At 69.9% G+C, this 56,637-nt stretch carries 50 protein-coding genes and 1 pseudogene (1 of these 51 cut by a window edge); 38 read left to right on the top strand and 13 right to left on the bottom strand.

What is annotated here, in order from left to right:
• On the top strand, positions 1–325 hold the 3' portion of the coding sequence (locus tag JM664_RS10850; RefSeq protein WP_227419915.1) for a hypothetical protein. The gene continues 191 nt to the left of window position 1, outside the view; only the last 325 of its 516 coding nucleotides appear in the window; the start codon falls outside the window, past its left edge; its stop codon occupies positions 323–325.
• Here the strand turns inward: JM664_RS10850 and uvrA are convergent, their stop codons facing one another.
• Positions 326–3,187, bottom strand: a complete 2,862-nt coding sequence (gene uvrA, locus JM664_RS10845) for an excinuclease ABC subunit UvrA (RefSeq protein ID WP_227419914.1) — start codon at positions 3,185–3,187, stop codon at positions 326–328.
• 219 nt (positions 3,188–3,406) lie between these two features.
• Between uvrA and JM664_RS10840 the strand changes: the two genes are divergently transcribed.
• The 22 genes from JM664_RS10840 to JM664_RS10735 all read left to right on the top strand — a co-directional run bounded on the left by JM664_RS10840 (position 3,407) and on the right by JM664_RS10735 (position 34,544).
• Positions 3,407–3,772: a DUF6152 family protein gene (locus JM664_RS10840; protein WP_227419913.1), complete on the top strand. Its 366-nt coding sequence runs from the start codon at positions 3,407–3,409 to the stop codon at positions 3,770–3,772.
• Positions 3,769–4,200, top strand: coding sequence for a hypothetical protein (locus tag JM664_RS10835; RefSeq protein ID WP_227419912.1), 432 nt, complete (start codon positions 3,769–3,771; stop codon positions 4,198–4,200). Before JM664_RS10840 ends, JM664_RS10835 begins: the two co-directional genes overlap by 4 nt.
• Positions 4,201–4,262: 62 nt before the next feature.
• Positions 4,263–4,607 (top strand): DUF3140 domain-containing protein, encoded by a 345-nt coding sequence (locus JM664_RS10830; RefSeq protein ID WP_227419911.1) that lies wholly within the window; start codon positions 4,263–4,265, stop codon positions 4,605–4,607.
• A 271-nt stretch (positions 4,608–4,878) separates the two neighbouring features.
• Positions 4,879–7,302 (top strand): phage tail sheath C-terminal domain-containing protein, encoded by a 2,424-nt coding sequence (locus JM664_RS10825; protein ID WP_227419910.1) that lies wholly within the window; start codon positions 4,879–4,881, stop codon positions 7,300–7,302.
• 19 nt (positions 7,303–7,321) lie between these two features.
• Positions 7,322–7,846: a phage tail protein gene (locus JM664_RS10820; protein WP_227419909.1), complete on the top strand. Its 525-nt coding sequence runs from the start codon at positions 7,322–7,324 to the stop codon at positions 7,844–7,846.
• A 44-nt stretch (positions 7,847–7,890) separates the two neighbouring features.
• Positions 7,891–8,688, top strand: a complete 798-nt coding sequence (locus JM664_RS10815) for a hypothetical protein (protein WP_227419908.1) — start codon at positions 7,891–7,893, stop codon at positions 8,686–8,688.
• The gene (locus tag JM664_RS10810; protein WP_227419907.1) at positions 8,685–9,521 is read left to right on the top strand and encodes a hypothetical protein; all 837 of its coding nucleotides are present in this window, start codon (positions 8,685–8,687) and stop codon (positions 9,519–9,521) included. Before JM664_RS10815 ends, JM664_RS10810 begins: the two co-directional genes overlap by 4 nt.
• Before the next feature lie 10 nt (positions 9,522–9,531).
• A complete protein-coding gene (locus tag JM664_RS10805; RefSeq protein WP_227419906.1) occupies positions 9,532–10,707 on the top strand; it encodes a DUF4255 domain-containing protein in 1,176 nt (391 codons plus the stop codon).
• A complete protein-coding gene (locus JM664_RS10800; RefSeq protein WP_227419905.1) occupies positions 10,704–12,782 on the top strand; it encodes an ATP-binding protein in 2,079 nt (692 codons plus the stop codon). Before JM664_RS10805 ends, JM664_RS10800 begins: the two co-directional genes overlap by 4 nt.
• 4 nt (positions 12,783–12,786) lie before the next feature.
• Positions 12,787–12,981 carry a hypothetical protein gene (locus tag JM664_RS10795; protein ID WP_227419904.1) on the top strand — a complete coding sequence of 65 codons (195 nt, stop codon included), beginning with the start codon at positions 12,787–12,789 and terminating at the stop codon, positions 12,979–12,981.
• On the top strand, positions 12,981–13,655 hold the full coding sequence (locus tag JM664_RS10790; protein WP_227419903.1) for a hypothetical protein: 675 nt from the start codon (positions 12,981–12,983) through the stop codon (positions 13,653–13,655). The genes JM664_RS10795 and JM664_RS10790 overlap by 1 nt, the downstream gene beginning before the upstream one ends.
• 9 nt (positions 13,656–13,664) lie before the next feature.
• Positions 13,665–13,934, top strand: coding sequence for a hypothetical protein (locus JM664_RS10785; RefSeq protein WP_227419902.1), 270 nt, complete (start codon positions 13,665–13,667; stop codon positions 13,932–13,934).
• Entirely contained in the window at positions 13,934–15,037 is a 1,104-nt protein-coding gene (locus JM664_RS10780; RefSeq protein WP_227419901.1) for a hypothetical protein, read from the top strand. The genes JM664_RS10785 and JM664_RS10780 overlap by 1 nt, the downstream gene beginning before the upstream one ends.
• Position 15,038: 1 nt before the next feature.
• The gene (locus JM664_RS10775; RefSeq protein WP_227419900.1) at positions 15,039–15,608 is read left to right on the top strand and encodes a phage baseplate assembly protein V; all 570 of its coding nucleotides are present in this window, start codon (positions 15,039–15,041) and stop codon (positions 15,606–15,608) included.
• Positions 15,605–15,949, top strand: a complete 345-nt coding sequence (locus tag JM664_RS10770) for a hypothetical protein (protein ID WP_227419899.1) — start codon at positions 15,605–15,607, stop codon at positions 15,947–15,949. Before JM664_RS10775 ends, JM664_RS10770 begins: the two co-directional genes overlap by 4 nt.
• Positions 15,946–16,323: a GPW/gp25 family protein gene (locus JM664_RS10765; protein ID WP_227419898.1), complete on the top strand. Its 378-nt coding sequence runs from the start codon at positions 15,946–15,948 to the stop codon at positions 16,321–16,323. Before JM664_RS10770 ends, JM664_RS10765 begins: the two co-directional genes overlap by 4 nt.
• A gap of 2 nt (positions 16,324–16,325) precedes the next feature.
• A complete protein-coding gene (locus JM664_RS10760; RefSeq protein ID WP_227419897.1) occupies positions 16,326–18,830 on the top strand; it encodes a putative baseplate assembly protein in 2,505 nt (834 codons plus the stop codon).
• Entirely contained in the window at positions 18,830–21,487 is a 2,658-nt protein-coding gene (locus JM664_RS10755; protein WP_227419896.1) for a hypothetical protein, read from the top strand. Before JM664_RS10760 ends, JM664_RS10755 begins: the two co-directional genes overlap by 1 nt.
• A complete protein-coding gene (locus tag JM664_RS10750; protein ID WP_227419895.1) occupies positions 21,484–23,802 on the top strand; it encodes a phage tail protein in 2,319 nt (772 codons plus the stop codon). Before JM664_RS10755 ends, JM664_RS10750 begins: the two co-directional genes overlap by 4 nt.
• A 12-nt stretch (positions 23,803–23,814) precedes the next feature.
• Positions 23,815–28,566: a hypothetical protein gene (locus JM664_RS10745; RefSeq protein WP_227419894.1), complete on the top strand. Its 4,752-nt coding sequence runs from the start codon at positions 23,815–23,817 to the stop codon at positions 28,564–28,566.
• Positions 28,567–28,569: 3 nt separating this feature from the next.
• Positions 28,570–30,069, top strand: a complete 1,500-nt coding sequence (locus JM664_RS10740; RefSeq protein WP_227419893.1) for an eCIS core domain-containing protein — start codon at positions 28,570–28,572, stop codon at positions 30,067–30,069.
• Between the two features lie 374 nt (positions 30,070–30,443).
• Positions 30,444–34,544 carry an eCIS core domain-containing protein gene (locus JM664_RS10735; protein WP_227419892.1) on the top strand — a complete coding sequence of 1,367 codons (4,101 nt, stop codon included), beginning with the start codon at positions 30,444–30,446 and terminating at the stop codon, positions 34,542–34,544.
• Between the two features lie 37 nt (positions 34,545–34,581).
• Here the strand turns inward: JM664_RS10735 and JM664_RS10730 are convergent, their stop codons facing one another.
• Positions 34,582–35,499 carry an endonuclease/exonuclease/phosphatase family protein gene (locus JM664_RS10730; RefSeq protein WP_227419891.1) on the bottom strand — a complete coding sequence of 306 codons (918 nt, stop codon included), beginning with the start codon at positions 35,497–35,499 and terminating at the stop codon, positions 34,582–34,584.
• Positions 35,500–35,616: 117 nt separating this feature from the next.
• Here JM664_RS10730 and JM664_RS10725 point away from each other — a divergent pair, with 117 nt between their 5' ends.
• The gene (locus JM664_RS10725) at positions 35,617–37,407 is read left to right on the top strand and encodes a PAS domain-containing sensor histidine kinase (RefSeq protein WP_227419890.1); all 1,791 of its coding nucleotides are present in this window, start codon (positions 35,617–35,619) and stop codon (positions 37,405–37,407) included.
• Between the two features lie 6 nt (positions 37,408–37,413).
• Here JM664_RS10725 and JM664_RS10720 read toward each other — a convergent pair whose 3' ends face one another.
• Together JM664_RS10720 and JM664_RS10715 are read right to left on the bottom strand one after the other, a co-directional pair.
• Positions 37,414–38,415: an LLM class flavin-dependent oxidoreductase gene (locus JM664_RS10720; protein WP_227419889.1), complete on the bottom strand. Its 1,002-nt coding sequence runs from the start codon at positions 38,413–38,415 to the stop codon at positions 37,414–37,416.
• Positions 38,416–38,439: 24 nt separating this feature from the next.
• Complete coding sequence (locus tag JM664_RS10715; RefSeq protein ID WP_227419888.1) at positions 38,440–39,123, bottom strand: hypothetical protein; 684 nt, start codon at positions 39,121–39,123, stop codon at positions 38,440–38,442.
• 256 nt (positions 39,124–39,379) lie between these two features.
• Here JM664_RS10715 and rimO point away from each other — a divergent pair, with 256 nt between their 5' ends.
• Positions 39,380–40,762, top strand: a complete 1,383-nt coding sequence (gene rimO / locus JM664_RS10710; protein ID WP_227419887.1) for a 30S ribosomal protein S12 methylthiotransferase RimO — start codon at positions 39,380–39,382, stop codon at positions 40,760–40,762.
• 203 nt (positions 40,763–40,965) lie between these two features.
• Here rimO and JM664_RS10705 read toward each other — a convergent pair whose 3' ends face one another.
• The gene (locus JM664_RS10705) at positions 40,966–41,670 is read right to left on the bottom strand and encodes a M48 family metallopeptidase (RefSeq protein WP_227419886.1); all 705 of its coding nucleotides are present in this window, start codon (positions 41,668–41,670) and stop codon (positions 40,966–40,968) included.
• 119 nt (positions 41,671–41,789) lie between these two features.
• On the opposite strand from JM664_RS10705, the gene JM664_RS10700 reads away from it, so the two are divergent.
• The gene (locus JM664_RS10700) at positions 41,790–42,032 is read left to right on the top strand and encodes a hypothetical protein (protein WP_227419885.1); all 243 of its coding nucleotides are present in this window, start codon (positions 41,790–41,792) and stop codon (positions 42,030–42,032) included.
• Here JM664_RS10700 and JM664_RS10695 read toward each other — a convergent pair whose 3' ends face one another.
• A complete protein-coding gene (locus tag JM664_RS10695; RefSeq protein WP_227419884.1) occupies positions 42,033–42,413 on the bottom strand; it encodes a hypothetical protein in 381 nt (126 codons plus the stop codon).
• Complete coding sequence (locus JM664_RS10690; RefSeq protein WP_227419972.1) at positions 42,413–42,661, bottom strand: DUF167 domain-containing protein; 249 nt, start codon at positions 42,659–42,661, stop codon at positions 42,413–42,415. The genes JM664_RS10695 and JM664_RS10690 overlap by 1 nt, the downstream gene beginning before the upstream one ends.
• 49 nt (positions 42,662–42,710) lie before the next feature.
• Here JM664_RS10690 and JM664_RS10685 point away from each other — a divergent pair, with 49 nt between their 5' ends.
• Genes JM664_RS10685 through JM664_RS10675 form a run of 3 tightly spaced genes read left to right on the top strand, consistent with a single transcriptional unit; the run spans position 42,711 to position 45,140 of the window.
• Positions 42,711–43,823, top strand: coding sequence for a class II histone deacetylase (locus tag JM664_RS10685; protein ID WP_227419883.1), 1,113 nt, complete (start codon positions 42,711–42,713; stop codon positions 43,821–43,823).
• Positions 43,824–43,872: 49 nt separating this feature from the next.
• Positions 43,873–44,451 (top strand): nitroreductase family protein, encoded by a 579-nt coding sequence (locus tag JM664_RS10680; protein ID WP_227419971.1) that lies wholly within the window; start codon positions 43,873–43,875, stop codon positions 44,449–44,451.
• A complete protein-coding gene (locus tag JM664_RS10675; RefSeq protein ID WP_227419882.1) occupies positions 44,448–45,140 on the top strand; it encodes an EI24 domain-containing protein in 693 nt (230 codons plus the stop codon). The genes JM664_RS10680 and JM664_RS10675 overlap by 4 nt, the downstream gene beginning before the upstream one ends.
• Here the strand turns inward: JM664_RS10675 and JM664_RS10670 are convergent.
• Positions 45,100–45,390: a DUF1467 family protein gene (locus tag JM664_RS10670; RefSeq protein ID WP_227419881.1), complete on the bottom strand. Its 291-nt coding sequence runs from the start codon at positions 45,388–45,390 to the stop codon at positions 45,100–45,102. The two genes, JM664_RS10675 and JM664_RS10670, sit on opposite strands and share 41 nt — an antisense overlap.
• Positions 45,390–45,794, bottom strand: coding sequence for a methylmalonyl-CoA epimerase (gene mce / locus JM664_RS10665; RefSeq protein ID WP_227419880.1), 405 nt, complete (start codon positions 45,792–45,794; stop codon positions 45,390–45,392). Before mce ends, JM664_RS10670 begins: the two co-directional genes overlap by 1 nt.
• Positions 45,795–45,925: 131 nt before the next feature.
• On the opposite strand from mce, the gene JM664_RS10660 reads away from it, so the two are divergent.
• Positions 45,926–46,636 carry a response regulator gene (locus JM664_RS10660; protein WP_227419879.1) on the top strand — a complete coding sequence of 237 codons (711 nt, stop codon included), beginning with the start codon at positions 45,926–45,928 and terminating at the stop codon, positions 46,634–46,636.
• A 130-nt stretch (positions 46,637–46,766) separates the two neighbouring features.
• Here JM664_RS10660 and groL read toward each other — a convergent pair whose 3' ends face one another.
• Entirely contained in the window at positions 46,767–48,407 is a 1,641-nt protein-coding gene (gene groL, locus JM664_RS10655) for a chaperonin GroEL (protein WP_227419878.1), read from the bottom strand.
• 36 nt (positions 48,408–48,443) lie between these two features.
• Positions 48,444–48,758, bottom strand: a complete 315-nt coding sequence (locus tag JM664_RS10650; protein ID WP_227419877.1) for a co-chaperone GroES — start codon at positions 48,756–48,758, stop codon at positions 48,444–48,446.
• A gap of 217 nt (positions 48,759–48,975) precedes the next feature.
• Here JM664_RS10650 and JM664_RS10645 point away from each other — a divergent pair, with 217 nt between their 5' ends.
• The 5 genes from JM664_RS10645 to JM664_RS10625 are packed head-to-tail and all read left to right on the top strand — an operon-like array spanning position 48,976 to position 53,250.
• Complete coding sequence (locus JM664_RS10645; protein ID WP_227419876.1) at positions 48,976–49,896, top strand: manganese-dependent inorganic pyrophosphatase; 921 nt, start codon at positions 48,976–48,978, stop codon at positions 49,894–49,896.
• A 5-nt stretch (positions 49,897–49,901) separates the two neighbouring features.
• On the top strand, positions 49,902–50,771 hold the full coding sequence (locus JM664_RS10640) for a TIGR01459 family HAD-type hydrolase (RefSeq protein ID WP_227419875.1): 870 nt from the start codon (positions 49,902–49,904) through the stop codon (positions 50,769–50,771).
• A 42-nt stretch (positions 50,772–50,813) separates the two neighbouring features.
• Positions 50,814–51,722 (top strand): riboflavin biosynthesis protein RibF, encoded by a 909-nt coding sequence (gene ribF, locus JM664_RS10635; protein ID WP_227419874.1) that lies wholly within the window; start codon positions 50,814–50,816, stop codon positions 51,720–51,722.
• On the top strand, positions 51,719–52,207 hold the full coding sequence (locus tag JM664_RS10630) for a YcgN family cysteine cluster protein (protein WP_227419873.1): 489 nt from the start codon (positions 51,719–51,721) through the stop codon (positions 52,205–52,207). The genes ribF and JM664_RS10630 overlap by 4 nt, the downstream gene beginning before the upstream one ends.
• A complete protein-coding gene (locus JM664_RS10625) occupies positions 52,204–53,250 on the top strand; it encodes a threonine aldolase family protein (RefSeq protein ID WP_227419872.1) in 1,047 nt (348 codons plus the stop codon). Before JM664_RS10630 ends, JM664_RS10625 begins: the two co-directional genes overlap by 4 nt.
• Here JM664_RS10625 and JM664_RS10620 read toward each other — a convergent pair.
• On the bottom strand, positions 53,247–53,843 hold the full coding sequence (locus tag JM664_RS10620; RefSeq protein WP_227419871.1) for a 2-hydroxychromene-2-carboxylate isomerase: 597 nt from the start codon (positions 53,841–53,843) through the stop codon (positions 53,247–53,249). The two genes, JM664_RS10625 and JM664_RS10620, sit on opposite strands and share 4 nt — an antisense overlap.
• A gap of 81 nt (positions 53,844–53,924) precedes the next feature.
• On the opposite strand from JM664_RS10620, the gene JM664_RS10615 reads away from it, so the two are divergent.
• A complete protein-coding gene (locus tag JM664_RS10615; protein WP_227419870.1) occupies positions 53,925–54,944 on the top strand; it encodes a ribose-phosphate pyrophosphokinase in 1,020 nt (339 codons plus the stop codon).
• Positions 54,945–54,947: 3 nt separating this feature from the next.
• Here the strand turns inward: JM664_RS10615 and JM664_RS10610 are convergent, their stop codons facing one another.
• A complete protein-coding gene (locus JM664_RS10610) occupies positions 54,948–55,109 on the bottom strand; it encodes a hypothetical protein (RefSeq protein WP_227419869.1) in 162 nt (53 codons plus the stop codon).
• 183 nt (positions 55,110–55,292) lie between these two features.
• Between JM664_RS10610 and JM664_RS10605 the strand changes: the two are divergent.
• Positions 55,293–55,789 (top strand): annotated as a pseudogene (locus JM664_RS10605) (thiamine pyrophosphate-dependent enzyme).
• A 44-nt stretch (positions 55,790–55,833) separates the two neighbouring features.
• Positions 55,834–56,073 carry a hypothetical protein gene (locus tag JM664_RS10600; RefSeq protein ID WP_227419868.1) on the top strand — a complete coding sequence of 80 codons (240 nt, stop codon included), beginning with the start codon at positions 55,834–55,836 and terminating at the stop codon, positions 56,071–56,073.
• Positions 56,074–56,637 lie beyond the last annotated feature (564 nt).

Genomic DNA, 56,637 nt, shown 5'->3' with positions numbered 1-56,637 from the left:
TGGTCCCGCCGGCCTCGGCGACATCGAAGTCGGCGGCGTGATCGGCGACGGTTACGACGAGATCGGCGATCCGGACACCTACGGGCTCGATCCCGACGAGAACTCGATCTACTACGACATCGGCGGCAATGCGGTCCGGGTCGACAGGGCGAGCCGCCGCGTCATCGAGATCCGCCCGTTCGGCGACATCGGGATCGGCGGAGCCGATGCTGGCATCGGCGACTACGACGCGGACATCGGTCCAGAGGAAGTCGAAGACCTCTCGCCCGGCATTTCGCCTCCGTCCGGATCGCCGGCGCTTACCGACAGCGGGATCGGCAACTGATCACTCCGCCGCTACCTTCCGCGCCGCCAGCATCGGCTTCAGGTAATGGCCGGTGTGGCTGCCCATCACCGCCGCGACTTCCTCTGGGGTGCCGGTGGCGACGACCTGTCCCCCGCCGTCACCACCCTCGGGGCCGATGTCGATGATCCAGTCGGCGGTCTTGATGACGTCGAGGTTGTGCTCGATCACGACGACCGTGTTGCCCTGCTCGACCAGCTCGTGCAGCACCTCGAGCAGCTTGCGCACATCCTCGAAATGCAGACCGGTCGTCGGCTCGTCGAGGATGTAGAGCGTACGGCCGGTGGAGCGCTTGGCCAGCTCCTTCGACAGCTTGACCCGCTGCGCCTCGCCGCCCGAGAGCGTCGTCGCCTGCTGGCCGACCTTGATGTAGCCGAGGCCCACGCGGCAGAGCGCGTCCATCTTCTCGCGGATCGACGGCACCGCCTTGAAGAACTCCTGCGCGCCTTCAACCGTCATGTCGAGAACGTCCGCTATGCTTTTGCCCTTGAAGTGGATTTCCAGTGTCTCGCGGTTGTAGCGCTTGCCGCCGCAGGTCTCGCAGGTGACGTAAACGTCGGGCAGGAAGTGCATCTCGATCTTGATCAGCCCGTCGCCCTGGCACGCCTCGCAGCGTCCGCCCTTGACGTTGAAACTGAACCGCCCCGGCTTGTAGCCGCGCGCCTTGGCCTCGGGCAGGCCGGCGAACCAGTCGCGGATCGGCGTGAAGGCGCCGGTGTAGGTCGCCGGGTTCGACCGCGGCGTGCGGCCGATCGGGCGCTGGTCGATGTCGATGACCTTGTCGAGGTGGTGCAGGCCCTTGATCGTCTCGCAGGGCGCTGGGGTCTGGCGCGCGCCGTTCAGCTGCATCGACGCCGTCTTGAACAGCGTCTCGATGGTCAGGGTCGACTTGCCGCCGCCGGAGACGCCGCTGACGCAGACGAACTTGCCCAGCGGAAAATTGGCCGTCACCTCGCGCAGGTTGTTGCCCGTCGCCTTCACCACCGTCAGCGCCTTGCCATTGCCCTTGCGCCGCTCCGACGGCACAGCAATTTCGCGCTGACCCGAGAGATAGGCGCCGGTCAGCGACGCCCCGTTGGCCGCGATCTCGGGCGGCGTGCCGTGGGCAACGATTTCGCCACCATGAACGCCGGCGCCCGGACCCATGTCGAAGACGTAGTCCGCCTCGCGGATCGCCTCCTCGTCGTGCTCGACCACGATCACCGTGTTGCCCTGGTCGCGCAGGTTCTTGAGCGTCGTCAGCAGGCGATCGTTGTCGCGCTGGTGCAGGCCGATCGACGGCTCGTCGAGCACGTAGAGCACACCCGTCAGGCCGCTGCCGATCTGACTCGCCAGCCGGATACGCTGACTCTCGCCACCCGAAAGCGTGCCTGCCGCGCGGCTGAGCGTCAGGTACTCCAGCCCGACGTTGTTGAGGAAGCCGAGCCGCTCGCGGATCTCCTTGAGGATGGCGCGGGCGATCTCGTTCTTCTGCTTGCTGAGCCGCTCCGGCACCGTCTCGGTCCAGGCGGCGGCCTCGCGGATCGACATCTGCACCACCTGCCCGACGTGCAAGTCGGCGATCCGCACCGCCAGCGCCTCGGGCCGCAGCCGGTAGCCCTCGCAGACGCCGCACGGGCGGGAGTTCTGATAGCGCTCCAGATCCTCGCGGATCCACGAGCTGTCGGTCTCGCGGTAGCGGCGCTCGATGTTCGGGATCACGCCCTCGAACGGGCGGCTGACCTGGTAGACACGGCCGCCCTCGTCATAGCGGAAGCGGATCTCCTCCGTGCCCGAGCCGCGCAGGAAGACCTCTTGCACCCTCTCCGGCAGGTCGATCCACCGCGCCGCCTTGTCGAACTCGTAGTGCGCCGCCAGCGCGTCGATGGTCTGCCGCACGTAGGGACTCTTGCCCTTGCGCCATGGGCCGATGGCGTCCGTCACCTTGACCGTGAGGTCCGGCACCACCAGCCGTTCGTCGAAGAAGAGCTCGACCCCCAGCCCGTCACAGGCCGGGCATGCGCCGAAGGGCGCGTTGAAGCTGAAGAGGCGGGGCTCGATCTCAGGGATTGTGAAGCCCGACACCGGACAGGCAAAATTCTCGCTGAAGGTGATCCGCTCCGGCTCGCCCTCCCCATCGCGCGGCGCGGTCTCGAGCACCGCGATGCCGCTCGCGAGGTCGAGTGCGGTGCGGAATGAGTCCGCCAGCCGGGTCTCCAGCCCGTCGCGCACGACGATCCGGTCCACGACCACGTCGATGTCGTGCCGGTACTTCTTGTCGAGCGTCGGCGCCTCGTCCAGCTCGTGAAACTCGCCGTTGACCTTGACGCGCTGGAAGCCCTGCTTCCGCAGCTCCAGAAACTCCTTGCGGTATTCGCCCTTGCGGTCGCGCACGATGGGGGCGAGCAGGTAGCCGCGCGTCCCCTCCTCCATCGCCATCACCCGGTCGACCATGTCCTGTACCTGCTGCGCCTCGATCGGCAGGCCGGTCGCGGGGCTGTAGGGCGTGCCGACACGGGCGAAGAGCAGGCGGAGATAGTCATAGATCTCGGTGACGGTGCCGACGGTCGAGCGCGGGTTCTTCGACGTCGTCTTCTGCTCGATCGATATCGCGGGGCTGAGGCCCGAGATGTGGTCGACGTCCGGCTTCTCCATCATGTCGAGGAACTGCCGGGCATAAGCCGAAAGCGACTCGACGTAGCGGCGCTGTCCTTCGGCGTAGATCGTGTCGAACGCCAGGCTGGACTTCCCCGAGCCGCTGAGGCCGGTGATGACCACGAGCTGGTCGCGCGGTATGTCCACGTCGACATTCTTGAGGTTGTGCTCGCGGGCACCGCGAACTTCGATGTGCTTCAGCTCGGCCATTCTGACCTCGTTCGGGACGATCTTCGTAGATAGGCGCCGGGGGGACGGACGCCAGCGCGGGAGAGTCGAACGTAAAGAGAACAACTAGCACGTCGCCCACCCTGCGCCAAGCGCCCGTCTGTCGCCCGCTGCGCGATGAGCCGCAACGCCGCTCACGCAGGTGTTATGTCCGCCTCCGAGCCGGGGGCTAAGCTTCAGGCAGGCAAAGGAGGGACTCACATGACGCTACTTCGCAGGACCTTCATCGCGGCGGCCGTGGCGCTCATCGCGACGCACGCGGCAGCGCACCACGGCTGGCGCTGGACCGACGGCGGGCAGTTCGAGCTGACCGGCGTTGTTACCCACGCGCAGCTCGGCAACCCGCACGGCGTCCTGACCATCGAGGCCAACGGCGAAATCTGGGCCGTGGAAGTCGGGCAGCCGTGGCGGAACGAACGCGCCGGCCTCACTGACAACATGCTGTCGGTCGGCACCGAGATGACCGTGATCGGCGAGCGCCACGCCGACCCCAACGAGTTGCGGATGAAGGCCGAGGCCGTGGTGATCGACGGCGAGACATACCCGCTCTACCCCGAGCGGCTTTGAACGAGATCGCCGCCGCGCTCGAAGCGACGGCGCTTGCACAGCACCTCAAGGCCTCGCGTTGGACCTATCCGCTGGTCAACGCGGGTCACATCCTGGGCCTCGCGGTGCTGATTGGCGCGGTGGTGCCCATGGACCTCCGCCTCCTGCGGGGTGACGCTACGGTGTTATGGCTCCGGCGCTACGCTGCCGGCGGGCTGGTCATCGCCGTGACGTTCGGAGCGATGCTCTTCATCACGCAGGCGACAGATTACCTCTCGAACCGCTGGTTCCTGGCCAAGATGTCCGTGCTCGCGCTCGCGCTCGCCAACATCGCCGCCCATCCGCGGTTGTCGGAACTTCCACCGGACGGTCGACAGCTTGTTGCGCTCCTGTCCCTGTCCCTCTGGCCAATCGTGCTCGTCCTCGGACGCATGATCGCCTTCGCCTGACGGAACAGGGAACCACCTCGACCGCCGGATCGCTTCGCCACGACCAGACCGGGAGACGCCGAATGACCGAGAGGACCGAGGACGAGCGCAAGCAGGTCCGTGCCGAATTCTCCGAGGCAACTAACATGACGCCAAAAGAGCTGGAGGACTGGCTGGAAACCGAGGAGTCGCAGTCGGTCGGCGACACCAGCGGCGACGGCGAGAGCACCGGCCACAAGTCCGGCCGCCGCATTGTCGCGCTCAAGCGCAAGAAGGTGGCAGACCTGACTGAGGACGACCACGACTGGATGAACAAGGTGGTGGGCTACGTCCACCGCCACACGGCGCAGGGCGGACCCACCGAGGACAAGGAACATTCCCGCTGGCGCCATTCGCTCATGAATTGGGGGCACGACCCGCTCAAATAGCACGGCCCGCTCCACAACCGGCACGACAGGAAAGCTTGTCCGAATCTCAAATTCGGATTAGCCTCCCATTCAAAGCAGTTCGATTGCGCCAATTTTATGGCCGATATTTCAGTATGTTGAGGCGCGGACCGACGGGCCTTCGATTTTCCGGGCCTGCTGACGCCCCGTAAGCCCCGACACGCCGCTCCGGGCGCAGGACGCGCCACCGCGACACCCGCTCGCGCGCCATTCGCGCGTGGGCACGACATAGCCCACGTCGAGGGAGATCCCCATGGTGCAGGTCAGCTATCCCGGCGTCTACATCGTTGAAAAATCGAGCGGCGTAAAGACGATCACCGGCGTCGCCACGTCGATCGGCGCGTTCTTCGGGCGAACGCAGAAGGGTCCGATCAACAAGCCCGTGCGGTGCCTCAGCTACGCGGACTTCCTCCGCACCTTCGGCGGCGCCCACCCCGAAAGCGAGCTGGCGGCGAGCCTCAGCCTCTTCTTCGCCAACGGCGGCAGCGACACCTACGTCGTCCGCCTAGCCGGCGCGGGAGCGCAGGCCGCGGGCATTGACCTCGAGAACCTGGCGGGCAACGTCGTTCTCCGCGCGACAGCCAAGGTGGCGGGCGTCTGGGGCAACGGCGTCCGGCTGGAGGTCGGTTACAACACGCCGAACCCTGGCGAAAGCTTCAGCCTGACGGTCATTCAGGAGGAGGGCGGCCGCGAGGTGGCGCGCGAGGTCCACCAGAACCTGGTGATGGACCCGACCTCCCCCCGCTTCGCGCCCAGCTTCGTGACCCAGAGCTCGGCCCTCGTCCGGCTCGCGGTCGACGCGGGCCTCGACCTGAACGCGGGCAGCTTTCCCGGCTTCTCCGAGGCGCGGCGGCCGCTTGGAACAGACCTCGCCGGCGTGCAGGCGACGCTCGACGGGCTGATCGCCTTCGGCAACCCGTCCGGCGCGCGACGGTTCGAGATCTCGGTCAACGGCTCGGCCTACGTCGCCGTGGACCTCTCGACGCTCGACGTCAACGACGCCGGCATCGGCGACATCGGCGCCCTTGAGGACGTGCTGCGGGACCGCATCAACAACGCCCTCGCCGCGCTCGTTCCGGCACAGACGGTGGAGGTCAGCCTCGACGCCTCGGCAGAGGCCGGCGGGCAGCGCTTCCTGAGGATCACCGCGACGAGCGGTGACACCGCGAAGGTCCGCGTGCGCCGGGCCGCCGCTTCGGACCTCGCCGGCGGGCTGATGCTCGGCGTCGACAACGGCGGCGTCGAGATGGCGCGGCGCAGCGACTTCCGGCCCGCACCGACCGGCTCGCTGGTGCGCCTAACGGACGACGCGGGCAACTTGACGGCGCTGAACACGCTCGCGGGCATGGACCAGAGCGACCTCACCGGCGTGACCATCGGCAGCGAGACGCCGATTCCGCTCGACGCCGCGCCGAACGACATCCAGACCACCGGCGGCGGCGATCCATTTACGACTGACGCCCTCTCGTCCAGCGCCAACGGCAACAACGACGGCGTTCGCGAGAAGCTGAAGATCATCTCGCAGGCGATCTCGAACGCGCCCGGCTCGCGATACCGCGCCGAGCTACACGGCCACGACCTCGTGGTGCTGGCCAAGGACGGCACCTTCAACGAGACGCCGAGCGGGATCGCGTTCGCTGGTCCCGAGGCGGGCACGGCGGACGGCTTCGTCCAGCTGAACTCGCGGCAGTACACGCTCGGTCCTAACGGGACGAGCGACTTCGTGACGTTCAACGCCGCAACCCAGACCGGTGCCGACGGCGGCGCGCCCGGCTTTCCCGAGTATGTCGGCGACCCGGTGCAGAAGACGGGTTTCCACGCGCTCGACCCGGTGGACCTTGTCAACCTCTTCGTGCTGCCGGCCGACCACGCGATGACCGAGGCGGAGCGAAGGGCGCTCTGGGGTCCGGCCAGCATCTACGCCCAGTCGCGCCGCGCCTTCCTGCTGATCGACTCCCCCGACAGCTGGACCGACGCCGAGGGTCGGCCTGCGGTCGTGCAGAACACCGACGACGTTAACAACATGCGGGCGACGGTGGTGAAGGACCATTCCGCGGTTTTCTATCCTAGGGTGCTCTTCAACGACGGCGGTCTGGTGAAGGCGGTCGGCTCGACCGGCGCGATCGCCGGTCTGATGGCACGCACCGACGCCACCCGCGGCGTCTGGAAGGCTCCGGCGGGCACCGAGGCCGACATCCGCAACATCGTCGGCCTGAACGCGAGTCTCACCGACCTCGAGAACGGCGTCCTGAACAAGCTCGGCGTCAATTGCGCGCGGCAGTTCGTGGCGGGCTTCGTCAACTGGGGCGCACGCACGCTCGACGGATCGGACGACCTCGGCAGCGAGTGGAAGTACATCCCGATCCGCCGCCTCGCGCTGATGATCGAGGAGAGCCTCTACCGCGGCACCCAGTGGGTGGTGTTCGAGCCCAACGACGAACCGCTCTGGGCCAAGATCCGCCTCAACGTCGGGGTCTTCATGAACGGCCTCTTTCGACAGGGCGCCTTCCAGGGCTCGACTCCGAGCGACGCCTACTTCGTCAAGTGCGACGGCGAGACGACGACGCAGGCCGACCGCAACCTCGGCATCGTCAACATCGAGGTCGGCTTCGCGCCGCTGAAGCCGGCCGAATTCGTGGTCATAACCATCCAGCAGATCGCCGGCGACCTGAGCTAAGCCCAGAGGGAGAGCGAGAATGCCCAACGGCTTCATCACCAACGCCCACCGGATCGACCCATACAAGAACTACAAGTTCCGCCTCTTGTGGGACCAGCGCGTGGTTCTCGGCGTCTCGAAGGTCAGCGCGCTGAAGCGCACGACCGAGGTCGTGACGCACCGCGACGGCGGCGACAACAGCCGCGACCACAAGAGCCCAGGCCGCACCACCTACGAGGGCATCACCCTGGAGCGCGGCATCACCCACGACCCCGAGTTCGAGGCGTGGGCCAACAGGATCCACTCGCCGAGCGGCGACCCCGGCATGGACCTCAAGGACATGCGCAAGGACGTCGTGCTCGAGATGATGAACGAGCGCGGCCAGGTGGTGAAGCGCTACTTCCTCCACCGCTGCTGGGTCAGCGAATACACCGCCGTTCCCGATCTCGACGCCAACGCCAACGCGGTGGCGATCGAATCGCTCAAGCTCGAACTGGAGTACTGGGAACGCGATCCCGAGACTAAGGAGCCCGACGAGACCGCGCCCGTGCCGGCAAGCGCCTGATGCACTGACGCCGACCTGCCGGCATCGAAAGGAAGGCAGCCGCGATGTCCGCACGCACAGATCTGGCGATCGTCCCGGGGTTTCGATCCGGCCGCCCCTCCTATCGCTGGCGAGGCATCGGTCGGATCGAGGATCTGGAGATCGACTTCTCCTCCCGCGACCGACCCGCGCTGGTCACCGCCGTCCTCGCCACCTGCGCGGAGCCGCCGGTCGAGGATCCCGAGGAGGTGTGGCGCCTGACGCTCGCCGCTCGGGTGGGCGGGCTCTTGGCCATCTACGCCGAGACGGTGCGGACGGAGTCGCTGCCGCTGGAGGTGCGCTGTCCGCACGACGACTGCCGCGAGGGGATGGAGGTCGAGCTGCCGGTCCCCGAGCTGGTCGCCCTGGCGCAGGCGGCCGAGGCCCGGCCGGAGACGGATGTCGCGGGGCAGGACGGCCCGATCGTCCTGCGCCGGCCGCGCGGCACCGACCAGAGGCTCTGGCGCCGCCGCGCCTACGCCGACGGCGCGGAGGCCGAGGCGGCGCTTCTCGCCTCGCTCGTGATCTCCGGTACGCTCGCGGCTGAGGAACGGTCCGCCGCGGCCGAGGCGCTGGCGGCGTTCGACCCGCTCTCCTGCTTCGAGATCGACGTGCGCTGCCCCGAGTGCGCGCGGCAGTCCGGCATCCCGGTAGACCTCGAGGCCGTGCTCCTCGCCTCGCTCTCGCGGGCGCAGGCGCGGATGATTTCGGACGTCGACCGCCTCGCCCGCCGCTACGGATGGAGCGAGGCCGAGGTCTTGGCGATTCCAGCCTGGCGGCGGCGGCGCTACCTCGCGCTTGACGGCGACGGGTGGCCGGCATGAGCTGGCTCGCACGCCTCGTCCGGCAAAGCGGCCTCGAGGTCGCGACCATCGCGCGTCCGCCGACACTCGATCTTGGCGGGCCCGACCTCAGCGAGGTGACGACGGAGGTCGAGCTTCCACCCTTCCCCGCGGCCGCGCCCGCCGCGCCGCCAGTGACGCCGCCGCAACCGGCCCCGCCGCAGGCGGCGATTACCGAAACGCCCGCGCCGGCAAGCCAGCGCTCGACACCCCGTCCCGAGCCTCCGCGGCCACACGACCCGCCCCAGCCGAGTCCACGGCGCGAGGACCGGCAGCCGGACGCTCGCCCGCACGAGGAAGCGCTCCAGGAGCAACCCGAGGTCGCCAGCGCGCCGCCGCGGCAAGAAGTCCGGAGGCACGAGACGCTGCGGCATGTATTCGAATGGGTCGCGCCGAACGACCGGCCGCCTGCCGAGCCGACGCCAGATTCGCCGGCGCGAAATGAGGTTCCGCGGCAGCCGCCCGTACTCGTCACCACGCCAGTGCCGGAGCATGAGGCGCCGCGAGACGAGGATCGGATTCCCGCACGACGGATAGGCCGGCCCTCCCCCGACGCGCCGGAGGTCGAGGTCGTGACGCGCGCCCCCCCGCGCCCCGAACGCGAGCCGCGGGAGCGAGCTGTGGCGCCAGCTCCGGTCGAGGAGCGTGTCGATATCGAGATCGGCACGATCAACCTCACCGTCGAGGCGCCACCTGCTTCGCCGCCTCCCGCAAGCGCGTCCGCCGCGCCGCCGCCGTCCGCGCCGCAGCCTCGCCGACGCGCCCCGCCGCCCCCGTCGCCGAACCGGCTCCGCCGCCGATTCCTGATACCGTGAGGAGGCCGGGATGGCACGGGCGGATTCCCAGCGGGCGATCGGGGCGGTGACGATGCTGCTGCGGGACCACCTGATGAGGCGGGGCCACGCCGTCTCGGTCGGCAAGCCCGAGGTCGCCACGCAGACCGACAGCGGCGCCAAGCTGAACCTCTTTCTGTACGAGACGACGCAGGAGGCGAGCCTGCGCAACGTCAGCCTCGACGGCGGCCCGCCCCCGCTCTGGCTCGCGCTGCGCTACCTGCTCACCGCCTTCGACACCGACGATCAGAGCGACAGCCCCGAGGCACACGAGTTGCTGGGCCAAGGGATGACGGCGCTGCACGAGCTGAACTTCCTGCGGCTCGACCCGATGGTGGATGCGCCCGTGCAGTCGGCGCTGGAGCAGAACCCCGAGCCGCTCAAGATCACCTTCGAGGAGAGCTCGCCCGACCTGCTCTCGAAGCTCATGCAGGGCGCGGACGAAACCTACCGCCTGTCCGTCGCGGTGCAGGTGCGGCCGGTTCTCCTGCTTCCCGCCGAGCCGCCGAACTACGCGCTGCTGGTCGGCGTCGACTACACAACCACGCCGCCAAGCGAAATCGGCCTCGATGGCCGCGGCATCGCGGTGATCCCGTCGCTCGGCGCGCGGCTCGATCGGGTGGAGCCGGCGGCTTTCGAGCCCGGCCAAACGATTACGCTCTACGGGGATGAACTCCACCTCGCGGGGCTGGAGGCGGTGCTGGGCGACGAGGTGCTGCGCGTGACCGGCCAGTGGCCGGACCGCCTCGCAGTCGAGGTCGAGGGGCTGGAGCCCGGTCCGGGCGGCGCGGGGCGCATCGCCTCCGGCCTCGGCCCCTCGGCGGGCGAGCTGCCGATCCGGCTGCGCGAGCCACGTCCCGGCGGGCGCTTCCGCTCGTCGAACCTGGTGACCGGTCGACTGCGGCCGGTCGTCACCGGCGCCGCGCTCAACGGGGCGGACCTGGAAATCACCGGCCTCCTGCTCGGCGGCGAAGACGACGACGTGCTCGTGGCCATGCAGCAGGACGGCGCGGTCGTGCACGCCTTCGACACGGTGACCAGCCACGAAGGCCAGCAGCAGCTCGACGTACCGGGTGTGGCCGGAGCGCTCGACCCCGGCACCTACCTCGTGATCCTGCGCGTCAACGGCCAGCAGGCACGCTCCAGCCCGACCGTGGTGCTGACATGAACGTCGCCGCCGGTCAGACGCGCGCGCCGCTCGGCTTCCAGCCGGAGCTGCGGGTCGACGACAGGCTGGCGGCGCACTGGCTGGCGCAGTCTACGCTGCGGCTCAGGCGCGAGATCGCATGGCTCTGGCACGAGCGCGCGCCGCAGGGCGCGGCGCACGAGCCTGGCGTGCTGCCGCCAGCGAACGACGCCCTCTCGACCGCGCTCGACCTCGGCCGCCACGACGCCGACCGGCACGCCTTCTTCGCCGCGGACCCCACGGCGGCGTGGCTCAGCGGCCGGATCGCAGAGCCCGCACCCACCGCCGCCGCTCCGGCGCGCGGCTCGTTCGGCTGGCTGGCGCGGGAGCTGGGCCTCTCCGAGGTGGATTGCCTCGCTCTCGCGCTGGCGCTCGGCGGCGTCGTGGACAGCGCGCGCGGCTCCGTCGTCTCCGCCTGTCTCGACGGCGGGGCGAGCGAGCCGACGCTGTCGCTGCTCCAGAGGCTGTGGGATGCGCCGCACGAGGCGATCGACCTGCTCGACCCGGCGCATCCGCTCGTGGCGCACGGCCTGCTGGACCCCGCCCCCACCGGATGGGACAGCCCGCTCCGCGTCGCCCCGTCCGTCGCGGCGCAGCTCCTGTTTTCGCCGCCCGCACCGCGCGGCCTCCGCCCGGTGCCACCGGCCGCCAAGGCTGGCGAGGATCTGGAGTTGCCCGTTGCGCGGCTCAAGACGCGCGCCACCGACCGCGCCAGCGTCGTCCCGATCTCCGGCACAGCCGGCGCGCCGCGGGCCGAGACGGCGGCGGCCATCGCTCGCTCTCTCGGGATGGCCTTGGTCGAGCCGACGGGTGCTGCCAACGCCGCCGCGCTTGCGTCCGCCATGGTGACCGCGTGGCTCAGGGGCGACGCGCTCTTCCTGCCGTTCGTGGCGGCGGCCGAGCTGCCGCTGGCACGGCTCTCCCGGCTGCCGCTGGTGATCTTCGTCGGCATGGACGACGGCGACCCGGTGGCGCAGCTGCCGAGGCAGGTTACGCTGGCTCGGGTCCGGCTCGCTCCCGCCTCCTACGACGAGCGCCTCGCCTGCTGGCGCCGCGAGCTGCCGGCGGTCTGGGCCGGCGAGGTCGGGCGGCGCGCGCTGACCGAGTGCGCGCGCCGCTTCCGCTACGAGGGCCGCACGATCTCGCGCATCGCCGCCGCCGTGCGGGCTCTGGAGCACCCGCCCGAGGCGCACGACCTCTTCGCCGCCTGCCGCGCCGATCTCGACCTCGGCGACCTCGCGCAGCCCGTCGCGCCGCGCTTCGACCTCGACGAGCTGATGCTGCCCGCGCGGCAGGCCGAGCAGGTGCGCCAGATCGTGGCCGCGAGCGCAGCGCTGACCCGCGTGCACCATGAATGGGGCACCGCGCGGGCGTGGAACGAGAGCGGCCTCTCCGCCCTCTTCGCCGGCCCGCCCGGCACCGGCAAGACCATGGCGGCCGAGGCCATCGCCCGCGCGGTCGACATGCCGATCTACCGCATCGACCTCAGCCAGGTGGTCAACAAGTACATCGGCGAGACCGAGAAGAACCTGCGCCGCCTCTTCGACGCCGCCGACGCCGCCGACGTGATCCTGTTCTTCGACGAGGCCGACGCGCTCTTCGGCAAGCGGACGGAGGTCAAGGACGCGCACGACCGCTATGCCAACCTCGAGGTCAGCTACCTGCTGGAGCGGATGGAGCGGTTCAAGGGCATGGCGATCCTCGCCACGAACCGCAAGAAGGACCTCGACGAGGCGTTCATGCGGCGCCTGCGCTACATGGTGCAGTTCCCCCTGCCTGGCCCCGAGGAGCGGCTGCGGATCTGGCAGGCGGTGCTGCCCGCGGGCGTCGACACCTCGGACCTCGACCTGCGTTTTCTCGCCGACCGCATCCCGCTCTCGGGCGGGCACATCCGCTCGGCGGTGTTCAACGCCTGCCTGCAGAGCGCGCGCGAGGGCGAGGCGCCGGTGCTCGCCATGCCGGCCGTCGTGCGCGCGGTGAAGGACGAGTTCGACAAGCTCGGCCGGGCGGTCAGCCTCGACCAGTTCGGCCGCTACGGCGAGCACCTGAGGGAGTGACGCGATGCGCCTGAAGCTCGATGCGCTGAACCTGACGCTCAAGGGCTTCGCGCCCGAGGCGGCGCAGCGGCTGACGCGCGAGCTGCCCGGCGCGCTGGAGCGGGCGGTGGCGCATCCGCGGGTGGCGCCGAAGGGCCTTGCCGACCGGGTGGCACGGCAGGTCGTCGACGAGGTTCGCAAGCGGAGAGGAGACGCCTGATGCCGTTCCTGCTGCGTGGCGCGCTGATCGAGTACGGCACCGATCTGATCGGGCCGATCCCGAACGTGGTGATCTTCCAGTTCAACCCCGAGGCGCTGAACCGCACCTTCGTGGTCCCGCAGCGCCCGCAGGCCGCCAACGACCGCGAGCAGAGCCAGGCGGGCGAGACGGTGTACGAGAAGATCACGCTCAAGGCCCACTTCTCCGCCGCCGACGCGCTCGACGAGGACAAGTTCCTCGCGCGCACATTTGGCATCGGGCCGCAGCTTGCGGCGCTGGAGAAGATGGTGCTGCCGGGCGGCAAGATCGCCGGCCTCCTCGGCGCCGCCGTCGACGCCATCGGCGACGCGCTGGGCCTCGGCGGCGAGGAGGAGCCGCCGACCCAGCCGATCCCGCGGCAGGCCTTCCCGCGCATCCTCTTCATCTGGGGGCTGACCCGGCTGCACCCTGTGCGCATCGACTCGATGAAGATCGCCGAGCTGGAATACGACAACCTGCTGAACCCCGTCCGCGCCGAGGTCGACCTCGAGATCTCGGTCGTCAAGGTCGACGCCTGCTCCGACGACTGGCTGGCGCGGGGCGCGCAGGAATTCACCGACATCGCCAAGGAGGCGCAAGCGATCGCCAACCTCGCCAATACCGCCGAGCAGGTGGTCGAGCTGATCCCGATCTGAGGTCCCGCCATGTTTCTCGAAACATCCCGCTACGCGAAGGTTCCCCGAGACGAGGTCGAGGTCGCCGGCCGCCGCACCGTGGCGATCCGCCTGCGCCGTCTGCCCGCCCCTCCGGCCGATCCGCACGTCGTGCAGCAGGGCGACCGTCTAGACCTGATCGCGCAGGCCCGCTTCGACGACGGCACCCGCTTCTGGCACATCGCCGACGCCAACAGCGCGCGCGACTCGCGGACACTCGTCACCCGAGTGCTTCGCACGATCATGGTTCCGAGGTCCTGATGGCGGGCGCGGCGTTCAGGATGTTCTTCGGCGACCGCCCGGCGACGGTCGAGGAGCTCGAGCGCGTCGAGGAGATCACGGTCGAGCAGGAGATGGAGATGGCGTGGGAGGCGCGGGTCCGGATGGTCCTCTGCCTCGACGACAAGGGGCACTGGAAGAACCAGGCGCGGGACTTCGCGCAGCCCTTCTCGCGCTTTCGCATCGAGGTGCAGCTCGGCAAGGGCGCGTTCGTGCCGCTGATCGACGGGCCGGTCGCCGGCGTCACCGCAGAGATGAGCGCCAGTCCCGGCGAGAGCGTCGTGAACCTCGTCGTGCGCGACGACAGCGTGCTGATGAACCGCGAGGAAGCCACAGAGGTCTTCGAGGAAAGGCTGGACTCCGACCTCGCGACCGAAATGTTCGGCCGCTTCTCAACCATCACCTCGACCGACGTGCTGCCGACATCCGGCGCGCAGCCCATCACCGTCAAGCGCGGCACGCCGATCCAGTTCGTCCGCGAGCTCGCCAAGGTCAACGGCTATCTCGCCTATGTCCTGCCGGGCGAGGCGCCGTCGCAGAGCGTCGGCTGCTTCCGCCCGCCCGACACGTCGCGGTCCAGCCTGCCGCCCCTCGTCCTTCTGGGCGACAAGCGCAACCTGACCGGCGCCACCTTCGACGACGACAGCGAGGGGCAGGAGCGCACCCGCGGCTGGAGCCTCAGGATCTCGGACCAGCAGGTCGTCTCGGCCGAACGGTCGGCGCAGGACCAGGACCTGCTGGGCGGGCTGCCGCAGGTCTCCGACGACCAGAGCGCCCTGCGCGAGCTGCCGCCCGAAGAGAACACGCGCGAGGATCCCGAAAGCGAGACCGACGCGCAGGCACGGCACGCATCTTACTCGCTGAAGATGACCGGTCAGGTGGTGCCCGGCTGCTACGACGCCGTCCTCGCGCCATACAGGACGATCGCGATCAAGGCCGGCGACACGCCCTACTCGGGCGACTGGCTGATCCGCAAGGTCACGCACCGGATCAACACGTCGGTCTACACGCAGGAAATCGAGGCCAGGCGCAACGCCGTCTCCGACCCGGGCGGCGGCCTGCCCTTCCTCGGCGGAGTATTCTGAGATGGACGGCGATTTCGAGAGCATCCTCGAGCGGGTCAGCGAGTTCCAGCGCACCCGCTACTTCGGCAAGTACCGCGGCCTCGTGAACGACATCGACGACCCCAACGGCTTGGGGCGGATCAAGGCGGACGTGCCGGCGGTCTTCGGCGATCAGGTCTCGCCTTGGGCGTTGCCGTGCCTGCCCTTCGCCGGCGCCTCGCACGGCCTCGCCCTGATGCCCGAGGTGGGCGACGGCGTCTGGATCGAATTCGAGGGTGGCGACCTCTCGCGCCCGATCTGGAGCGGTTGCTGGTGGGCCGACGGTCAGCGCCCGACGCCCGACGGCAACCTCGCCCGCCTGCTGGCCACCAGCGCCGGGCACCAGCTCCTCCTCGACGAGGACGGCGACGAGATAAAGCTGGTCCATCCGGGCGGCGCCGAGATCGTCATCGGCTCGAGCGAGATCACGATCTCCATCGGCCAGAGCAAGATCAAGCTCACCTCGAGCGAGGTGAACATCAACGACGGCATGGTGAAGGTGACGACGGCCGGCGCGAGCCTGGTGAACGACGCCTTCAAGGTGGGCGGATGACGATCCCGATCATCAACACGGCCGCCACGGTCATGTGCCCCCACGGAGGCACCGTCTCGCTTTCGACCAGCCAGTCGAGCGTCAAGGCGGACGGCAGCCCGGTCTGCCTCGAGACCGACATCCACACCGTCAGCGGCTGCCCGTTTCAGGTGCCGATCCCCGCCGGCACAAAGCCGCAGCCCTGCGTCACCGTCCGCTGGACCGCCGCGGCGACCCAGACCACGGTCAACGGCATCGGCGTCCTGCTGCAGTCGAGCGTAGGCCTCTGCTACAGCGCCGAGCAGATCCCCCAGGGCCCCGCGACCGTCTCCTACACCCAGCAGCAGGCGAAGGGGCTTTGACCTCCGCCGGGCGTCATATCGCCTTTCCGTTCCGCATCGGCGCGGACGGGCGCAGCGTGACGCCGGCGAGCGACTCCGACCACGTGCGCGACGAGGTGCTGCAGCTCCTGCTGACGAACCCCGGCGAGCGGCCGTTCCTGACCGAGTTCGGCGGCGGCGTGCGGCGGCTGGTGTTCGAGCCCGCGTCGGACGTGCTGCGCGGCGTGACCAAGGCGCGGATCTCGCAGGCGCTGTCGCGCTGGCTCGGCCACCGGCTGACGGTCGAGGCGCTGGAGGTCGAGTTCGAGGGCGAGCGCATCGACATCCTCGTCAAGTTCCGCCCGGCGGGCAGCGAGGACAGCCGCCTCCTCCGCTTCCAGAGGCAGGGGCAGTAGCCATGTGGCAGGAGACGCTCAAGCCCATCCGGAACCTCGACGCGGTGGACGAGCGCGCTCGCGACCTCTTCGCGGCGGACCTCAACGGCCTCCGCGCGGCGCTGGTCTCGTTCGAGCCGCCCGCCGCGCCCGGACAGGCGCGGGTCGAGCTGCACCTTTTCAACGACCTGCACGTCGCCGACATTCTGGCGGAGATCGCCGGCGGCACCGAGCCGCGCGACATCTTCGCCGTGCATGGCGGCCACCGCGTGCGCGCGGGCCCCGGCGCGGGCGAGGTGCGCTGCATCCACGCCGAGGCGGGGCCGGTGCCCGAGGCGGTGGTGCTGGTGCTGGAGCCCGTCGGCGACTACTCCACCTACACGCTGGAGCTGGTCTTCGATCCCGCGCGGATCGACCCGTTCTTCGCCCGCCTCGACTTCAAGTTTCGCCCCGGCTGCTTCACCAACGACTGCGATCCGCCGTGGGAGAAGGGGCGCCCGAGGCCCGCCACGCCGGTCATCGACTACCTCGCCAAGGACTACGACTCGTTCCGGCACGTCCTGATCTCGGCGATGATGGACCGGGTGCCGGGCTGGCGGGCCACCAGCGAGGCGGACTTCGACCAGGTGCTGATCGGCCTCTTTTCCGCCGCGGCGGACGAGCTTTCGGACTACCAGGACCGGGTGATGAACGAGGCCTATTTCGGCAGCGCCCGCAGCCGCGTCTCGCTCGCGCGTCACGCCCGGCTGATGGACTACCACATCCACCAGGGACAGCAGTCCTCAACCTGGGGACGCGTCACGGTGGCCGGCGGGACGGCGCCGTTCACGCTCGGCGAGGACCTCGTCGCATGGGCGGGCGGTCCCGACGCGGAAGGCGACACGGTGGCCTTCGCCACGCGGGAGACGCGGCTGCCGCCGGACGGGCGCACCGTCCTCGCCCCCGGCTTCAACCGCTTCGAGCTGCACAGCTGGTCCGGTGCGCAGCCCGCCCTGCCCGCCGGCGCGACCGGCGCGGACCTCGCCCTGCCCGCCGGATCGCCGATCACCGTGGCCGAGCTTCGGGATGCGGTCGACGACGGAACGCTGACGCGCCTGCTCGTCGCCGAGGAGCTGAACCCGCTGACCGGCCGTCGCGCCGGCTACGACCGCCGCGCCCGGCAGGTGCTGAGGCTCGAGCCGCCGGCGACCCTCATCCACGACCCGCTGGAGGGGCGCGACGTGGTGCGCGTACGCTGGCGCGAGGAGGACGCGCTCCGGCGGGACTACGCCTTCACCACGCTCTGCCCGGACGGACCGGTCGAGGGCATCTCGGCCTTCTACGGCAACCTCGTGACGCTGCACCACGGCCTGCCCGCCATCGCGCATTTCCACGAGCCTGGAACGCCGTTGCCGCAGGACGGTCCGGCCGAGATCCACCGCCACTTCGCCCGGCAGGTGCTCTACGGCGAGACGCGGGCCGTGCTCTGCCCGCTGCCGCACGAGCTGAGCCCTCTCGCGTACCTGCCCATCGTTCCCGGCGGCCGGGTGCCCCCGCGCTCGACCCTGATCGTGACAGTGGAGGAGCCGGGCGGCGCGACGAACGAGTGGGACGAGGTGCCGAGCCTCGTCCACAGCGACGACAGCGCCGAAAACGGCGACCACTTCGTGGTGGAGACGGACGAACGGCAAGAGAGCGTCCTGCGCTTCGGCAACGGCGTGAACGGGCGGCTGCTGCCGTCGGGCGCGGTCGTGCACGCGATCTACCAGGTGGGCGGCGGACAGGCGGGCAACGTCGGCGCGGACGCGATCACCGGCTTCGCCCCCCTCGGCGGCGCGCTCGCGGGCGCCATCGAGGCGGTGACGAACCCGTTCGACGTGACCGACGGCCGCGACCCCGAGCCGGTGGCCGAGATCCTGCGCAACGCGCCGGAGGCCTACCGCGCGCACCAACTCCGCGCGGTGACGCTCGCCGATTACATCGCCCGCGCGGAGGAGGTGCCCGGCGTGCAGCGCGCCGTCGCCTCCTACGCCTGGACCGGCAGCTGGCGCACCGTCCGGCTGGTGGTCGATCCCGTCGGCACGACCGAGCTGGACGACGAGTTGGTGTCGACGCTGGCCGCGCATCTGGAGGCCGTCCGCCTGATCGGCGAGGACATCGAGCTGCGCCCGCCCCGCTTCGTGCCGCTCAAGATCGAGGTGCGGCTCTGCCTGCGCCCCGACGCCTGGCCAGAGGACGTGCGCGGCGAGCTGGAGCAGACCTTCTCCGACGGCTGGACCTGGGACGGCCGCCCCGGCTTCTTCAACGTCGACGAGTGGACCTTCGGCGAGGCGCTGCACCGCAGCCGGATCGCGGCCCGCGTGCACGAGGTGGCGGGCGTCGAGCACGTCGTCTCCATCGGCATGAAGCGCTTCGACGCCGCGACGCCCGGCCTGCCCGAGCCCGAGGTGCTGGAAATGGGCTTCGACGAGATCGTGCTGGTCCGCAACGACCCCGACCACATGGAGCGCGGCTCGATCGCCTTCGACCTGCGCGGAGGGAGGCAGTGATGGCCGACTGCGAGCCCTTCGTCACCGACGACTTCCTCTTCCCGCGGCGTCCGGCGAACCGCCCGGCGCTGGACCGCATCGCCTACCGCATCGGCGCCTACCCCGACATGGTCGAGGCGATGCTGCGCCACCTCGACCGCGAGGTCGCGCTGGCTGCTTGGACGCATTGCGGCGCCGACGATCCGGCCATCGCCCTGGTCGAGGGCGCGGCGATCCTCGGCGACATCCTCAGCTTCTATCAGGAACGCTATGCGAACGAGGCGTTCCTGCGCACCGCCGCCTGGCGCGAGAGCGTCGCGGACCTTGTCCGCCTCACCGGCTATCGCCTCGCCCCAGGCCTCGGCGGGCGCGGCACCGTCGCGTTCGAAGTGAAGGGCAGTCGCCCCGTCACCGTTCCGGCCGGCTTCCCGCTCAAGGCCGACCTAGAGGAGAGCAAGCAGCCGGCGGAGTTCCAGACCGAGACGGAGCTGGTCGCCTGGCCGCACCTCTCGCGCTTCCGCCTCTACCGCAAGCGCACCTACTTCTCCGCCATCCCGTCGAACGCCACCGAGATCGAGATCGCTTCCGCAGGCGGCGCGACGACGATGTCCGCCATCGCGGCGCTGGACCTCCAGCCGGGCGACCGGCTGATGATCCTGTCGGCGCCGCCCGCCTGGTCCACACACAGTTCCAGCTTCACCAGCGATCAAAAGCGGCCGCAGGTGGTGAAGGTGAAGGAGGTGCGCACCGTCCTCGACCGCACCATCGTGACCTTCGAAACCCCGCTCGACCAGAGCTGGAGCGCGCCTGCCACCGCCTACCGGCTCGGCCGCACCTTCCGCCACTTCGGTCATGCCGCCCCGGCCACCTTTACCGAGAACGTCATCGAGAGCGGCAAGATCGCCGGCGCGAAGGAGAAGACGACCGGCTACGAGCGCCATGTCCGCCCGAACCACGCCTGCGCCAACCTCAGCCTCAGCGAAAGCGTCCCGGCCGAGGACATCCCGCTCGACCAGGAAGTGCAGGACCTCGCGGTGCGCTCCGACGTCATCGTCGCGACGCGCATCCGGTATTCGAGCAGCGTCCGGGATCTCGCGGTGCTGCGCCGCATCACACGCCTGCGGGCGACGTCGCTGGGCTACGCCTCGCAGACCAGCCCGCTGACCGTCGTGACCATAAACGCGCCTCTCGTCAGCCATTCGGGCCTCTACTCGGCCGAGGCGGACGTGCGCGACTACCGCATCCACGAGGTCACCAGCCCCGCCATCGGCCTCCGCCGCCGCGCCCACGCCTACGGCGGCAACTTCACCACCGGCACCGAGGCGCTCGCCTTCTACGGCACGACGACCGAGGCGAAGGAGATCGCCAACCGCCGCCTGACGCTCTGGGACGAGGCGGACGGGCGCATCCAGACGCTGACCTGCATCGACGAGGCGGCGGACTTCTCCGGCACCGGCGACCCGAAGCTCTGGCCGCTGTCGTTCGACGCCCCGCCCGCCATCTTCCGCAAGGAGGAGTTCGACGAGGAGACGGGCGCGATCACCGTCCTCGGCAACCTGGTCGACGTGGACGAGGGCAAGGCTGTCCCGACCGAGGTGCTGGGCAACGGCGACGCCCGCGCCGCTTTCCAGACGTTCCGCCTGCCGAAGCCGCTGACCTACCACATCTCGCCCGGAGCGACGCCGCCGCACGTCCCCGAGCTGAGCGTCTACGTGGAGAACCGGCTCTGGAGACGCGTGGCGAGCCTCTTCGGCCAGCCGCTCGACGCACAGGTCTACGTCGTGCGCGAGGACGCGGACGGCGTGAGCTGGGTCCAGTTTGGCGACGGCCGCACCGGCGCGCGGCTGCCCTCGGGCGTGGGGAACGTGAGCGCCATGTTCCGCACCGGCAGCGGCGCGCGCGGGCCGCTCAAGCCCGACGCCACGCCGAACCCCGGGGAGCGCATCCCGGAGGTGAAGAAGCTGCAGATGCCCGAGGGCGTCTTCGGCGGCACCGACCGCGAGGATTCCGAGAATGCGCGCGAGGCGGCGCCGGGCAAGGTGCAGTCGCTGGGCCGCCTCGTCAGCCTCGCCGACTACGAGCACGAGATGATGACGATCCCCGGCGTCGCCCGCGTTCGCGCCCAGTGGGACATCGCCGACGGGGTGCCAGGCGTCGTGCTGCGAGTCCTCTTGCAGCATGGGCGCGAGGACGAGTTCGAAGAGGTGCGCGAGATGATCGCCTCCTACCAGCGCTGCCGCGGGCCGAACCGCTTTGCGCTGACGGTCGAGCAGGCGTTCCTGCGGCAGGTCTGGATCGACCTGCGCTACGGCCTCGACGGGCGCTTCGTCGAGGCCGACGTCGAGGCGGCGCTGATCGCCGCGCTGGCGCCGATGGACGCTGAGGAGGCGGACAGGCACGGGCTCTTCGCCCTGCGGGCACGGCGGCTCGGCGGGCGCGAATACGCGACTCGGATCGAGGCCGTGGCCCAGACGGTCGACGGTGTGACCTGGGCGCAGGTGACGGCGCTGGGACTCTTCTCCGCTGCCGCGTCGCGCTCGGATGACCCGCTGGTCCTGCCGCCAGCGCCTAGGACGCTCGCGGCGCAGTTGACGCCCGCGGCAAACGAACTGCTGGCGCTGAAGGTCGGCGCTCTGACCCTGCACTCGGCGCCGCCTGCCGTGGAGGAATGCGCATGACCGAGATGAAGCGCGTCCCCCTCTACGAGCGGCTGCCGGAGATCTACCGCGTCCGCGACGCCGAACAGCTGCCACCGGGCCAGCTCGCGGCCTACCTCCGTGCGGTGGAGCATGTCTTCGGCGCGCTGCACGAGAACATCGAGGCGCTCTACGCCGACCTCTTCATCGAGACCTGCGACGACTGGGTGATCCCTTACATCGCGGACCTCCTCGGCACCACGCACCTCAAGGGCGAACCGCGGACGCTGCGCGCCGACGTGGCCGACACCATCGCCCTGCGCCGCCGCAAGGGGACGCTGGGCGCCATTGAGCGGCTGGCGGCGAATCTCACCGGCTGGCCGTGCCGCGCAGTCGAACTCTTCCCCAACCTCGCCTGGGCGCAGCACCTCAACCATCAGCGCCCCGACGCCGGCGGCCGCCCGCCCTACGGCGCGCCGGACATCACCCGCTTCACGCCGCGGCGCGGCGGCACCGTGACGGTGCGGGACCCGGCGATGCTGTCGCTGATCGGCACCGCGTTCGACCCATTCGCCTACACGCCCGACGTCAAGCGCGCCGACGACGGGGCGAAACATTTCAACCTGCCGAACCTCGCCATCCACCTCTGGCGGCTCGCGCCGTTCCGCCTGCCGGTGACGCGCCCGCTGCTCAAGGGATGGGAAGATCTGGGGCCACCAGGTGGCAGCGGTCGGGCGCGCTACGCGCTGCGCTTCGACCTCGACCCGCTCGACCGGCCGGTGCGCCTCTTCAACGTCTGGGAGAAGCCGGAGCCGGAGACCGGACTCGAGCGCCTGACGGCGCCGGACGCGGTTGCGGCGCCGATCCTGCCCGCGCGGCTGGAAAGCACGTCGGAGGCCGGGAATCCCTCGGCCTACCTCTCGGTGGACAGCTTTGAGGAGACGGCGGACGGGCCGGAGGGGCTCGACCTCGGCAACGTGGGGCTGCAGCTCTACGTCCCGCAGTCGATCCTCGACGGCGTCGACTGGCGCGTCCGCAGCGCCAATCTCTGCGCGTGGGAGACGGGCCTGCGCTTCGACCTGATGGCGCACGACCTCGTCATCGACCCGATCATCGGCCGCGTCCTCGTTGGCGTGGCCACCGCTCCGGAGCGCGACGCGCTGGTCTCCGACGCCACGACCGATCCCCGCCCGCGCGTCTTCTTCGGCTACACCTACGGCAGCGTGGGACGCGTCGGCGCACATCCCGGCTCGGCCGATCCCGAGCCAGTGCCGGGGGCCGAGCTGCGGGTGGTCGACGGCCTCGACCCCGCAGCGCCGAGCCTGCAGGACGCGCTGGCGAACCTGCAGGACGAGACCGGGCCGCTGATCGTCGAGATCCGCGACAGCCTGTTGCACGACCTCGACCCCTCCGTCCTGCCCGGCGCGCTGAACGAGGGCGGCACGCTGTCGCTGCGGCTGGCGCATCCGCTGACCATCCGCGCCGGCGGCGCCGCCCGCCCGGTGATCCGGCTGGCGACGCCGCTCGCGTTCCGCCCGGCCGATCCGGCGGCACCGGAGGCGATCTTCGTCTCGGTCGATCTGCAGGGCCTCTTTGTCACCGCCGCAGACGGTTTCGCGCCGGCCGACGGGCCGCTCGTCGCCCGCGCGGCGCTGGCGCGGCTGGAACTGCGGGACTGCACCCTCGACCCCGGCGGCCACGAGATGCGCGACGGCAGCCGAGCGCCCTTCCGGCAGGCGATGGCGCTCGCCAACGGCTACGGCTTCGCCGACAGCGACGACGAGGACGCTTTCGAGCCCACGCCCGACATCGTGCTGAGCCGCACGGTGGCGGGACCGCTCGCCATCGACGACGGCTACGTCCTCCACCTGCAGGACAGCATCGTCGACGCCGGCGACGGGCCGGACGATCCGCCGGGCCCGACTCCCGCGATCGGCCCCGCCACGGAGGACTACGCCGCGCCGCTCTGGGTCCGCAACGTCACGGTCCTCGGCCGCGTGCGGGTGCGCGAGGCGCGCGGCTCGGGCGGCATCTTCGTTCATCGCCTCACCGTCTGGAACCACCAGAAGGGCTGCCTGAAGCACTGCCGCTTCTCCGGCGACGGCGATCGCCTGCCGCCGAACCATGCCTGCGTCTCCGGCGCGCGCATCGTCTTCACCAGCATCCGGCATGGCCAGCCCGGCTATTGCCAGCTCGCCCGCGGCACCGACTTCGCGGTGACGCACCGCGGTGCGGAGGACGACCAGATGGGCGCCTACGCGAGCCTGCTCGAGGCGCACAGGCTCATCAACCTGAACATACGGCTGCGCGAGTTCAATCCGGTGGGCGTGCGCCCGCTCGTGCTGCTGGTGACGTGAGGGAGAGGTCCGATGAAGGGTGACTTTTCGACCTGGCGCTTCGACCCGGAGGAGGACCACCAGGGCGTCCTCTACCAGCAGGGCCGCCTGATCACCGACGCGGACCTGACCGAGGGCGAGGCGATCGCCGTCGCCTGGCGGCTCGCCGCCGGGCGCGACATCGTGGGCGCCGGCGTCGCCGCCGTGCCGGCGGAGGAGCCGGACGGCTGGCAGGTGCTGAGCGCGGTGGTCGACGGCGAGACGGTGCTGGTCTCGCTGCACCCCGGCTGGATCTGGGCGGACGGGCTGCGCACGCGGCTGAAGGGAGAGCCGCCGGACGAGAACGCGCCGGTGATGCGCCGCGCGAGCTACCTGCCGCCGCCGCACAACCCGCCCGGCACCTCGACCGCCCAGGTGGGCGACGACGTGCGGGATGCGGTGGTGCTGGAGTTCGGGCTGGAGGCGCTGAACGGCTTCCAGAACCCCGCGCGGCTGATCGAGCCGGCGCTGGGCGGCCCCGACACGGCCGAGCGCCTGATCACCCGCGCAGGCATCCGCCTGCTGCGGCTCGCACCCGGCGAGGACTGCTCGAACATCGGCGACCGGCTGCGCGAGCCGGACGACCACGGGCGGCTGACGGTTTCGCTCGAGCCGCCGACGGTGGTGCCGGGCGATTGTCCGGTGGTCGAGGGGGGCGGCTATTCCGGCTTCGAGCACAACCTCTACCGGATCGAGATCGCCGAGACGAATGCGGGTCCGGTCCGGTTCAAGTGGTCGCAGGTCAACGGCGGCCTCGTCGGGCGCGGCACGTTCCACGGCGGCGCCGATCCGCGCGTGATCATCACCGCGAACCGTTCCGCGATCCTGCACAGCGGCCTGACGGAATTCTACCTCGAGGCGGTTGAGTTCGACGCGGAGATCGGCCACTGGCGCGTGACCTACGGCGCGCCCGCGTCGCTCAACGCCGACGGCGAGCTCGACCTGACGCAGCCGCCGACCTTCGGTGCGATGCCGGGCGCGGCGGGGCCGGTCTTCTTCCGCCTCTGGAACGGCATCCGTCCCGTCTCCGACTTCACCAACGCCGCCGACCCGGTCGAGCTGCGCGACGGCATCCGCCTCGCCTTCGAGCCGCCCGCCGGTGCTTCCTACCGCCCCGGCTCATGGTGGAACTTCGACGTGCGCGCGGGCGAGATCGCCAATCCCGAGGTCCTGCTCGACGACGCCGCGCCCGAGGGACCGATGATCCGCCGCGTGGCGCTGGCCGAGATCGAGTGGACCGACGCGCAGGACACCACCCTTGGCGGCGAGATCGAGGACTGCCGCCGCCGCTTCCGCCCGCTCAGCAACCAGAAGGTCTGCTGCACCTATATCGTCGGCAACGGCACGACGACCTTCGGCGACTTCAACTCTCTCGAGGAGGCGGCGGCACACCTGCCCCCCGCCGGCGGCAAGCTCTGTCTGCTGCCCGGCATCCACTTCGCGAACCTTTCGCTGATCGGCCTGCGCGGCGTGCAGATCGAGGGCTGCCGCCACCGCACCTTCGTCCTGCCGCGCCCGGCGAGCGTCGACCAGCCGATCATCCGAGTTCTCGGCGGTCAGGACATCTCGGTGCGCGAGGTCGACATGATCGCGCCCTTCGGCGCGGCGGTCGAGATCGCGGGCAGTCCAGAGTCGCCACTCCGCGAGGTGCGGGTCGAGGGCTGCCGGATCATGGCGCTGACCCACGGCATCCACGTCGAGACGGTGGAGGACGTGCGGATCATCGGCAACCGGATCTGGCTGCTCGACCACCCGATGGGTCAGTCGGTGATCTCGCTTCGCGCCACCGGCGCGCTGATCGAGCGCAACCACTGCGGGGTCTGGCCCTTCGAGTTCTCGCCGCCAGGCGACGAGGACGATGACGACCGGGAAGAGCCGCCCGACCCCTCCGACCCCTGCATCGAACCGGAGGACCTCTTCGGTAACCTCACCTCCGTCATCGCCTACGTCACCTTCGTCTGGGCCGGCTCGCTCGTCGCCACTCCGCCCCAGCAGCCCTACCAGGCGCGCGGCGGCTTTCACGTAAAGGGCGGCTCGACGCGGGTCGACATCCTGCGCAACCGGATTGACGGGGGACTCGGCCACGGGATCACGCTCGGCGGCGTCTTTCCCACTGGCGAGGAAGAGGAGGACGACGACGAACAGCCGGTCGAGGCGCCGACGGTCCGTGTCGTCGGCCGCGCCTTCTTCGCCGTCCTGCGCGACGAGCAGGGCCAGCCGGAGCCGGGCCGCACGGTCACCCTGACTTTTCCGGGCGCGTCCGCCCCCGCCTTCACCGGCGTCACCGACGACAACGGCGAGGTCCAGATCCCCGCGGCGCCGGGCAGCTACACGCTCGGCGTCGAGCCCGGTCTCGAGATACTCGGGGTCGAGAGCGTCACCCTCGGCGCCGGCATCGTCTACATCGTCTCCGTCGGTCCCGGCGCCGTCGAAGACCCTAACGTCGAGGCGGGGTTCCTGACCCGCATTCGCATCCATGAGAACGAGATCGAGCGGATGGGCCTCTCTGGCATCGGCTTCTGGTTCTACGACCTGGTGCCGGACCCGCCGTTGCCGTCCGGCCAGAGCCTGGAGGGCGTGGCCGAGATGCTCTCCGCGCTCTTCGCGCCCAAGGAGCTGATCGGCACCACGAACCTCGTCCGCGACCTCGAGATCCGCGGCAATCGGATCGAGAACAACCTGCGCGCCGCCTTCACCGACGAGATGCGCGCCACCGCGCTCTTCGTCGCGCAGGGCGGGATCTCGCTCGCGCTCGTCGAGGGCCTGAAGATCGTCGGCAACCACATCAGCGGCAACGGAGGCAGCGCGGCCGAGCCCTGCGCCGGCATCTTCGCGGGCTATGTCGAGGAGGCGCTGATCACCGACAACTACATCGTCGGCAACGGACCCGTGGCTGCGACCTATCGCGAGCTGCGGAGCGAGGGGCTGCGCGGCGGCATCTTCATCCGTCTGGCGAGCGCCGTCGTCGCAGGCGGCACGGCGGACGGCCAGCAGAAGCCGGCGCTCGTCATCGCCGACAACGTGGTCGACCAGCCCGCCGGACGCGCGATCACCGCTCTCGCCTACGGGCCTGTCTCGTGCGTCGGCAACACGCTCAACGCCGAAACCGAGGGCGCGTGGAGCAGCATCGACATGCTGGTCGGCGGCGTTCTGATCCTGAACCTCGGCGGCATCCACCGGATGCAGGCCTTCGCCAATGTCGGCGGCGCGTTCGTGCAGTCGGACTCCTTCGAATCGGACCTCATGATCGCCGCCGCCTTCGAGCCGCAGGTCGAGGCGATGCTTCCAGGCGGCGAGACGATGTTCAACTCGAACCGCGTGCGGACCGGACCGGATAACCTTTGCTGGACGTCGATGGTCATCGCCACCGTCGACGACCTCGGCTTCGCCAACAACCAGAGCGGCATGTTCCGGCCGGACGTCACCTTCTGCAACACCGTCGGCTTCGCGCATTCGCTGCGGATGACCGGCAATCGTTTCCGTGAGCGCGCCTTCCGCACCGGGCTTTCGGCGCTCTCGTTGACGACAGGCACCACCGTTTCGGGCGGAGCGAGCGCGATGAACATCACCGCCCACAACCAGGGCGATCACTGCATCATCGCCGTCAGCCAAGGCGCGATCCCGGTCGAGGACAGGCCGAACCAGGTGGTGCACAGCCAGTTCTGCCCCGGTCAGCGCGATCTCTCCACGAACGACTATCTCGGCGCCGCGGTGATGCAGCCTCTGCACCACTCCGTCTCGCCGAACGCGCAGCTCCAGGACGGCGCGGCCGCCGTCGACACTGGGCTCAAGGGCTCGATCAGCGGCGTCAGCCAAGTGCGCATCCGCACGAATCTGGCCTACCAGGGCGAGGCGCAACGCCTCCATGTCATGCAGGCGGACGCGCCGGTCGTGCAGGAGCTGCGCGCGGCCGGGCGGGCCCGTCGCGAGAGCGCCGAGGCGCTGGAGGTGCAGGCCGATCTCGCACGGGTGCGCGAGGCGGAGTTGCCCGACGAGGGCGCGCTGCTCGATGGTCGCGTGGCTGACTCCAAGGGCCGCGCCGCCGCCGGGCAGACCGTCGAGCTGGTGGACCGCCGCGGCCGCCCGCTGGGCGTTTCGACCGAGACCGACGAGCACGGCTACTACGCGCTCGCCATCGACGAGGAGACACGCCGCACGCTCGGCCGACGCGACGACGTCTTCGTGCGCGTGACGGATGCCTCCGGCGACATCGTCACCCGCGAGCCGAAGCGCATCGTGATCGGCGACGACCCGTTGGTGCGCACCCCGATCGAGATCACCGCGCGGCCGCCGAAGGTGCCGGTGCGCCCGACCGACACCACCTCGATCTTCACCCGCAGCCGGATCGTTCCGCGAGACGAGGAGCGGCGCACCGAGCGGGACACCGGGATCGACACCCCAGATTCTACGAGAGAGGAACCCCCTGCCGAGAGGCCGCCGCGCGACACTGGCGCCGACGCCCCTCCGCGCGACCGCGTCGAGCCGGAAGAGCCGGAGCGTCGCGTGGAGGAGCCGAGGGAGCGCGACGTGACCCCGGACATCGGCGTGCGGCTGGAGGACGTCCGCGGCGTCGGCGGCGTGACAGCTCGCCTTCTGCGCAGCGCCGGCGTGGCTGACGCGGAAAGCCTGTCGCGCCTGTCGGACGCCGAGGCGACCCGCATCATCGGGGCCTCCGGTCCGCGGCTGACGTTGTCAGCACGCGAGGCGCTCGAGATCGCCCGGCGCCGGCGCGAGGAGGAGGGCTAGGCCATGCAGCGCGCGGCGGCCACGCCCGAGGCGAGCGATGCGCTGCATGCCGCGCGCCCGTCGGGCGCGACCGCGGCCTGGGCCGACCCCACGCCCCGGCCCGCGCCCGCGCCCGCCGCCTCGCAGCGGCGCGCGCCCTGCCCCTGCGGCGGTGGCTGTCCCCGCTGCGGCGAGCAGCCGGTCCCCGCGCCGCTGAGGCGGCGCGCCGAGACTGCCCTCGGCCACGGTCTGAGCGACGTGCGGCTGACCACCACCGGCCCGCTCGCCGCCCGCGTCGCCCACCGCGGCGCCGACGCCGGGACGCGGGGCAACGTCATCGCCTTTCCGCGCGGGCTTCCCGACCTTTCGCGCCCCGAAGGGCGCTTCGCGCTGGGGCACGAGCTGGCGCACGTGGCGCAGCAGAAGGGCGGCGACCATACCCAGTCGCACCGCGCCGCACAGGAGCGCGGTGCCGATCATCTGGCCCGTGCGATCTCCGGTGCGGGACCCGCCCGGCGCGCGGCCGATCTTCCCGCCGAGAGCGCCGAGGGCCAGCAGGTCCAGTTCGGCGTCTTCGACGAGATCGGCGGCGCGATGCGGCGCGCCAACGACCTGGTGGCGCCGGTCCTCGACCCGGTCATGCAGACCGCTCACCAGGCCGCGGCGCAGGTCATGATGGACCTTCTTGACGTGCCCGCGCTGGCGATGACCTATGTCACCAGCCTGCCCGGACGCGCCTTGAGGCTGCTGGCGGACGTCGTGCAGGTCCCCGGCGGCATCGGCGACTGGCTCGCCGGGTTGGGCGCCCTCTTCGTCAACTGGCAGGGCTACGGAGCGCTTTGGAACCACATGGTGGAGGGCATCCTCGACGGTGCGGCGCATGTGGGCCAGTTCTTCATGCACGCGCTCGAGATCTTCGGAGCGGGCGAGTTCCTGCGGTTCCTGTGGGCGCGAGTGAATTGGATGAGGCCGCTCAACGCCGCGCAGATCGGGGCGGCGCAGCAGGTGCATCCGCCAGGGCTGATCCCCTACAGCCGCATCCGCGTCGACTACAACAGCCTGGTGGCGCGGCTGGCGGCGCTGTTCTCGCCCGGCTTCTCGGGCAGCGCCCTCGACCAGATCTTCGGCACTTCCGGCGCGCAGCACCGCGCGGTGACGACGATGCACATCATTCACACCGGCCACACGATGGACGAGTCGCTGGCGGTGCACGAGCTGACCCACGTCGCGCAGTACGAGCTGGTCGGCGCCATGTACATGCCGCAGGCCATCCACGCGCAGCAGTTCGGGCAGGGCTACGACTACAAGGCGCTCGACGGCAGCCTGTCGGCCTCCATCGCCGCAGGTCGGACCTATGTAGACTTCAACCGCGAGCAGCAGGCGATGATCTGCGAGGATTACTACCGGGTCCGCAACGGCCTCGGCGCGCACAAGGGCGGCGCGGCGCCGGATCTCGAGCACTTCATCGACGACTACTGGGGGCGTGCGGGGATCCCCTTCGTGCGCCTCTTCGTGGAGCAATGACCACGCGGGCGACAGTCGGCAAGGGCCAGACGGGCGAGCGCCCGGCGTCCGGGAGCACGGCGCGACACGGTCGCGCAGCGCATCCCGCCCTGGCCAGGCCCGCCACGGCACCTCGCGCGAACTGCGCCTGCGGCGGCGGATGCCCGCGCTGCACGGCTCCGGCGCATCCGGCCGCCGGCCCTCGCCCCGAGCCACGCCGCGATGCGGCCGAACGGGAGGCGCAGCGCCTGGCCCCGCAGCTCAGCCGGGCGGCGCAGGAGGGCCGCAGCGCGAACGCATCGCACGCCACCGCGCCCGCCCCGCCAGCGGCGGCGAAGCCGGCTGCGGCACCCGCGGTCGCTCCGGCACCGATTCGCGCCCCTCCGCCGCGCACGATGCTCCGAGCCGTCGGTCCCGCACTCCGCGTGGGGCCGGGCCGACCGCTGCCCCGTGCAGAGCGGACGGGATACGAGGCCGCGCTCGACTGCGACTTGTCGCTCGTGCGGCTGCACGCCGGTCCGGCCGCGGCGGCCGCAGCCGACGAGCGCCGCGCCGTCGCGTTCGCGCATGGCACCGCCATCGTGCTCGGCCGCCAGGCGCAGGCGGCCTCTCCCGCCGGCCGCCGCGGCATCGTCGCGCACGAGCTCATCCACGTGGTGCAGCAGACCGCTCCGCCGCAGGGCAGCGGCTGGCGCCGTCCGCCGGCCCGCGCCCCTCCGGTACGGCCGGTGCAGCGGGCCGCGCCCGCTCCCCAGAATATCGACTACGTGCCGGACTTCGTCGAAGACGCCGCGAGCGCCGTCGGCGATTTCGGGGGTGACGTCTACGAAGGCGCCGTCGACATCGGTTCCGAGGCGATCGAGGGCGCCGCCGAGCTCGCGAGCCGCGCGGGCGATCTCGTCGTCGAGGTAGGCGGCGTCGTGCTCGAAGGCGCCGAGGAAATCATTGACTACGTCGCGCCCGGCCTCCTCGACTTCCTGCGCGGCGACTTCCTCGACGATCTCGAGGAGCTCTTCTGCTCCGGAATCGACGGCCTGCTCGGCCTGCTGCTCGACCCGCTCTCGAGCATCGACATCATGTCCGGCCTCGAGAGCGTCTTCGAGAGCCTCGCGTCGAGCGTCGCGTCCGTGCCCGGCGCCATCGGCAGCGCCGCCTCGTCCGCGCTCGGCCTCCTGATCCAGCCGCTGATCTGGGTCATCGACAACTGGGGCAGCGGCATCATCGACACCGTCCAGTCGCTCTCGAACGGGGTCGAGGCCGTCTTCTCCGCCCTCTGGGAGAACATCGCCAAGCCTGTCATCGACTTCCTCGGCTCCGCCGGCAGCGCCGTCTGGGACGCCTTCACCGGCCTCGTGACGTGGATCTGGGACCTCGCCAGCCCGATCCGCGATGCGGCGGAGTTCGCTTGGGACTGGCTGATGGAGAAGTTCGGCCTCGCCTGGGACAGCACCAGCGGCGTGCGGACGTGGCTCGAGGAAAAGGCCGAGGCCGCCTGGACCGCTTTCCTCGAGGTGATCGAGCCGATACGGGAGCCGCTGACGGCGGTCGCGGGCATCCTCGTCCTGATCTCGCCGCTCGGCCCGATCCTCATCCTGACGCAGGTCCTGCCGCCGATCTGGGACAAGCTCAAGTGGCTGGCCGCCAACTGGCGCGAGGCCGGGGTGGTGGTCTGGGCGCGCGAGACGCTGGAGAAGGACATCCTGCCCTTCCTGATCGGCGTGGTCGACGGCGTGAAGGCGCTGATCTCCGGTGCTGCCGGATGGCTCGCAGGCGTCGTCGCTTCAGTGGCGCGCGCGATGCAGGGGGTGGTCGCGCTCTTCTCCACGAACCGTTGCCTGCGGTCCGTCGACCGGGTGCTGGAGCATGTCGCGGACCAGTTCGAGAGGCTCCAGGCTTGGGCCGATGGCGGCTTCGCCGGCCTCGAGGACGCGGTCGGCGATGCGTTCGAGGCGCTCCGCGGCATCTTCCAGCCGATCCTCGACTTCCTGGTCCGGCTGGCGATCGTGGCCGTGAATCCGCCGATGCTGCCGGTCGCCATCGCGGGGGCGATCTGGCTGTTGCTGCCCGACGAGTTCAAGCCGCCGGTCATCAACTTCGTCCTCGACCTGCTGATAGCGTTCCTTCCCGCCTTCGCCGCCTTCCTCGCAGGGCTGGGGCCGATGGTCATGGTGTTGAAGTCCGCCGCGCTCGGCTTCCTGCGACGCCTGCGCAGCGGCGAGGTCGGCGACGAGACGCGGATCGCGGGCTCGAACAAGGTCGCCAACCTCTGCGCCGGTGCCGGGCCGCAGTTCATCGCGGGCTACGCCCTCGGCCTGCTGCAAGGACTGATCGAGGGCATCATAGACCCGTTCAAGCTGCTCTTCATGCTGATGGAATTGATCGTGACCGGCGTGCGGGTGCTGAAGCGGGTGCTGGCGCCGTACATGACGCAGCTCGTGCCGACGAGCGTGTCCGAGGGGCTGGCCGCCGTCGACACCGCACTCGCCGTGCCCGCGCCAGCCGAACCCGCTACCGAAACCCCTGTTGGGAGCCTCGGCGCCCGCGGACCACCCGAGGCCGCGGAGGCGGAAACCGCGCCTGCCGCCGAGGCACCGGCAACTCCGTCCCCCGTCGAGGCACCGGCTACGCAGCCGGCCGCCGAAGCGCCTGCCGCCGCGCCGTCTTCCGGCCCGAGTGCCGCACCGGGCGCCGTCGCCGAAGCCGCCGAGGGCGAGGCGGGCGCCACTCCGCAGGGCGCCGCCGCCGAGGAGGTGCCGCTCGACGCCGAGGGCGTGGCGAGTGACGCCGACATCGCCGGCGGCCTGCCGCCGGGAACCCTTACCGAGTTCGGCGGTCTGGCCGAGCCGGAGGCCGTGTCCGCGGACGCGCTCGAAAACGACATGCGCACCGAGGTCCGGGACGGCGGCGGTACCGTCTCGGGCCTCGCCGACATGCTCGGCGGCGCGTGGGAATGGCTTATGCAGAAGGCGGGCGAGCTCGGCGGCTGGATCGCCGGCAAGTTCCTTCAGTTCCTGGCACTGCCGGACTACGAGCTCGGCAACAAGATCGGATGGCTCTCCGGCATGATCCTGCTCGAGGTGCTGATCGCCTACTTCACCGCCGGCGGCTATACCGTGTTGAAGCAGGGTGCCTCGCTGGGGCGGCGGCTCCTGTCCTACATGCTGCGCTTCCTCGACATCGGCGGCGAGATCCTGGGCGTGCTCGGGCGCGCGCTGGCGCCATTGAAGGGGCCGATCCTGCGGGGGTTTGGCGCGGCGAAAGGCTTCCTGCAGCGCTTCGATTTCATCGCGGGCCTGCTGACGAGGATCGAGGACCTGGCGCGGTCACTCTTCCGCTTCGGCGACGAGGCGGCGGAGGCGGCGACGCATGCACCCGCAGGCCGTGCGGGATCGGCGGCCCCCGCGCCCCGCGCGCCCGACCTGCCGCGCGCGCCGGATGCGCCGAGGGCGCCGGACGTACCTCGGGCGCCAGAAGCCCCTGCTCCGCGTGCACCGGAAGTTCCGCCGACTCGGACACCGGCCGAGGTCACCGACGCCGGCGAGCGGGCGGCGCGGGACGCGATGGACGCCACGCCCGCACGCCAAGGACGCGAGGCGGTCGAGGACCTTGGCGACGGCTCCCTGCGTGCGGTCGACGAGCCGGGCGTGCCCCAAGTCCGCGACGACGCGCTGAAGGCCGCGCAGCTGGCGGAGGCTCGCATCGCCGCCGAAGCCATCGCCGCCACGAACGATGCGGTGGACACGCCGATCCCGCTTGTCCTCGCTCAGCTCATGGTTCTGAAGCGCCGCTACCGTTGGATCGATACCTTCAGAGCGCGCCGACTGTCCGCCGTCAGCTACGACCTCGAGATGATCGCGAGCAACTGGCGGATTCGGCGATACCTGCTGGAACAGGAGGGTGAACTGGACGATGAACTCGAGGAGATCGGCCTCCGGGTTCAGGACACTCCACCAGCAGGCATGACCACCGATGACAAGCTCGAGCGGATACGACGTCTGCGCGAGAACCAGCTCAAGGGAGACATCACCGAAGCTCGCCACAATCTCGAGCTTGGTGGAACGCCAGGACGCGCGCGCGAGATATTCCCCGGTCTCACATATGACGATCTCGTTGATCAGCTCGACAACGGGAACATCACCTTCCGCGAGTTCGCCGATCTATTCCCAAACGGTGCGGAACAGCTCCCGTTGCGGGTACTCGACGAGCAGACCGGGCGTGTCACCACCCGGGTCGTCGACAGGATGTACCACGAAGGCGGAAGCGTCATCCTGCGAGAGAGCAAGGGGGTGACAGACCTGCCACTCGACAACGTCAGCAGTCGACTCAGAAGTCAGATCGACCGCGACCTCTGGCTCGTACGCACTCACCCGGGCGTCGTCATCGAGTGGCGCATCGACGCCACTGCGCTGACGCCCGAGCAGATCGAGATCCTGCGGCGGCTCATGGCAGAGAACGCAGGAAGATTCCGCGTTTCGCCCGCTTCACTACTCTTGTGATCAGTCGTGGATGAAGCTGCAGCCGATGCTCGGCCCATCAAGGCAACCGTACATCAGCGACGACCGGGTAATGGTCCGACGGCCACGCGCCGCCGAAACGCTGCCGCAGGACGACCGGCTCGCCTACCAGTTCGACATCTGCCGTGGTGGCGACATGGTCAATGGCGCCGAAGAGGTTGATCCCGCGGTTGAAGTGGTAGGTCGCGCCCTCGACAGGTGCGAAGCGCAGTCCGGCCTGCTCCAGGCTCCGATGTACGTCCGACCCCGCCCGCTCGTTGAGATCGCCGAGGAGGATCACGGTACGTCCCGCCTCCAGCAAGCCTGCCACCCGCTCGCGCACCAGGGCGACCGAGCGGGCCCGGTTGGTCCGGCTGCTGTAGTCGAGATGCACGTTCAGGACATGAACCTCCGGCCCGCCCTCCTCTGGCACGAACGCGGCCCACGAGGCGAAGGCGGGGTAGGAGCCGTCGAAGGTGCGCGAGTAGATCACGTCCGGCGTCTCGGAAAAGAAGAACCAGCCCTGGTCGACGAGGCGCAGGCGGCCTTTTCGGTAGAGGATGGGCTGCGTGCTGGGAAACCTGCGCCAGTCGCCCACCGCGGCGGCGGCGTAGTCGGGATTTCGCTCGAGCAGGTAGTCGAGCGCGAGGTTCACCGACGCGTCGTCGCCACCCGCGAAGCTCTCCATCTCCTGAAATGCGAAGATGTCGGCCTCGATCGCCTTGAACGCGGCATCGAGCGCGGGCCTGCGACGCTCCCAGTCGGCGACCGACCACGAGCCCTCCGGCCGGCGGAGAAGGATGTAGTGGACGTTGTGCGTCGCCACGCGCCAGGCGCCCGGCGGACGGTCCGGCACCGGGCTCGTGCCGGAGTTGGCGAGGTGCAACCCGCACGCCGCCAGCGCCAGCGCCATCAGAAGGGCGCCGATGACGGCGAGCGCCTTTGTCATCCACCGCATTACCTCGTCCTCCCGGTTGTCCGGCGCCTGCGCGGAACGGCTGGAAGCGCAGCGCCGTTTCATACCACCTTGCGGCACGCGAAGCGCGGCCGCCGGATGATGGACGGGAGACGCAGTGTGGATCCGGAATCGGACCAGGAAACGCGACACGCAAGCCGCGAGCGACAGCTGATCAACCAGCTCGTCGCCTTCGTCGCGGTTCTGGAGGTGGACGGGCGGCTCGTCGACGTCGACGCCGCGGCGCTGAACATCGGCGGCATCGGGATCGACGACGTGCGCGGCATCCCCTTCTGGAACACCTACTGGTGGAGCTATGACCCGGAAGTCCAGGACGAGGTGCGCGATGCGGTTCACCGCGCCGCCGCGGGCGAGACGGTCAGGCTGGAGAGTGTGGTGCGGGTAGCCGGCGACGGGCGCCTGCCGATCCTGTGGCAGGTCGGGCCGATCCGTGGCGAGCACGACCAGGTCGTGGAGCTGGTGGCCTCGGCGAGCGACATTTCCGAACGCAGGCGGGCCGAGGAGGAGATGGAGCGGAACCGCCTCGCCTGCGTGCGCCAGGTCGCCGAGCTCGAGGCGCTCTACGACGCGCTGCCGGTCGGGGTCGCCCTGCACGACCGCGACCTCGCCTTCCTGCGGGTGAACCGGCATCTGGCCGACCTGAACGGCCTGCCCATCGCCCAGCACTACGAACGGTCCGGCCGGGAGCTGCTCGACTCGATCGACCCGGCCCTTGCGGACGTCATCCGGAGCGTCTTCCGCAGCGGACAGCCGTCACTCGGCCACGAGATCCGCGCCGAGACGCCAGCGGTGCGCGACGCCTCGCGCGACTTCGTGGCAGACTACTACCCGGTCAAGGTCGACGGCGAGGCATTCGCCGTGGGCACCTGCGTGCGCGAGGTGACGGCAGAGCGGCAGTTGCAAAATCAGCTCGCCGCCAGCGAGGCGCGGCTGCGTCGAGTGACCGACGAGGCGCCGATCCTCATCGCCCTGCTCGACGCTGAAGGGCGGATCACCTGGGCGAACAGGGATGTGCTGCGCCGATTCGGCGACAGTGCCGAACGTCATGCCGGGACCGACTACGCCACGCTGCTCGCTCCGCACCTCGAGACCCCCGGCGACGAGGCGCTCCTGCGCCAGGCGGTTCAGGGTGCGGCCGCGGGGCGGCCGAGCCGGCTGGACCTGGAGCTCACGCGAGGTGGTGGGCGAGAGGTGCTGGAGATCCAGGTCACGCCGCTCGGTGCAAGGGACGGCCGCGTCACCGAGATCGTGGCCACCGGCACCGATGTCACCGACCGCCGCCTGCACGAGGAGCGGCTCCGCCTGCTGAACCGTGAGCTGAACCACCGGATGAAGAACCTCTTTGCCCTGGTGCAGAGCGTCATCACCATGAGCGCGCGCGGCGAGAAGGACGTGGGGCGCTACGTCGAGACGCTGCGCGGCCGCGTCGAGGCGCTGGCGGCGGCGCATCTGATCGGGACCGTCGACGAGACCATGGGGACGATCCGCGTGCGCGACCTCGTCGCAACGGTGCTGGAGCCGCACGAGCGCGGCGGCTCCAGGATGACCATCGAAGGGCCCGAATTCCGCCTGTCTCGGAGCGCCGCTACGCCGCTAGGGATGATCCTGCACGAGCTCGCGACCAACGCGGTGAAACACGGGGCGCTGGGCGGAGGCGAAGGCACCCTTGCGATCCGGTGGCGGCTCACCGGCAACGAGGGACGGGAGCTCGAGCTCCACTGGACCGAGGACGCTCCATCTCGCGAGATGGCGGGCGAGGCATCGAGCGGCGGCTTCGGCACGCGGCTGATGCAGGGCTGCGCGATGCAGCTTCAGGGCAGGCTATCGCAGGCTGCGCACGCGCGCGGGGTGGACACCACCCTGACCTTTCCGAGCGACGAGCCGACCTGAGCCTCCTCAGGCCGCCGCGCTCTCCCGGAGCTGGGCCAGCACCTCGGCAGCGATGCGAAAGGACTTCAGCCGCGCCTGGTGGTCGTGGATCTGGCCGGTCAGGATCAGCTCGTCTGGCGCGTACGTCTCGATCAGCGCGGCAAGCTGCCGCTCCACCGTCTCAGGCGAGCCGACGGCGGTGATCCGCAGCGCCTCGTCCACCGCGGCGCGGACCTGTGGCCCGATTTCGGCATCCACTTCGCGGACCGGGCGCGGTAGCTTGCCGGGCCTGCCGAGGCGGAGTCGGGCAAAGGCGAGCTGCATCGTGCTGCGCAGATACGCCCCCTCCTCGTCCGTGTCGGCCGCAAAGACGTTGACCGCCAGCATGAAGTGCGGCCGCTCCAGCTGCGGCGACGGCCGGAAGTCGCGCCGGTAGAGGTGCACTGCCTGCTCGAGCGCCGCGGGCGCGAAGTGCGAGGCGAACGCGTACGGCAGGCCCAGATGCGCCGCGAGCTGCGCGCCATAGAGCGACGATCCGAGGATCCAGATCGGCACATGCGTCCCCTCGCCCGGCAGCGCACGCACCGGCGCCTCGGGCCGCGGCGGGCCGACGTACGTCATCAGCTCCACGACGTCGTTCGGAAAGCCCTCGCCCTGGTCCATCGACCGCCGCAGGGCACGCGCGACCGCCATGTCGCCGCCCGGCGCCCGCCCGAGCCCGAGATCGATGCGGCCGGGGAAGATCGTGGCCAGCGTGCCGAACTGCTCGGCGATGGAAAGCGGCGCGTGGTTCGGCAGCATCACGCCGCCCGCGCCGACGCGGATCGTCCGCGTGGCGTTCGCCACATGTCCGATAAGGATCGCGGTCGCCGCGCTGGCGATGCCCGGCATGTTGTGATGCTCGGCGAGCCAGTAGCGGTAATAGCCCCACCCTTCCGCGTGACGAGCTAGGTCGACGGTGTTGCCGATGGCGGTGGCGGCGTCATGGCCCTCGGGCACCGGGGCAAGATCGAGTACGGAGTAGCGCATCGGGAAACCTCTCTTGGCGTTCCCTCAGATATGGCCCTCGATACGGCGATCTAAAGCGGCTCGGCGCATCCGGATGCCGCGCAGGATCCGGATCGGCAGCCAGAGCGCCGCCACCAGGAGCGCGAAGGTCGGGGGCAACGGGATCGGCGGAAACGTCTCTTCCGGAGGCGGGTCCGTCAGATCGGGCTGCGTCGTGCTGCCATCCTCACTGAACGGGCCGCGCGAACCGGGCAAACGGATCGGCCCGCCAGCACCAGCGCCGCCGGGCCGCCACCCGTCACTGATAGCGCCGCCTCTGCCGCCGGCCCCACCCGGCATGAGCAGACCGGACCGGGCAGGCAATGCCGCCCGGGCGCCCGGCGCCGAAAGGTCCCCGGCCACGGAAGCGAGCATCTCCATCAGGTCCTCCGCCGCCGCGCGCAGTTCCTCCCGCGGGACGTCCTGCCCGCACGCCAGCGCGAAGCGACGCGCGTAGCTCTCCCACTCGCCGGGGCGCAGCGCGCGCCCGACCACATCCCGCGAAAGCTCCTCGGGCGTGAGCGCGCGGGCGCAGGGCTGGGGCAGGCAGAAGGGCGGGCTGCGCACGTCGCCCTTGGCGTCGGGATACGGATCGTCCCACGAGCCGCCGTCGATGCAGCCGGTGCCGAGCGCGTCCCACATCGCGTGGCGGAGGGTTTCGTCCAGCGGATCGCTCGCCCGGGTGTCCACGAAGACATCAGCGACCGCGGCCGGCGCCTCGGCAGACGGCCCCGCTGCCGGATGAGGCAGCGGGGCGGCCGACGCGGCAGAAGGCGCCAAAACCGCCAAGAGAACAACTACTCGTAACAAGGCGACTCACACTCGCAACACTTCCTATAGGTTGCAGCGCGCATGGCGGCTGTCGACGCAAAGGTGAACGTTTGGTAAACATCTACGGCTCGCGGAGGGAGTTCCTATCGGCCGGCGGTTCGACTATGTGACGCCGATGCATGCGAACCCGCCAGAGCTCCGCCCCGACCTCGCCCGCGCCGTCGTCCGACGGGAGCGGCGCGACGGACAGCCGACCGTAGGCATGGTCTCCCTCGGCTGCCCCAAGGCGCTGGTCGACAGCGAGCGCATCCTGACCCGCCTCCGCGCCGAGGGCTACGGGATCTCGCCCGAATACGCCGGCGCCGACGCGGTCATCGTCAACACCTGCGGCTTCCTCGACTCCGCGCGCGCCGAGAGCCTCGCCTCCATCGGCGAGGCGCTGGCCGAGAACGGTCGGGTCATCGTCACCGGTTGCCTCGGGGCCGAGCCCGACCTCATCACCGGCGCCCACCCAACGGTGCTGGCGGTCACCGGCCCGCACCAGTACGAGCAGGTGATCGACGCGGTTCACGCGGCCGTCCCACCGCAGCCGGATCCGTTCGTGGACCTGCTGCCGGCGACGGGCGTCAGTCTTACGCCACGCCACTACAGTTATCTGAAAATTTCAGAAGGCTGCAATCACAAGTGCAAGTTTTGCATCATCCCGGACATGCGCGGTCGCTTGGCCAGCCGCCCGGTCCACGCGGTCTTGAGGGAGGCCGAGAAGCTGGTTGAGGCGGGGGTGCGCGAGCTGCTGGTCATCAGCCAGGATACTTCGGCCTACGGCGTCGATCGCCGCCACGACAGGCATCGGTGGAAAGACACAGAGGTGCGCACTCATATCACCGAGCTCGCGCGCGAGCTGGGACGGCTCGGAGCCTGGGTGCGGCTGCACTACGTCTATCCCTATCCGCACGTGCGTGAGCTGATCCCGCTGATGGCGGAGGGGCTGGTGCTACCATATCTCGACATTCCGTTCCAGCACGCGCATCCCGACGTGCTGCGCCGCATGGCGCGGCCCGCCGCGGCGGCGCGCACGCTCGACGAGATCGCTGCATGGCGGAGCGTCTGTCCCGACCTCGCCCTGCGGTCGACCTTCATCGTAGGCTATCCGGGCGAGACCGAGGCGGAGTTCCAGACCCTGCTTGACTGGCTCGACGAGGCGCAGCTCGATCGCGTCGGCTGCTTCCGCTACGAGGACGTGCCCGGCGCCCGCTCGAATGCCCTGCCCGACCACGTGCCGAACGCGGTCAAGGACGAGCGCTGGCACCGCTTCATGGAGAAGGCGCAGGCGATCAGCGCCGCGAAGCTCGCCGCCAGGGTCGGCACGCGCCAGCAGGTCATCGTCGACCTGGTCGAGGAGGATGGCGCAACCTGCCGCACGATGGCGGACGCGCCCGAGATCGACGGCAACCTGTTCGTCGACGAGGGCTTCGAGGGTCTTGCGGCGGGTGACATCGTGACTGTCGAGGTCGACGAGGCCGGTGACTACGACCTCTGGGGCCGCGTCGCCGTCTGACCCGGCGCGTCAGGCAGCGGCGACGGCTTTGCGCTGGCGCATGCTGCGAAACGGAACTGGCGTCGCGTGCTCATGGCGCCTGCCTTACGCATCCGACGTCACCTCGTGAATAGCTGTTCGCTCCTGAAGCGCAGCTACCCTCGGCACTGTCTCCGCGCGTTTTCGGCCCAGGGTCAAGCCGGTGCGTCCGGGCCAGCCGCCGCTCAGCGTCCCGCGGCGCGGCGCACCGTGTCGATGCGGTCGGCGTTGGGCGGGTGCGACCCGAGGAAGCGGTTGCCCGGGTCGGGTATGCGCATGAAGTACTCCGCCCCGCGCACCGGATCGTAGCCCGCGCGGATTGCGATCCGGGTGCCGAGCGCGTCCGCCTCGAGCTCGAAGTTCTTGGCGAAGCGACGCTGGCCCACCTGCGCCCCTATGTCCTGCACCGAGCGCACCACCGTTTCATCGGCACCGCCCAGCGAAGCCAGCGCCCCCGCAAGCACCGCTCCGGTCACCGCCGCCTGCTGACCGCGATCGATATGGCCCTCGATGTGATGCGCGGCCTCGTGGCCGAGGATGAAAGCCAGCTCGTCACGGTTGCGCGCGTCGCGGATCAGCGAGAGCGTGAACCCGATCACCGGCTGGCCGCTCTCGTCCCGGGTCTGGAACGCATTCGGTGGGAGACCGGCGCGATCGTCCACGACGATGCGGTAGTCGCAGTTCACGCCCTGCGTCTGCTGGCGGCAGACCTGCTCGGCCACCGGCTCCACGTCCCGCACCACCGTGACGAAGTTCTGCACGGCGGTGTTGCTGTCGAGGCGGGGCGGTACGTTGCCCGTCGGCGCCGGCAGCGGGGCGCTCGGCGTGGTGGCGACCTCGCAGCCGGCCACGGCCATCGCCAAGGTCAGCGTCAGGACGATCTTGTGCATCGACGGCTCCTTCCGAGTCTCGCTCGTCGCTGAAGCTAGAGCAGGTCTCGGCCGCCTGCCAGTGGGGTGGCGCGTCACCGCTGTCTTGTCGCGAGGCGTTCCAGCACCACGTGAGGCGAATGTTCACCATCGAGCACGATTTCGACGCCACGGTCATCACGCTGATCGACGATCCCGCCGCCCACCGGCAGGAGGACGTGACGATCAATGCCTTCGACGACTGCGTGACGCTAGAGCAGCTGGATCCGCGGACCGACACGGTGATGCGGATTGCGCTGTCACTCTCGCAGGTGCGCGACCTCTTCGCGTCGCTCGACCTGCCCGAGGGCAGCTATCGTATCCGTCCGCGCCGCGAAGTGTGATCAGCGCCCGAGCGCGTCGAGCTTGCGGTCGATGTCCTGCCCCAGGTCGCGCAGTCGCCCACGCGTGTCGTAAGGGTCCGCCGCGGGCATCCGCGGCAGGGGCATGGGGCGATAGGCGGGTGCGGCCATGCCCTGGACCTGTCGCTCCAGCCGGTGGATCCGCGCCTCCTGCTCATCGAGACGCCGCGCGAGGTCGTCGAGCGCCGGAGCTGGCCGCTCGAGCTCCAGCGCCTCGGTATCGACGCTGACACATCCCGACGGCGCCTCCGAACCGCCGACAATCATCGGGCGTGATTCCGTCCCGCAATCGAAGAGCCGCGTGTCCTGCGCAGCGGTCGGCGACGCCGCGATGCAGACGAGGGCAAGCAGCGGGCCGCGCATCAGTCGAGCCTGAAAATGTTGTCACGCGACGCCGCGCCCCGCAACAGCGTGAGGCGCGACTTGGCCACCCCGAGCGCCTGCGCCAGCACGTCGCGCACCGCCGCATTCGCACGGCCGTCCTCGGGCGGAGCCGTCACCGCGACACGCAGTGCAGCGCCATCCTCCGCGAGCGCCACGCGCCGCGCCCGTGGTGTGGCCCGCACGGCGAATTCGGCGCCCGGTCGGGCGCGGTCGCTCAGGTCCGGCATGTTGGCTCTGGCCATGCACCCGGATACCACGGGCGCCGGAGGTGCGCCAATGACGACTGCATTCCTGTGGGACGAACGCTGCTTCTGGCACAGCGGCGGCAACTATGCCTTCACCGCGCCAGTGGGCGGACTGGTTCAGCCGCTTGCCGCCGGCGGGCTGCCGGAATCGCCCGAGACCAAGCGGCGGCTCAAGAACCTGATGGATGTGACGGGCCTGATTGCAGAGGTCGACGCGCATACGGCCCCGCCCGCCGACGAGGAGGCGCTGCTACGGGTACACCCGGCCGAGTACCTGCGGCGGTTTCGCAAGCTGAGCGACGCGGGCGGCGGCGAGCTGGGCCTCAGGACACCCTTCGGCCGCGGCGGCTACGAGATTGCGGCACTCTCCGCAGGTCTGGCAGTGGAGGCGCTGGACTGCGTGCTGACCGGCAGGGCGCGGAACGCCTATGCGCTGTCGCGGCCGCCGGGGCACCATTGCCTGCCGGACTGGCCGAACGGGTTCTGCCTGCTTTCGAACATCGCGATTGCAGTAGAGGCGGCGCTGGCGAACGGCGCTGCGGAGCGGATCGCGGTGGTCGACTGGGACGTGCATCACGGCAACGGAACGGAGGCGGTGTTCTACGAGCGGCCCGAAGTGCTGACGATCTCGATGCACCAGGAGCGGAACTATCCCACCAATACCGGCGACTTTGCCGACCGGGGCCGCGGCGCCGGCGAGGGGTTCAACATGAACGTGCCCCTGCCCGCCGGCAGCGGTCACCGGACCTACCTCAACGTCTGGGACCGGCTGGTGCGGCCCGCGCTCGACCGCTTTCGACCGGACGCGATCGTGATCGCCTGCGGCTTTGACGCGGCGGCAATCGACCCGCTGGGCCGGATGCTGGCCACGGTAGATACCTTCCGGCAACTAACGCGGCGGGCGATGGAGGCCGCTGACGACCTCTGCGGCGGACGTCTCGTCTTGGTGCACGAGGGCGGATACTCCGAGCTCTACGTTCCGTTCTGCGGCCATGCCGTCATCGCGGAGCTGGCCGGCAGCGCGATCGATGCACCGGACCCCCTCGCCGCGCAACTGGCGGAGCGCCAGCCGGGGCCGCGGTTCGAGGCGATGATGGACGCGACGCTGGACGAAATGGCCGCAGCCCTGTCGCCGGGCCGTTGACCCTGCCCCGACGATGCGGGACATGAGGCCGACCCGAGAGGACATGTACATGCCAGAAGCCAATCCCGCGGCGCTCGAATTCCTGCTGTCGCGCCGATCGCGTCCGGCAAAGACGCTGGGGCTGCCGGTCCCGCGCCGCGAGGAGCTGCTGCCGCTCCTGACCGCCGCCGCGCGCTCGCCGGACCATGGCAAGCTGGAGCCGTGGCGCTTCATCGTGCTCGAGAGGCCGGCGCTGGAGCGGCTGGCGTCACGCGTGCCCGAGGTCGGCGAAGCTGCCGGCCGGTCTTTGGAGGACATCGCGAAGCAGCGCAGCCAGTACGACGGCGCGCACCTTGTCGTGGCGGTCGTGTCGTCGCCGAAGCCGTCGCCGAAGATCCCCAAGATCGAGCAGCTGCTGTCGGCCGGCGCCGTTTGCCTCGCGCTCCTGAACGCGGCACTCGCCGCCGGCTGGGGCGCCAATTGGCTGACCGGCTGGGCGGTACACGAGCGGCGCTTTGCCGAACGGGAGCTGGGCCTCGCCGAGGGCGAACAGGTTGCGGGCCTCATCCACATCGGCACCGAGACCGCCGCGCCGCCCGAGCGTCCGCGCCCGGACCTCGGGAGCATCGTGAGCTGGATCACCGCATGATCGGCGACCTGCTGAAGGCGCTGGGCCAGATGGGCGACCCGCGCTTTCGCGGCACGCTCCTGCGCGGGATCGGCCTGACGGTGCTTCTCCTGCTGGCAGTCTATGCCGGCTTCCTGTGGCTGGTGAACTGGCTCCTGCCGGACACCATGGCGCTGCCGCTCATCGGCGAGGTGGCGTGGGTAGACGACATCGCTTCGGGCGCGTCGGTCCTGCTCCTGCTGGTGGCGTCGGTGTTCCTGATGGTGCCAGTCGCCTCGGCCTTCACCGGCTTCTTTCTCGACGACGTCACCGATGCGGTCGAGGCTCGGCACTATCCGCGCCTGACGCCGGCGCCCCGGCTCGGGCTCCTTGCATCACTGGGCGAGGCGTCGCGTTTCTTCGCGGTGATCGTCGTCGGCAACCTCCTGGCGCTGGCGCTTTATCTTGCCTTCCCGCCCATTGCGCCCTTCGTCTTTGTTGGGCTGAACGGCTACCTGCTTGGGCGCGAATACTTCCAGCTCATCGCTTCGCGCAGGCTGGGCCGAGAGGGCGCGCGCCGAATGCGGCGGCGGTACGGCCTGCGGATCTGGCTGGCCGGGATCCTGATGGCGCTGCCGCTGACCGTGCCTGTCGTGAACCTGCTGATCCCCGTGCTCGGCGCCGCGACGTTCACCCATCTCTATCATAGATTGGCGGCGACATCCGGTTGAACCAGTCGATGTCGCGCACCGAGATCATCTCGGAGACGATCACCAGGAACAGGATCAGCCAGATCACCACCGATGCGACCGTGGTTACCACCACCTTGCGGCGCAGCTTCAGCCCTTCCGGGGCGCCGGAATGCGTCCCCGGCACGATCTCACCCGCCTCGCCCTGCGTCGTCAGCCTCAGCGGCAGCACGACGAAGAGCACCATGAACCAGATCACGGCGAAGAGGACGATGGCCGACGTGATCGCCATCAGACCTGCTCCAGCTCGACGAGTGTGCCGTCGAAGTCCTTGGGGTGCAGGAACAGGACCGGCTTGCCGTGCGCGCCCGTCTTCGGCTGCCCGTCGCCCAGCACGCGCGCGCCGCTGGCGATCAGGCGGTCGCGGGCGGCCATGATGTCCTCGACCTCGTAGCAGACGTGGTGGATACCGCCGGACGGATTCCGCTCCAGGAACGGCGCGATGGGGGAGTTCTCGCCCAGAGGGTGAAGAAACTCGATCTTGGTGTTGTCGAGTTCCACGAAGACCACCGTGACCCCGTGATCCGGCTCGTCCTGCGGTGCGCCGACCTTCACGCCCAGCGCGTCCCGGTAGCGCGCCGCGGCCGCCTCCAGGTCGGGCACGGCGATGGCGACGTGGTTGAGGCGTCCGATCATCCTGAACCTCCCTCCCGATCTGCACGCGGCTTAAGCGCGAAGCTCCGGCGCCGCAAGCCGGAGAGCTTTTAACCCCGCGTTCACCATGTCTGCCTTCTATGCAGAATCGTCGAACATAGGGAGTTGACAGGATGCCCGCGACTTTCGCCGATCCCTTCGTGCAGCGGCCGCCGACCGCAAGCCGTCCGCTTCTGGGCGAGACTGTACTCGTCGTGGAGGACAGTCGGTTCGCCTGCGAGGCCCTGCGCCTGCTGTGCCAGCGCAGCGGAGCGCGGATCCGCCGGGCCGACAGCCTTCGCTCTGCGCGCCGTCACCTCCAGGCGTTCCGCCCGACGGTCGTGATCGTCGATCTCGGCCTGCCCGACGGCTCCGGCGAGAGCCTGATCCGCGACCTCGCCGCCGCCTCGCCGCGCATCGGCGCGATCATCGGCATGTCGGGCGACGACGGTGCTGCCGAGCGCGCACTTGGAGCGGGCGCCGATGCCTTTCTCGCGAAGCCGATCGCGACAGTGGGCGAGTTCCAGGAAACCATCCTCGCGGTCCTCCCTGACCGCCGGCCTGGCCTGCGCAAGGTCTCCGCCGAGACGGTGACACCCGACCGGCTGGCCGTGCGCGATGATCTCGCGCGCATCGCCGAAGCGCTCGACACCGAGGGCGAGGTCGAAGGGCTCGACTACATCGCGCAGTTCCTCTTGGGTGTCGCAAAGAGCGCGGGCGACGCGGAACTGGCCGAGGCCGCCGGCGAACTTGCGCAAGCCGATCAACCCGCCTCGCCGCGCGTGGCGCGCCTCAGCGACATGATCCGCGAGCGCCTCAGCGGCTACGACGCCTTCGCGGCCTGACCCATCCGCGACGGCCGCCTGTCGCGCTGAGGCGGCAAGTCCACTCCCGAACATCTGCCGGCAAAAAAAAGCACCGCCCTCGAGGGCGGTGCTTCCGGTGCCATGAGTGGCGCAGATGTGGCGCGGAGGCCTACATCATGCCGCCCATGCCGCCCATGTCGCCCATGCCGCCACCGGCGGGCTCTTCCTTCTTCGGCTTGTCGGCCACCATCGCCTCGGTGGTGATGAGCAGGCCGGCAATCGAAGCCGCGTCCTCGAGTGCGGTACGCACGACCTTCGCCGGGTCGATGACGCCGTACTTGAACATGTCGCCGTACTCTTCGGTCTGGGCGTTGAAGCCGAACTTCGGATCGTTCGACTCGCGGATCTTGCCCGCGACGACCGAGCCGTCGACACCTGCGTTCTCGGCGATCTGGCGCAGCGGAGCTTCCAGAGCCCGACGCACGATCGTGATGCCGGCGTTCTGGTCGCTGTTCTCGCCGGTCAGACCGTCGAGCGCCTTGGCACCCTGGATCAGCGCGACACCGCCACCGACGACGACACCTTCCTGAACCGCGGCGCGGGTGGCGTTCAGCGCGTCATCGACGCGATCCTTGCGCTCCTTCACCTCGACTTCGGTCATGCCGCCGACGCGGATCACGGCGACGCCGCCCGCAAGCTTGGCCACGCGCTCCTGCAGCTTCTCGCGGTCGTAGTCGCTGGTCGTGTCCTCGATGTTCTGGCGGATCTGGGCGACGCGCGCCTCGATTTCGGCCTTGTCGCCAGCACCGTCGACGATGGTCGTCTCGTCCTTGGTGATCGAGATCCGCTTGGCCGAACCCAGCATGTCGATGGTGACGTTCTCGAGCTTCATGCCCAGGTCTTCGGAGATGACCTGGCCGCCGGTCAGGATCGCGATGTCCTGCAGCATGGCCTTGCGGCGGTCACCGAAGCCCGGCGCCTTGACGGCGGCGATCTTCAGGCCACCGCGCAGCTTGTTGACGACGAGCGTGGCCAGAGCCTCGCCCTCGACGTCCTCGGCGATGATGAGGAGCGGCTTGCCCGACTGGATGACCGACTCGAGCAGCGGAACCATCGGCTGCAGCGACGAGAGCTTCTTCTCGTGCAGCAGGATGACGGCGTCTTCCAGCTCGGCGACCATCTTCTCGGGGTTGGTCACGAAGTAGGGGCTGAGGTAGCCGCGGTCGAACTGCATGCCCTCGACCACTTCGGTCTCGGTCTCGAGGCCCTTGTTCTCCTCGACGGTGATGACGCCGTCGTTGCCAACCTTCTGCATCGCGTCGGCGATCTGGCGGCCGATCTCGGTCTCGCCGTTGGCGGAGATGGTGCCGACCTGCGCGACCTCGTCCGAGTTCTCGACCGGGCGGGCGACCGACTTGATGTGCTCGACGACCTTCGCGACGGCGAGATCGATGCCGCGCTTGAGGTCCATCGGGTTCATGCCGGCGGCGACCGATTTCAGGCCGTCCTTGACGATGGCCTGGGCGAGCACGGTCGCGGTGGTGGTGCCGTCACCGGCTTCGTCATTGGTGCGGCTGGCCACTTCCTTGACCATCTGTGCGCCCATGTTCTCGAACTTGTCCTCGAGTTCGATCTCCTTGGCGACCGTCACACCGTCCTTGGTGATGCGCGGGGCGCCGAAGCTCTTCTCGAGGACGACGTTGCGGCCCTTGGGGCCCAGCGTCACCTTGACCGCGTTGGCGAGCGTGTTGACGCCCTTCAGCATGCGGTTGCGGGCGTCGGTGTCGAACCTGACGTCTTTGGAAGCCATTTCAGCTTGCTCCTTCGAATTGCGTTCGGGGGTGTCTTAGGCGGCCTTGGAGGCGGCGGCCGAGCCTTCGATGATGCCGAGGATGTCGCTCTCCTTCATGATGAGCAGCTCCTCGCCCTCGAGGTTGACCTCGGTGCCCGACCACTTGCCGAACAGGACCCGGTCGCCCGGCTTGACCGACATCTCGATCAGCTCGCCCGAGTCCTTGCGGGCGCCTTCGCCGCAAGCGATGATCTCGCCCTCGGCCGGCTTTTCCTTGGCGCTGTCGGGGATGATCAGACCGCCCTTGGTCTTTTCGTCGCCCTCGACGCGGCGGACCAGCACCCGGTCATGCAGCGGTTTGAATGCCATCTCGAACGCTCCTTCGCGTTGGTTGAACTGTCTTGGCACTCACATGACGAGAGTGCCAACAGCGGCGGAGTTAGGCAGCTCACGCGGCCGTGTCAACGCCCTCCGTGTGGACCTCGGAGCAATTTTGCTCGCGCCGACGAAGCTGGCCGTCCCGAGGGTGACATCGCGGCGGGCCGTTCCTATAAGGCGCGCGATTCACATCGACAGGACGCATGACATGACGATCAAGGTCTTCGGGCACAAGTCGCCCGACACCGACTCGACCGGCTCGCCGCTCATCTGGGCGTGGTACCTGAGCGAGGTCCGGGGCACCCCGGCCGAGGCCGTCCTGCTCGGCGAGCCGAACACCGAGGCAAACTTCGTCCTGCGGCGCTGGGGCCGCGACCGACCGCAGATCATCGAGGACGTCGCCGCGGGCGAGGATTGCATCGTCGTCGACACCAACAACCTCGCCGAGCTGCCTGCTTCGATCAACGAGGCGAACCTGCTCGAGATCATCGACCACCATCTGCTCCAGGGCGGCCTCGCCACCCGCACGCCCATCGCGATCACGATTCGACCCCTCGCCTGCACCGCCACCCTGATGCATCAGCTCATGGGCGACGACGCGGCGCAGATGCCGGAGTGGGTCAAGGGCCTGATGTTGTCCTGCATCCTTTCCGACACGCTGGCGTTCCGCTCGCCCACCACGACGGAGGTCGATCGCGCGCTGGCCGAGGCGCTGGCAGCGGACCTCGGCATCTCGATCGACGAGTACAGCGGCGAGCTTTTTGCCGCGAAGTCGGACGTCTCCGCGTTCTCCGAGGAAGAGCTCGTGCGGATGGACAGCAAGTCCTACGAGGTCGACGGGGTGAAGATGCGTATCTCGGTGCTCGAGACCACGTCTCCCGAAACCGTCCTCGCCCGCAAGCCGCAGATCATCGACGCGATGACCCGCGTCGCCGCCGACGACAAGGTGAACGAGGTCCTCTTCTTCGTCGTCGACATCCTCAAGGAGGAGGCGACCTTGCTGCTGTCGTCGGACCTCGCGCGCGGCATCGCCCGCAAGAGCTTTGGAGTCGAGCCGCAGGGCGACAGCGTGGTCCTGCCGGGCGTCGTCAGCCGCAAGAAGCAGATCATTCCGGCGCTGAAGGTCTGACGGCCGTGACGCGCGTGGTGGACAGCCTCGGCGAGATCGCCGGCGACTACGACGTCGTCTTCTGCGATCTCTGGGGCTGCCTGCACAACGGGCTCGAGCCTTATGACGCCGCCGTCGAAGCTTTGCGCAACTTCCGCGCTGGCGGTGGCACCGTTCTCCTGCTGACCAACGCGCCGCGGCCGAGGGCGGACGTGGCGCGGCAGATCGACCAGATCGGCGTGCCGCGGGATTGCTGGGACGTGATCGCCACCTCGGGCGACAGCGCCCGCGCCGCCATGTTCGAGGGCGCCGTCGGGCGCCGCGTCTATCACATCGGCGTGGCCGTCGAGACGGGCTTCTTCGAGCCGATGCGCCTCGTGGAGGACGCGATCGAGATCGAGCGCGTGCCGCTGGGCGAGGCCGAGGGCATCGTCTGCACCGGGCCCTTCGATCCGCTGGCGCATCCGTCCGAGATGCGCGGCGATCTGCACGACGCGGTCAATCGGGGTCTGAAGCTCCTCTGCGCGAACCCTGACATCGTCGTGGACCGGGGGCTCGAGCGCGAATGGTGCGCCGGCGCCATCGCCGCGCTCTACACCGAACTAGGCGGCGAGAGCCTCTACTTCGGCAAGCCGCACGGCCCGATCTACGACCTCGCGCGTCGGCGCATGGTGCAGGCCGGAGCGAAGGAGGATGCCCGCATCCTCGCGATCGGCGACGGCATCCTGACCGACGTCGCGGGCGCCGAGGCTGCTGGGCTGGACGTTCTATTCGTCACCGGCGGCCTCGCGGCCGAGGAGACGGGCACGACGCACCAGCCCGACGCCGACCTGCTGCAGACGTGGCTGGAGGCGCAGACACACGCGCCGACCTACGCCATCGGATTCCTGAGATAGCCGCGGTTGCGCCGCCCGACCGCCGGCGCTATCCGCTCGTCCATGCAGATCGTCCGTGACATTCGCGCCGACGGTGACGCCCGCGGCGCCAGTGCCGCGATCGGCAACTTCGACGGCGTCCACCTGGGACACCGGACGATCATCGAGCGGGCGCGCCGCGACGCGGCACTGGGCGTCGTCACGTTCGAGCCGCATCCGCGCCAGTTCTTCGCACCGGACGGGCCGCCGTTCCGACTGATGAACGCCGCCGCGCGCGCCAGTCGGCTCGAGCGGCTGGGCGTCGACATCCTCTATGAACTGCCCTTCGAGCGCATCGCGCCGATGCCCGCCGAGGTCTTCGCGCGCGACGTGCTGGCCGACGGCCTCGGCCTCGGCCACGCCACCGTCGGCGCGGACTTCCACTTCGGCAAGGGTCGCGACGGCTCCGCCGCGACGCTGGTCGACCTCGGCCGCCGCTTCGGCTTCGGCGTCACCGTCGCGGAGCTCGTTCGCCTCGACGGCGAGATCTCCTCGACCCGCATCCGCGAGGCGTTGAGCGCCGGTGAGCCGGCCGAAGCGGCGCGCCTGCTGGGCCACCTCCACCGGATCGAGGGCGAGGTGCTGCACGGCGAGAAGCGAGGCCGCGCCCTCGGCTACCCCACGGCGAACCTCGGGCTTGAGGGGCTGCACCTCCCGCGCTTCGGCGTCTATGCAGTGCGGGCCACCGTGCTCGACGGCCCGCACGCCGGCGACCATGGCGGCGTCGCCTCGCTCGGCGTGCGGCCGATGTTCGGACAGAACGCGCCGAACTTCGAGGTCCACCTGTTCGACTTTGCGGGCGACATCTACGGCGCGAACCTCTCCGTCGCGCTGGTCGAGTTCCTGCGCCCCGAGCAGTCGTTTGAAGGCGCTGAGGCGCTCATCCGGCAGATGGACTCCGACAGCGCCCGCGCCCGTGAGATCCTGTCATGAGCCGCCCCCGCAAACGCCGCGCGCCCACGGGACGCGGCAGGCTGCGCGAGCGCTTCTGGGAACGAGTCCCGCTTAGGGAGATGGATCCCGCCGAGTGGGAGGCGCTCTGCGACGGCTGCGGCAAGTGCTGCCTCAACAAGCTCGAGGACCCCGACACGCGTGAGATCGCCCTCACCCGCATCTCGTGCCGGCTGCTCGACGACGCGACCTGCCGCTGCGCCCACTACGAGGAGCGCAAGCAATTCGTGCCCGAGTGCGTCGTGCTGACGCCGAAGAACATCGACCAGATCGCCTACTGGATGCCGGCAACTTGCGCCTATCGCCTGCTGGCCGAGGGCAAGCCGCTCCACGACTGGCACCCGCTGGTTTCGGGCACGCCCGACAGCGTGCACCGCGCCGGCGTCTCCGTCCGCGGCTGGACAATCCCTGAGTTCGAGGTCCCCGAGGACGAATGGGAGGACCACATCATCGAGGAGCCCACATGAACTTCGCCTCCGACAATACCGGCCCGGCCCACCCCCGCGTGATGGAGGCGCTGATGCGCGCCAATGAGGGCCGCGCGACCTCCTACGGCGCGGACGCGCTGATGGAGGAGGTGCGGACGCTGGTGCGCGAGGCGTTCGAGGCGCCCGAGGCGGCGGTCTATCTCGTCGCGACCGGCACGGCCGCGAATTCGCTGATCCTCGCGACACTGGCGCAGCCCTGGCAGGCGATCTTCTGCTCGGAGGTCGCACACATCCACGAGGACGAGTGCAACGCGCCGGAGTTCTACACCGGCGGCGCCAAGCTGACGATCGTGCCGCACGAGGCGGGGATGATGGATCCCGACGCCCTCGCCCGCGCCTACGAGGCCGAGGAATCGCGCGGCGTCCACGGCCCGCAACGCGGCCCGGTGTCGATCACCCAGGTGTCCGAAAAGGGCGGCGTCCATACGCTCGACCATCTCCGCGCCCTCACCGGCGTCGCCCGGCGCTTCGGCCAGCCGGTGCACATGGATGGCGCGCGCTTCGCCAATGCCCTCGTCGCGCTTGGCTGCAGCCCGGCCGAGATGACGTGGAAGGCGGGTGTCGACGCGGTCAGCTTGGGCGGCACCAAGAACGGGCTGCTCGGCGTCGAGGCGGTCGTCTTCTTCGACCCCGCCCACGCTTGGCAGTTCGAGCTGCGCCGCAAGCGGGCGGGCCACCTCTTCAGCAAGCACCGCTATCTCTCGGCGCAGATGGCGGCCTACCTGCAGGACGATCTCTGGATCGAGATGGCACAGGCGGCGAACGCCGCGGCGGCGCGCCTCGTCCGCGGTCTCAAGCAGCGCCCTGACGTGACGCTGGCGCATGACCCGCGCGCCAACATCGTCTTCGCCGACTGGCCGCGCGCCGCGCACCGAAGGCTGCAGGAGGCCGGCGCCACCTACTACATCTGGAACGGCGGCCTGGAGGGGCCGGACGACGAGGCGCTGACCGCGAGGCTGGTGACGGACTGGTCGATGCCGCACGCCGACATCGACCGCTTCCTCGACCTGATGTCCGGCTAGATCTTGCCGGCGAGGTGCAGGTCCATGTCCTCGATCCGGTCCTGCCCCCAGAAGCGTTCACCGTCGTCGAGCACGAAGAACGGCGATCCGAAGACGCCTGCATTCACCGCGTCCTCAAGATTGCGGCCGTACGCCTCGGCGCCGGCGAGCAGGCCCTTGTCGGCGAGCGCCGGGTCGAAGCCGCTGGCCGACAGGCAGTCGCGGATCACCTCGTCATCCGCGATGTCCCGCTCCTCTGCCCAGCATGCGGCGCAGATGCGGTGGACGAGGCCCGCCACGTCGCCCCCCTCCTTCTGCGCCGCGATGATGGCGTAGGACGACGGCGCGGGATTGGTCGGCCAGTGCGCCGGCTTCACGTTCAGCGGCAAGCCCAGCTTGCGCGACTGCCGTCGCAGTTCCTGCAGGCGATACTCCTGCCGGCTTTGGTGCCGCTGGGGGAGCGGGGTGCCGCCGGTCCTGGAGAATAGCCCCGCCATGTCGAGCGGCCGGTAGGTGACGCTTGCGCCATGCCGATCCGCTACCTCCTGCGGCCGCGTGCCGGAGAAATAGGCGTAAGGCGAGATCGTCCCGAAGAAACAGTCAATGTGCGGCATCCGCCCCTCCCTGTTCCACCCGAGCCTAGGCGCGTGCTAAGGCGTGTCAACTTCGCGAATCCACGAAAGCAGAGGCCGCCGATGCCATCCCAGATCGAGCCGAAACTCATCTCGGGCAACGCCAATCGCACCCTGGCGGCGGCGATCGCAAGGCGGATGTCGATGCATCGCGGCGTCAGCGTCGGCCTCGTGGACGCACGGGTCGAGCGGTTCAACGACCAGGAAATCTTCGTCGAGGTCTACGAGAACGTCCGCGGCGAGGACATGTTCATCATCCAGCCGACTTCGAACCCGGCGAACGACAACCTGATGGAGCTCCTGATCATTGCCGATGCGCTGCGTCGCTCGTCGGCCGCGCGGACCACGGCCGTCATCCCCTACTTCGGCTATGCCCGGCAGGACCGCCGCACCAAGGCGCGCACGCCGATCAGCGCGAAGCTCGTGGCCAACCTCATCACCCAGGCCGGGATCGAGCGGGTGTTGACGATGGACCTGCATGCGGCGCAGATCCAGGGGTTCTTCGACATCCCGGTCGACAATCTCTACGCCAGTCCGATCTTCGCTCTCGACATCCAGCACAACTTTCGCGACCGGCTCGACAAGGTGACGGTCGTGTCGCCCGACGTCGGCGGCGTCGGCCGCGCACGCGAGCTGGCGCAGCGGATCGGCTGCGCCCTCGCCATCGTGGACAAGCGGCGCGAGCGGGCGGGCGAGGTCGCCGAGATGACGGTCATCGGCGAGGTGGCGGGCCAGACCTGCATCATCGTCGACGACATCTGCGACACCGCCGGCACGCTCTGCAAGGCCGCCGACATGCTGATGCAGAACGGCGCGGCCGAGGTCCATTCCTACATTACCCACGGTGTGCTCTCGGACCCGGCGGTCGAGCGGATCGGGAATTCGGTGATGAAGAGCCTCGTGATCACCGACACGATCCAGCCGACCGGAGATGTCCGCGGCGCGTCCAACATCCGCATCGTGCCCACCGCCCCGATGTTCGCGCAGGCGATCCTCAACATCTGGAACGGCACCAGCGTCTCGTCGCTCTTCGACCACCAGACGCTCGGGCCGATCTACGAAGGCATGTACTCCGCCGCCTGAGGCTTATTGATCCCGGTCACGCTCCAGCTCGACCTCGGAGCGGTCGAGCGACGACAGGCTGGAGAGACATGCCGCCACGTCGCAGGCCAGCGCATAGGCGGCGGGGGAAAGCCGCGGCATCGCACCGACGAAGCCGGTCAGGCGCGACAGGTCGGCCTCGCTCATGCGCATGTCCCCGGCCGGCATCCCGCTCATCTTCAGCCCGTAGCGGATGAATCATCTCCGCCGACAGCGGCACCTCGGCCAACTGGTACGACGGCGCAATTCGCGTCCGCGAGGGGATGAAGGGCTCGTTCTCGGGTCGCTCGCCACGATGTGCCCCCCGGCGTGCCCTATGCAACCGCCGCGATGTTCACCCACCCTGGCCGGGTCGTGGTCAGCTTCGTGTGCGATGCCACGATGCAGATGCTGGGCAACTCGGCCCTGAACACCATCGCGAAGTACTGGCGCGCCTGGCACGACCTTCGCTGCGTCGTCGCCGTGCTCAACAATGGCAAACTCAAACAGGTGACGTGGCTGATGCGCGCAATTGGGGTTCGCCGAAGATGGAGGGGACGCAGGAAGTGCCACCCTTCGACTACGTCGCATACGCCGCCTCGCTGGGGCTGATCGGGCTGCGGGTCGAGAAGCCGGAGCAGGTCGGGCCGGCATGGGACCAAGCTTTCGCCGCCGACCGGCCGGTGCTGGTCGACTGCGTCTGCGGGCCGACGATCCCGACGATCCCGATAATCCCGCCCAAGCGGACGCTCGACCAGCAGATCAACTACCTCGCGACGCTGATGAAGGGCGACCCGAACGAGAAGGCGATCATCAAGAACTCGTTCAAGCGCTACGTCACCTCGTGACCTCCGCGGCGCCGATCGCCAGCCTCCGCACCGCCGCCCAACGCGTGCCTACTGTGCCCCGATGGCTGACGGAACGCGACTGGGACGCGGCGGTGCTGGCGACGTGCGAGATGAGTTCAGCCAGCGAGACCGGCTTCGGCACGTCTACACGCATGACCGCCAACGCGCTCTTTGCGGTCGACGTACTCACGCCCACTCTCACGCGCCGCGACCGTCTCGCCACCGCTCGCGCGACGGCGTGGCGCGTCCGGAGGGCGACCGGCCGGGCGTCGGCCTTGCGCTGAAACAGGCGGACGCGGAGCCGTGTCGGGTCTAGCCACGAGGGACCGGCGTGACGCTGGCGGTGCGACCGAGAAGTCGCGCCGCGCTGTTTCCCGACCGCGCTCGCCTCCGTCGGCCTCGTCGCCGGCACCGCCTGGGTGAGCCGCAGGCGCCCGCCTCGGCGACGCTCTTCGCGGGCAGTCGCGCGGCGCGGTAGGTGCGGCCGGGGCCGCTCTGCTCGCCGACAGCGTGCTCGCGGACAGTCCGATGGAGCACTATCGCGTGGGCTTCCACAACCGCGCGATGTACGTCGCCCCGATGATCCTGTCGCCACTCGCCACGCTCGGCATCGCCGACGCCGCTCGCCGTCCCGACCACGCGAGGCTGCGTCTCGCCACGTCCTGCTGCGGGCCACCGCGGCGATGGGTCTGGCGGGTCCGGCGTTCCATGCCTGGGATGTGCGCAACATTGGCGGCTGGCGCAACTGGAGCCAGAACGTGCAGGTCGCGCCACCCCTGCCGGCGCGGCCCAGCTTCACCGGCGTCGCCCTTGCCGGCCCAGGCGCCGCACAGATGAGCTATCCTCCC

This window comes from Roseitranquillus sediminis (assembly GCF_016918935.1).
Classification (GTDB): Bacteria; Pseudomonadota; Alphaproteobacteria; order Rhodobacterales; family Rhodobacteraceae; genus Roseitranquillus; species Roseitranquillus sediminis.
This window is presented reverse-complemented; position numbering and strand designations above follow the sequence as displayed.

Excerpts from the sequence above, each read along its gene's own strand:
- JM664_RS10750 (WP_227419895.1), top strand. The coding sequence starts at position 21,484 with ATGACCGAGATGAAGCGCGTCCCCCTCTACGAGCGGCTGCCGGAGATC.
- JM664_RS10815 (WP_227419908.1), top strand. The coding sequence starts at position 7,891 with ATGTCCGCACGCACAGATCTGGCGATCGTCCCGGGGTTTCGATCCGGC.
- JM664_RS10820 (WP_227419909.1), top strand. The coding sequence starts at position 7,322 with ATGCCCAACGGCTTCATCACCAACGCCCACCGGATCGACCCATACAAG.
- JM664_RS10720 (WP_227419889.1), bottom strand. The coding sequence starts at position 38,415 with ATGCGCTACTCCGTACTCGATCTTGCCCCGGTGCCCGAGGGCCATGAC.
- JM664_RS10700 (WP_227419885.1), top strand. The coding sequence starts at position 41,790 with ATGTTCACCATCGAGCACGATTTCGACGCCACGGTCATCACGCTGATC.
- JM664_RS10730 (WP_227419891.1), bottom strand. The coding sequence starts at position 35,499 with ATGCGGTGGATGACAAAGGCGCTCGCCGTCATCGGCGCCCTTCTGATG.
- JM664_RS10800 (WP_227419905.1), top strand. The coding sequence starts at position 10,704 with ATGAACGTCGCCGCCGGTCAGACGCGCGCGCCGCTCGGCTTCCAGCCG.
- mce (WP_227419880.1), bottom strand. The coding sequence starts at position 45,794 with ATGATCGGACGCCTCAACCACGTCGCCATCGCCGTGCCCGACCTGGAG.
- JM664_RS10840 (WP_227419913.1), top strand. The coding sequence starts at position 3,407 with ATGACGCTACTTCGCAGGACCTTCATCGCGGCGGCCGTGGCGCTCATC.
- JM664_RS10735 (WP_227419892.1), top strand. The coding sequence starts at position 30,444 with ATGCTCCGAGCCGTCGGTCCCGCACTCCGCGTGGGGCCGGGCCGACCG.
- JM664_RS10785 (WP_227419902.1), top strand. The coding sequence starts at position 13,665 with ATGTTTCTCGAAACATCCCGCTACGCGAAGGTTCCCCGAGACGAGGTC.
- JM664_RS10795 (WP_227419904.1), top strand. The coding sequence starts at position 12,787 with ATGCGCCTGAAGCTCGATGCGCTGAACCTGACGCTCAAGGGCTTCGCG.
- JM664_RS10825 (WP_227419910.1), top strand. The coding sequence starts at position 4,879 with ATGGTGCAGGTCAGCTATCCCGGCGTCTACATCGTTGAAAAATCGAGC.
- JM664_RS10620 (WP_227419871.1), bottom strand. The coding sequence starts at position 53,843 with ATGCCGCACATTGACTGTTTCTTCGGGACGATCTCGCCTTACGCCTAT.
- JM664_RS10705 (WP_227419886.1), bottom strand. The coding sequence starts at position 41,670 with ATGCACAAGATCGTCCTGACGCTGACCTTGGCGATGGCCGTGGCCGGC.
- JM664_RS10625 (WP_227419872.1), top strand. The coding sequence starts at position 52,204 with ATGAACTTCGCCTCCGACAATACCGGCCCGGCCCACCCCCGCGTGATG.
- JM664_RS10610 (WP_227419869.1), bottom strand. The coding sequence starts at position 55,109 with ATGAGCGAGGCCGACCTGTCGCGCCTGACCGGCTTCGTCGGTGCGATG.
- JM664_RS10615 (WP_227419870.1), top strand. The coding sequence starts at position 53,925 with ATGCCATCCCAGATCGAGCCGAAACTCATCTCGGGCAACGCCAATCGC.
- JM664_RS10745 (WP_227419894.1), top strand. The coding sequence starts at position 23,815 with ATGAAGGGTGACTTTTCGACCTGGCGCTTCGACCCGGAGGAGGACCAC.
- JM664_RS10630 (WP_227419873.1), top strand. The coding sequence starts at position 51,719 with ATGAGCCGCCCCCGCAAACGCCGCGCGCCCACGGGACGCGGCAGGCTG.
- JM664_RS10755 (WP_227419896.1), top strand. The coding sequence starts at position 18,830 with ATGGCCGACTGCGAGCCCTTCGTCACCGACGACTTCCTCTTCCCGCGG.
- groL (WP_227419878.1), bottom strand. The coding sequence starts at position 48,407 with ATGGCTTCCAAAGACGTCAGGTTCGACACCGACGCCCGCAACCGCATG.
- uvrA (WP_227419914.1), bottom strand. The coding sequence starts at position 3,187 with ATGGCCGAGCTGAAGCACATCGAAGTTCGCGGTGCCCGCGAGCACAAC.
- JM664_RS10790 (WP_227419903.1), top strand. The coding sequence starts at position 12,981 with ATGCCGTTCCTGCTGCGTGGCGCGCTGATCGAGTACGGCACCGATCTG.
- JM664_RS10675 (WP_227419882.1), top strand. The coding sequence starts at position 44,448 with ATGATCGGCGACCTGCTGAAGGCGCTGGGCCAGATGGGCGACCCGCGC.
- JM664_RS10690 (WP_227419972.1), bottom strand. The coding sequence starts at position 42,661 with ATGCCGGACCTGAGCGACCGCGCCCGACCGGGCGCCGAATTCGCCGTG.
- JM664_RS10695 (WP_227419884.1), bottom strand. The coding sequence starts at position 42,413 with ATGCGCGGCCCGCTGCTTGCCCTCGTCTGCATCGCGGCGTCGCCGACC.
- JM664_RS10660 (WP_227419879.1), top strand. The coding sequence starts at position 45,926 with ATGCCCGCGACTTTCGCCGATCCCTTCGTGCAGCGGCCGCCGACCGCA.
- JM664_RS10645 (WP_227419876.1), top strand. The coding sequence starts at position 48,976 with ATGACGATCAAGGTCTTCGGGCACAAGTCGCCCGACACCGACTCGACC.
- JM664_RS10770 (WP_227419899.1), top strand. The coding sequence starts at position 15,605 with ATGACGATCCCGATCATCAACACGGCCGCCACGGTCATGTGCCCCCAC.
- JM664_RS10685 (WP_227419883.1), top strand. The coding sequence starts at position 42,711 with ATGACGACTGCATTCCTGTGGGACGAACGCTGCTTCTGGCACAGCGGC.
- ribF (WP_227419874.1), top strand. The coding sequence starts at position 50,814 with ATGCAGATCGTCCGTGACATTCGCGCCGACGGTGACGCCCGCGGCGCC.
- JM664_RS10805 (WP_227419906.1), top strand. The coding sequence starts at position 9,532 with ATGGCACGGGCGGATTCCCAGCGGGCGATCGGGGCGGTGACGATGCTG.
- JM664_RS10775 (WP_227419900.1), top strand. The coding sequence starts at position 15,039 with ATGGACGGCGATTTCGAGAGCATCCTCGAGCGGGTCAGCGAGTTCCAG.
- JM664_RS10830 (WP_227419911.1), top strand. The coding sequence starts at position 4,263 with ATGACCGAGAGGACCGAGGACGAGCGCAAGCAGGTCCGTGCCGAATTC.
- JM664_RS10650 (WP_227419877.1), bottom strand. The coding sequence starts at position 48,758 with ATGGCATTCAAACCGCTGCATGACCGGGTGCTGGTCCGCCGCGTCGAG.
- JM664_RS10810 (WP_227419907.1), top strand. The coding sequence starts at position 8,685 with ATGAGCTGGCTCGCACGCCTCGTCCGGCAAAGCGGCCTCGAGGTCGCG.
- JM664_RS10670 (WP_227419881.1), bottom strand. The coding sequence starts at position 45,390 with ATGGCGATCACGTCGGCCATCGTCCTCTTCGCCGTGATCTGGTTCATG.
- JM664_RS10680 (WP_227419971.1), top strand. The coding sequence starts at position 43,873 with ATGCCAGAAGCCAATCCCGCGGCGCTCGAATTCCTGCTGTCGCGCCGA.
- JM664_RS10780 (WP_227419901.1), top strand. The coding sequence starts at position 13,934 with ATGGCGGGCGCGGCGTTCAGGATGTTCTTCGGCGACCGCCCGGCGACG.
- JM664_RS10740 (WP_227419893.1), top strand. The coding sequence starts at position 28,570 with ATGCAGCGCGCGGCGGCCACGCCCGAGGCGAGCGATGCGCTGCATGCC.
- JM664_RS10760 (WP_227419897.1), top strand. The coding sequence starts at position 16,326 with ATGTGGCAGGAGACGCTCAAGCCCATCCGGAACCTCGACGCGGTGGAC.
- rimO (WP_227419887.1), top strand. The coding sequence starts at position 39,380 with ATGCATGCGAACCCGCCAGAGCTCCGCCCCGACCTCGCCCGCGCCGTC.